Here is a 57,671-nt window from a genome sequence, read left to right on the forward strand (position 1 = left end):
AATTTGCCACAAGTGAATTAATTACTCTTTTTACTATAGATGTTGTCCAAGCTGCATTCGATGTTCTTCTAATTCCTAAATACTTATAGGTCTCTTCTTCAGTAGAGGTCTCTTTTTGAGAAGCAAATGTAAATTTATCATTCACCATAAAAGAAACAGCTAGTATTTTCTTTGGTAATATTAATTTGTCAATATTAATTTTTTTGTGATCTTTTTTTATTTCAATAATTTTATTCTTATCGATTTTCACAAAATATGTATGACCATCAAGGTAGTACGCCACTATATAAGTATCATATCTAAAGCTAATATCTTTGTTTTTTTTCTTTAAATCTAATCCTCTGAATACTTCTGAAATCATAGTTAATAAATAACTCTTTCCAGTACCATTTTCCCCTATAATAACTGTGGTCAATAAGTTCTCTCTTTCAGATAATTTATCTTCAGCAAACTTTACATCAAATATCGTATTATTATGATTGCAAACTATTAATTTTTTTAGTGTGAATTTTGACATTGTTTCTCCTTTAATTGTTTGTATGTAAAAATTACAAAGGTAGTTAATTTTAGAAGTGACAACTTTCAAATGTAAATATTAGATTTATATTACTATTATTGTACAATAAATCGATAGATTTCTGTGATGGTTTACATCATAACCGTTAAATCTAAAATACCACTACATTTAAAAGAAAATTTACGATAAATTAGCGTGCCTAGTAAAACCCTCTTCACAACCTTACTTTTTTCTATTTATATCTTTATTTACATTTGTATTTCTTAACAATAAAAGAGTGCGATAATGGTAACTATCACACTCTTCATTACATCTAATTATTGCATATGCCTTGGTTATCCTTAACTGAGCACCCCTGTTATCAATGACTCTACTGATTTTGTCAAAGCTGGATTCTCATAAGTCACCAAGAGCTGCTCAGGAAAGTACTTTTCATATATTGATTGTTTTTTTAACCAACGAGAATCATAATCATTTACACCAATCATCCCTAAATGTTCCCAATAATACTTCTTACCATTAATGGTGATGGTAAAATCAGGAGAAAGCATCTTATTACCTTCATAATACAATTCTTTTTCATATTCATATGTAATTCCATGCTGGTACAATAAATTTGCAATTATGACTTCAGACTTAGAACGAACAAGATCACCTTTAGATGTTGTATAAATACGACTCAGCAAAAATTTCGGTACTCCTAAGTGTCGCCCTATTTCTTGATGAAGCTCCCTTGAATTTTCACAATTTTCAAGGATATGTACAAAATAGTCTAAATGTGCGTGCTTGTACTCTCTTTTCTCTACCCCATACTGCTCTAACTTTTGCAACGTTTGTTCATCCAAATCATCTAAATGACTGTGAATAATTAGGCACTTTCCCAGACTTTTTTCTAGCTTCACTTGATCAGTAACAATTGCTTTAAAAACATTATTGCTAATTTCTTGTGCTGACTTTCCGCTTTTTTTCATGGTCGTAATTATATTCTTAGTTTTGGTTAATGAAATTAAATCTGTTAATCCTGTATCTTTTATATTAGAAAAAACATCAAGCTTCATTATACTTTTTGTTACTATTTCAATAATGCCATTATCTACAAAGTAAGGTAGGCACTTTTGAATGTCCTCATCATCAAAATAGGAAAGAGTTTTATACCCCTTTTTGTTAGAAGTTATTTTAGAAAAAGCATCTTTCAATTCATCGAGTGTAGGGAACGATTTATCAATAAAATGTGACTTTTTTATTTCAATATTTTTGTTTGAATATAATAAATAAGCATTTGAAGCTTGTTTATCACGCGAAGCTCGTCCAACTTCTTGATAATACTGTGCTATTGATTCTGGAATCATAAAATGAATGACAACTCGAATATCAGGTATGTCTATACCCATTCCAAATGCATTTGTTGCAAATACTATGTCTAATTCATTGTTCTTAAAACGATTAATAATCTCTTGTTTTTCCTTTGAAGATACTTCTCCATGAAAGTGAGCAGCTTTCATGCCTTTTTCTATGGCAGCTTTAGTTAACTCTTCTGTACTGTTCTTTCCTTTAACACGATAAACATAAACAAGAACCTTTTCTTTCTGATGAATCTTCAGTAATTGCCATAATTTTTCTAGCTTTTCATCTTCTTTAATAAATTTAAACGTCTTCAACTCTATCTCGGAACGGACAAGTAGCTCACTTTTAATTACATCCTTGTCTTTTATACGAAAAGACTCACATATATCAGCTATTTCTTTTTTATTTAGAGTAGCTGATAAACCTAGTATAGTCGGCCAAGAATCACCATATACATTTTCTAGGAACGTAGGTATATGTTTATAAAATGGACGAAAACTATGTCCCCATTGCGAAACACAGTGAATTTCATCTATAGCAATTAATTTTATATCTTGTTTCCGTGCATTTATACAATATTCAAATAAACCATCAGTGGAAATCCGTTCTGGACTTGCAAAAATAAAATCGGGATTTAAATCACCGTTACAAAATGCCTTTAACAATTTCACTTGTTTCTTAACGTCAATACCTGAATGAAAAGTCAAAACATCAAACCCATGTTCTTCAAGCTTTGCTGCTTGTTCATCGATAAGAGCAGTTAAGGGAGAAATGACCATAGTGATTCCATCTAACCCTATCCCAGAAAGCCAATAAGTTAAAGATTTACCTCCACCGGTTGGCATAATGCATAGTGTGTTTTTTTTCATAATGACTTGTTTGATAACCTTCTCTTGCAATTCTGTTAAATCAAATTTATCTGCTAATTTAGGAAAAGATCGTTTAAATAAATTATTTATATCCATGAATATGGTTTATCCTCCGAACTACTTGATATAAATTTAATGTCTTCGTCATGAGCTTTCGCAATAAAGGTAAAGAATTGGTCTACTAAGACGTAACGATGTGTATCATGTATATGTACGTTATTTTTTTCAGCTTCTTTTTTCAAAAGCAAATACACTTGATACGCGTAAAAGCTGAATAATTCGTACGGATAAAAATAGTTTTGATTAGTAAGGCTTTTTTCCACGTTAATCATTAGAAACTGCGAACCTTCTTCACATTCGAAAGTCTTTTTATCTGTTAGATACCAGAGCGCCCATATAGCTTCTTTAGATCGGTATGGAAAATAGGCAGGCTGTAATTTGTATATGAATTGACTTTTAATACCACCACCAATAACACCAAAAACAGAATAATCTTCCGTATCTAGTGCTTCAAATTTCAAATCAGCTAAAACACTTATTGATTCATACTCAAAGTCTTCACGTTCTTTAGCATATGTATTTGCAAATGAGGATAAATTTTGACAAACAGTTAGTAACTCATTAGGATTTGCTATTCCAAATTCATATCTGTACTTATCTAGTTCCTTAGCTTTACTCATTAACGTTACACGAATAATAGGACAGTCTTTTCTTAAAGAACTTTTAAAGCCTGCAGGATTATCTTCATATTCTTCTAACGCTTCTTCATCTAATAACCCGATATACGCTTCACGGTTTCTTTCAAATTTTTCAATACCCTCAGCAATGATTCTCTTTAGAACTATGCCCGTGTTCTTTTTATGTATTTTAATAGTGCCATCACTACCAAATTTTCCAGCTAGCTTTTTTACTTGATCAGCAGATAATATTGTTCCTGCTTCTGATTCAATAAATAAATTAAAGTAGTCATAAAAATTTGCTTTTATTTCTGTTAAAATACGTTTAATATGATGTTCTTCATAACATATTTCCTCAATATTATTTGGATAATACACACATTAAACCCCCTTATTTTCCCATAACTTAATTTTATAATAACAGTTAATAGTTTCGGAGATAAGAATATTTAAAAATAAAGTTATTAAAACAATCTGTATGTCTGAATAAGAAGAAGTGCGAATGAACATCCTTTGTATTAATAATGATTCAAAAAATAAGGAAGAGTTCAATAAGCAAAGATCACAGGTAATAATACAATATCCCTTCGGATTGCCATGTTCAGCGGTATTATCTCGGAAACGTTTACAAAGAAAAAGCAGAGAGGAAAAAAGGAAGAAATAACTTATAAACCCTTTGGCTTTAGTATGATTGAGATGGTGATGAAAGATTGCTAAATTAAAAAGTTAATAGTTTTGTTTTATTTTCCCACAAAGTTCCGGCTATCTTCTAACGAAAAGTTTTTCATTATATCCACAATTGCCTTACCTTCCTCGATGTTCGAATTACCGAAAATCTTTTTCTCCTTTTGCCCACTTAGCCGAAAATTTTATACACAATAAAAGATCATCCCCATTGTTATGACTAATACTGTAATGAATTATTACGGTGTGAACAGAAACAATCAGCCACCGAGTTCAATCGGTGGCTGATTAGTTATCTTATTTTTTAAGCATTATACACTAAACTTTTTAAAATTCTCTGCTTGCTCAAAAATCTCTTTAAAAATCTCATCTTTAGGAACAGGAGGATATCCGTTCTCGGCAAGTGTTAAAATTAAGTCCACTTTCAACTCTGCCTTAATATCATCACGATGCGCCCAGTCAGTGTACCTTGCTTTATCTGCGATGATTCCTTTTATCTCCCGTGATAATTTTATCAGCTTTTCGTGTAAGTACTCAAATTCATATTTCTCAGCAATTGCATTGAGAATATCGTAGAATGCTTTTTCTTCAAAATCAATTCCTAATTCTTTAAATGAATTACGTTCTTTTACTAGTTCAGCAAACAAGTCAGCAAATTGGTCGGCTACATCCTCCAACACATCACTTTGCATGGCTTGAAAGTCTTTTCTTTCATTATAGTGATCGACTAATTTCTTTAATCTCTTTGAAAAGTCTACACCCTGTATTCTATTAGTCTTCTTAAATTCCTCTATAGCCTTTGTTAGAAGTTTTTGTAGAAGCTTAATTTTAGTGTTTGGCAATTTTATCTTATCAATCTTGGTCAAATACTCCTCACTAAAGATATCTGTATTATTCTTCGGATCATTATTTTCGAGCTTAAAAACTTCTTCTACGCCTTCACTTATTAAAGCCTCTTGAATCATTTGTCTTACTTTCTCATTCATTTGTGCAGTATCTGGTGCTGTTCCTACAGTTAATTTATGAATGATGGACTTGATTGCAAAGTAGAAATGAATGTAGTCTCTTTCTGTTTCACCTATGTCTTCACTAGACACACATAAATTATAAGAAGAACGGAGCTTCTTAACTATTGTCATAAACCGTTTTTCAAGTTGTTCAGTTTGTTGTATAAATTCAGCTGCTTGATTTAAGCACTGTAATTGTTGTAAAGAGGTCCCCTTAAAATAAGGAGTGGTGTCAAACTTATGAAAGATTCTAGCTAGCAAATCTAATTGGTCTTTCACAATTACGACTGCTTTATCGGTCCCATCAAAATTATCTCCATCAACAAACCCATACTTTTTCAAAGCAACATTCATATTACTCTTGATACCAATATAATCTACAACCAATCCCATTTCTTTACCTTCATACACACGATTTACACGGGAAATCGTTTGTATCAGGGAATGTTGCTGAATCGGTTTGTCAATGTATATGGTGTCTAAGAAGGGTACGTCAAATCCAGTCAGCCACATATCTACAACTATCGCAATCTTAAAATTAGACTTAACGTTTTTATATTGTCTGTCTAATTCTTTACGGTATTCTTTTGTCCCCAGTAAATCATATAATTCTTTCTTATCATCTTTATGACGGGTCATAACCATCTTAATCTTTTCAATAGGCTTGATTTCTTGCCTTTCTTTCTCCGTCAGTACTTCACCTTCATCACATTCCCTAATTTCTGCCCATTGAGGACGTAAAGAGATGATTTGTTTGTATAGTTCGTAAGCGACCTGACGGCTGGAGGCAACAAACATTACTTTACCTTTTACAGTTGCACGTTCTTCAATCCGTTTTTCATAATGTTCTATAAAGTCCTCTGCCACTAATTTTAAGCGCTTTGGGTCACCAATAATAACTTCCATTTGTGTTACAGCTCTTTTACTCTCATCTATCTGATATTCGTTAGTACCAGCTGTTTCACATATTTTATAATATTCTTCTATCTCTTTAAGTTTGGTATTATTCAAGTTTACTTTGGCGGCCCTGCCTTCATACACAATTCTTACTGTGATTTCGTCGTAAACCGATTCTATCATCGTATAAGAATCTTCGACCGCTCCAAAGACATCCATAGTCCCATCAATTGGAGTTCCTGTGAAGCCTACATAAGTAGCATTTGGTAAGGAATCGTGTAAATGTTTAGCAAAGCCATATGTCTTCTCTACACCATCTTTTGTAATTTTAATTTTTTGGTCGAGATTGATTTGCGAACGGTGTGCTTCATCCGAAATACAAATCACATTGGCTCTATCGGTAAGCAAATCAATATCTTCATTAAATTTGTGGATGGTGGTTAAGAATACTCCACCACTTTTTCTACTTTGCAGATAAGTTTTTAATTCAGCACGGCTATCTATACTTATGACTTGTTCATCACCAATAAAGTCCTTTGCGTTAGTAAATTGTGCTGATAGCTGATCATCTAAATCTGTTCTGTCTGTTATCAGCACAATCGTTGGGCTTTGAAAATGAATATTTCGCATCAAAAGCCTAGTAAGATAGAGCATCGTATAACTTTTGCCGCAGCCAGTAGCTCCAAAATAAGTACCACCTTTGCCAGAACCATGTGGTCTCATATTTCGTTTAATGCTAGCTAATAACTTTGTAGCAGCATAGTATTGTGGATAACGCGGAACAATCTTTTCTTCATTGGTACTTGTATCTGGGAAATAGATAAAGTTACGAATTACATCAATCAAACGTTTTTGGTTAAACAACCCTCTTACCATTGTGAAGAGCGAATCAATACCGTCTTTTTCGAAAGGCTCGTCTCCACCAATTTTGCGCCATGCATAAAAGAAATCATAAGGAGCATATAGTGAACCTGATTTGTTATTTACTCCATCACTAATTACACAAAAAGCATTGTATTTAAAAAGTTCAGGAATATCTCTACGGTAGCGAACAGTCAGCTGAGTATAGGCATCATTAATTGTAGTATTTTCTTTAATCGCACTCTTAAATTCCAACACTACTAAAGGTAATCCGTTCACATAAACAATCCCATCAGGAATTCGTTTTTCATAACCTTGTATCTCAAGCTGATTAACAAATTTAAAAATATTGTTATTAATATATTCAGGGTCAAAGTCTATTAATTGAATAAACAAATCTTTTTTGCTACGGTCTTCGCGTTTAAGAACAAAACCGTCCGAAATCATTTTCATAATAGCTTTGTTGCTGTCATATAAAGCAGAAGAAGGTAATACTTCCATCTGGCGGATAATGCTTTCTATTTCATTGTCTGTGATATCGTCATCAGAATAACGGTCAAGTAAAAATGCTTTGATATCTCCACGAAGAAGGACATCATTCATTTCCTTATGAATGTGTATACCATTTTGTTGCTGATAGTTTTCATCTTTAAATAATTCTATAACAGCTTGCTCTAAGTATTCTTCTGTGAATTTCATTGCTAATCCTCCACCGTTGCGAGTTTAGATAATAAAATAAATTGGAACTCAATTAATTTTCTATTTTGATTAAAGATTAGTTCTTTATGACGCTCTAAGGGAGCTACCACTTTGGAAAATAAATTTTGAATATGAAGAGGTGGAATTGTTATAAGTAACTTTGAAAAAGAACTGTGAGTTAAATCAAGTTGTGCAGAACCAGACGCAAGTTCAATCATCTCACTATGCGTACTTTCTTTTTTCAAGAACCAGAACAAGTAATCTTTATTAAGTAATGAAGGGTCCGGAGTTACCTTAAAACAATTATTATGAATAACTCCTTTTTTATTTCTAAAAACTAAACCAACTTGTCCAGTTCTCGTAATTATTATGTCATCTTCTCTTGCAATATTTTTTTTAGGAACTGATTCGTCAATAAAAATTTCCTGCGTATCATTAATTAAATCTTTTATCCTTAATAATGGAATACCTTTATCTTTTATCAAATGATTAGTTTTTTTATTTATTACTAGTCCTTGACTTAAACTCACATAACCACCTATAGATTTATGGCTCCATCCTTTTGGAGTTTCCACTCCTGTTTCCTCATGAAATTCCATCTCCCCACTTCTCGATTTATAAGGTGTGCCATTTTTTTCATCAGGAAATTCAAAATCAACAAACCATTGTTTGTAAATAGCTCTAGCGGCTTCCTCTAACCTTTGAATTAGACGATTGTTTAAATTTATTCTATCAGTTAAGATATTATATTCTTTAACAATTTCCTTTTGCTTCGCAATAGAAGGAACAGGAAGATTCATATTGCAGAAATCTTCCCATTTTAAGCCTCCTCGGACATCCGCATCTGTATAAAACCAAGCATTTCTATCAAATTCTGCACGAGAAAACCACATCATCAAGTATTTTGAATCAATAACTTCTTTATCTATAATTTCAAAAACGTCATATGCAGGTGATACAATTATATCTTCAGCCTGTTTCGATAGAGCTACAGGTAACCGTTTATCTCTGCCTACGTGCATTCTATTGCAAGCAAATTGTCCGTTCCTTACAATTTTGTACTTAGTCATGTCTGTACCAATGGTATTGGCTACTGAAGGCATAAAAAACTTATCAATATTTATCCCCAACAAATTATCTACTTTGAGTTCATTATTTCGTACATTAATTTGTTTAATATAATCCCCAATTCGTTTATAATTTGATTTCATAACCTAACTCCTTAAATACAGCTAGTAAATCTTTTTTTGAAAGCTCTTCATCTTTCAATAAATCAGCAAACTCCGATTGCAAAGATGACATTTTTTCAACAAAGGCAATATTCTCATCACGGTTAATAAATTCAATGTATTTGCTTGGTACTAATGAGAAATCTTTTTTAGCAACTTCTTCAAATTTTGCACTATAACAAAACTCCGGGGTATTTTGATATTTATTTTCATAATCGCTTTGTTGCCAGTTATGGTATGTGCTACTAATCTTTGCAATTTCATCTTCGGAAAACTGAATATATTTTTTCTCAAATGGAATACCCATTTCTCTTAAATCCATAAAAAGTATTTTATTTACGCGGTTGCGATACTTTTTTAACTTTCCATTTTGATCAATCGTGCGGGCTTTTTTGTTTTTATTAAGAATCCAAAGGGTGACACTTATATTAGTTGTGTAAAACATATTTTGTGGTAATATAATAATTGCTTCTACTAAGTCATTTTCAATAAGCTTTCTGCGTATTTTATATTCATCTCCACCGCCGCTTAATGCACCGTTCGCTAATAAAAATCCAGCCACTCCATTTTCAGATAGCTTAGATACAATGTTTAAAATCCAAGCATAATTGGCATTACCTACAGGTGGTACATCATAACCTGCCCATCGAGGATCATCTGTCAATTCATTTTGTGCTCTCCATTGTTTTTGGTTAAACGGAGGGTTTGCCATGATGAAGTCGGCCTTCAAATCCTTGTGCTGGTCTTTTGAAAAAGTATTCTCAGCCATATCGCCAAGGTTGGCAGATATCCCTCTTATAGCTAGGTTCATCTTAGCCAGCTTGTAAGTAGTGGTTGTGTATTCTTGTCCATAAATTGAAATATCTTTTGTATTTCCGTGGTGTGCTTCAATAAACTTAACAGATTGAACAAACATCCCACCCGATCCACAAGCAGGATCATAAATTTTCCCTTTATAGGGTTCAATCATTTCTGTAATCAGGTTTACAATGCTTTTAGGGGTATAGAACTCGCCCTTACCTTTTCCTTCTGCTAATGCGAACTTGCTAAGGAAATATTCATAGACTCGACCAACAATGTCTTGCTGTTTGTCTTTAATCGTATCTATGTTATTAATAGTATCGATTAAGGAAGATAATTTACTTACATCAAAACCTAATCGAGAATAATAGTTATCTGGTAAGGCACCTTTAAGAGAGGGATTGTTTTTTTCTACAGTAAAAAGCGCCGTGTCAATTTTTAAAGCAATATCTTCTTGCTTTGCATTTTCAACCAAATAGCTCCATCGAGAAATTTCAGGCAGGTAAAACACATTTTTCATGGTGTAGAATTCAACCATTTCTAGGTATTTTTTTTTATCTTCAGAAATTAATTCTGCTTTTCGCTCTTCGAATTTATCACTGGCAAACTTTAAAAATATAAGCCCCAATACAACGTGCTTATACTCTGATGCTTCAACTGATCCACGAAGCTTATTAGCAGAGTCCCATAGCGTTTCTTCAATACTGATTTGTTTTGTTTGTTTCTTTTTAGCCATTATATTATCTCCTCTATTCTATTGTTACGATTGTCTCGAACGTTCAACAATCTCTTGGTAGCCGGGCAAATATTTTTATTCTATAAATTCAATTAGTTTGTATAATTATCGCCCTAGTTTTTTTACCGAAGACTGAGTTCATTAATCTGGAAACCTTAAGGTTTTTTTAAGAGTTCTAGAATATAACTATTAAATTTTTTCATTATGTCTATTTTCCTATTATAAGTCCAATATAAATAAAATGGTTATATAAAGTAAGAAGTAATTTTTAAAATTAATAATCCTAATAAATTCACAATGAATTATAGTAATAATACTTATAGAAAGAGGCTCAGGGATAATAAAACTATCCAAGCAATAAGCCTTTAAGCCTCCTCCTAAAATATACTTCTAGGATATACGCCTATACAGCATCTAAATAAGTCTGACGTATGTTCTGTAAAGTTACATAACCTTTCAAATTATAATAGGAGGTTATATAGAAACGGTCTGCCACTATTTTTAAGTCATTTAGTGAAAGTTCATCTTCCTTGATAAGATTCTTAGCTTGATAAATCATTCCACTCCGTTGTATAAACTTAGCTTTCAAGTCAATCCCTATACTTTTTGAAATTGTATCGATTCTTATATAAATAACATATTTATCAACAGATTTACTCCAATTTTCTGAAGCTTTAGTTATAGAGGCCCTTACCACATAATCATTTTCAACTAAATCTGTATATGGTCGAATATTGTCCCTCATTATCATAGTACCTTTACTTTTTTCATACGTATGACAATTAATTGCACCATCGATGAGTTTTAATGTTTGCTCACTGACATTTATTTATCGTTCCGTAAACTTTAATGGGTTACCATAAATATCTTCCTTTAAACTATTCACTAACCGTAAGCGCCCATTTTCCCAATCTATGTCCTTCTTATTTAAATTACGAATTTCAGATAATTGTTTACCCCCAACACCTATAAATAGTAAATGAAGTATTACAGAGTCTTGGTAATTTATACATTGGTTTTCATATTCGTGTGGCTGTTAGTAATATATGTTTCTTGATTAATTAAATATTTCTCGAAGTCCGATGGTTTCAATTCTGCCAGAGGATTAATTTTTGCCTTACCTATATTAACACTCCAATTAAGGTAACTAGAAATGATTCTTCCGTAACTTTCAATCGTATTACGGTTATTAGTATTGAAATTATAGAAAATCTTTTCAAGTTCTTCCAAAGAGAATTGATTTAAATCTGTTCCTGTTACCTCTTCTTGACTAGCTGTTTTAATGAAAATTCTTTCATAACTTTTTGTCGTTTCTACAGAGAGTACACCTTTTTGAAGCATTTCTTCTAAGAATGTTCTTTTTGTACTTTCATTATATAAATCTTTAGTATTATCAATTGTCATCTCCTCATCCCCTTTAGTTTTCTATATGTTCTGGTACGATTCTCTAATCCCCATTATTTTATAAAAATCTCTATATGCATCTTGTCGCTTTTCATTTGCCTCTTTTATGGCTTTTTGATACGCTTCTTCAGCTTTTTGTATCTCCTTACCAATATCATCTTGAATACCGAATGATTGTAGAGGAATCAATAAATTATTGAGTTCTTTCAACCCCAGCACTTGAACCATGGTACCTTGTTGAAGAGATTGAATATAACCTTGCCCGATTGGACTTTCCAAATAGGCTTTGATATACAGAGAATTCATGCCTTCTTTTGGACGGATACCATGAAAATTATGACCAAGGATTATATTTCCATCTACTTTAGGTACAACAGCTACTTTTATTGCAGCGCCTCTATTGGAAATGATAATATCTCCTTCTTTTACAAGGTAATTCTTCACCTTCGAGGCATCTTTGATATTCACTTTTTCCAATTGATTTGTAATAAGAATTCCATCTTGTACATTCACCAATTGAATAGCGCGAAACACTCCGTCAGGATTTTCAATTTTTCCAACAGAAGGGATATTATACCCCCGGAAAGTCTCAGCAACTTCATATAAAGGCCTTTTAGGGACAGGAGAGTTTTCAAATGTCTGTAAATTCACTTTTACTGGACCAAATTTCCCTTCTATTTCATTCACCGTAAAATATTTCGATATGGATAAATTGGCGTCCGTTTTCATTATTTCTTCCACGGTCACCATCGTACGAATATCTGTATCTTCTTTTTCGGATCGATAAGCTTCCACTATTCGCTTAATATGTTTCTCATCAAGAATATTTTGTCTTCTCATACTCTTGAATTCTTTACTGGCATCAATAAACAAGACATTTCCTTTTCTTTCTTTCGGTTTATTTTTATTTATGACTAAAACGACCACCGGGATAGAAGTATTGATAAACAAATTAGCAGGTAAACCGATAACCGATTCAATTAAGTCTGCTTGAATTAGTTCCTTACGTATTTTCCCGTCTGCTCCACCTCTGAAGAGAATCCCATGTGGCACAACGATCGCCGCTTTACCATTTTCTTTAAGTGAGGCCACCGTGTGAGATATAAAGGCCATATCTGCGTTAGCATCACTAGGCAAACCATAAATAAAACGTCCCCACATCTCATTTTTCACTTCATCTCTTCCCCATTTACTGAGTCCGAAAGGTGGATTCATGATGATATAATCAAACGTTTTTAGTGCATGACCTTCTGTAAGCAGAGGATCTAGCAAGGTGTTGCCTTTAGCAACCTGGGAATCAATGAGCCCAAGAATGAATAGATGGATTTTCCCGATCGCCCATGTTTTTCCATTGAGTTCCTGCCCATAAAGGCTCACACTACTTCCGTTTTTCTCTGCATAGCGTTTTGCCTCTACTAAAAATTGATTAATTCCAGGTGCACCATCATATACATCACCACTTTTAACATCCAATAGTTGCGGAAGTAATTTTGAAATGGAGCTTGGTGAAACAAATTCCCCAGCAATTTTCCCTTGTTGTTCTACAAATTTGTTGATTAATTCTTCAAAAAGATTTCCAAACTCATCTGGAGATGGTTTTTGGAATTTATTAATTGTGCTGGTAAACTGAAACAATGTAGCCTCATTAATTTCATTTGAAATCCTAATATTTTCGAAAACATTATTCAAAAATGGAAATTTCATTTCTAATAATGATAAACTGCCCTGAAGCCTTTTTTTTAGTCCGTATCCACTAGCTGTTATATGGCTCCATAATTGTTCATTAGGGATCATTTTAGCTAGGTTTTTATTACTTTCAATGTACATATGAGTAAGAGCAATGAATTGTAAATCTATATATTCAGATGACTCTAACTCATTTCGGAAATTGTCTGCCCCTTGCAAAAAAGCATTTAAAATATTATTGTTTTTCATTTCTAATTCCCCCTGTACTTTATAAAGTAATTTAATTACTTTTATTTAATTAATAAAAAATTAACCAACCTTTTATAAATTGAGCTCTTGGATTAACCTTCTTAAAATATTTATGTTTGCTTTACCTTCAAATAAAGCTGCCATCTTCGGGTTGTATTTTTTGTGAGCCGGATGATGAATGATTTCAAAGTCCAATATGTTAATTAGTTTCAAGTAAAGCTGCTGATTTTCCCCCTCTTTCATTGTTCTTTATAACTATAGTATATTGCATGTAACGGAAAAAGTATACATGTTTTTATAAATATTTTAAAAAGTAATTGAATTACTTTATTTTATTCGATGTAATTTAAACTCACTTAAATAAATTCGTTATTTTAAGAATACAAAAACAGGGCGCTAAATCGTAACCGGTTCACCCCTCCTGTGTTTGAGTTGTAGCAATTTAAACAGGAGGTATACCTTAGAAAATTTCCTTTAATGGTAATATATCACACTGGGAGATTCGCTTAATTCTTCTTCTCATATATAAATCAGGATAGTTACAAAATCTCCATTATCAATGAAAGTCTGCAATAGCTTATCCAATCCCTTTTGATGAAAGTGGTTATTCATCAGATTTAAAGGCACAAGATCAAAATCAAGAAAAAATAGTCCAAATGATTCGGAAGGTTCCGGGGAAAACTGGAACGCAAGAAGTCGCTTCCTCAATTGAAAAAGAAATGACACAACAAGAAAAATGACAAATAGGAAAAGGGATAGTAATAGGGCTACATGATCAAATGGCTTTAAATGGTGTCTCCAGTAATGGAAAACGGAGTGCAGCTGTAAACAGTCCACACTCCATTTCGTCTGGATCGCCAAACTAAATGAACAATGGTAATGTATAGAAAAGCGAGAAAATTATCCTTCGGTTTCATCTCAAATGCAAGCAGAACCTAATATGGAAACATCACTACAAGAAAAAGAACTGATCGAGAAACCCGTCATGTTGGAAGCATAATTTCTGATAATCTGCGGAGCAATCAACTTTTAAATCTTCTTTGCAGTTTTTTTAGTTGTTCATTCGCAAACATATTTACGTTTAGTTCTTTCCACTCCCCTTCTTTAAAATGAAACTTTTCCTCTTGACAATTTATTTTTAATACCGCTACAAATGTCTTTCCATCTTCCTCTAAATAGGAATACCATTCGTTTTCAATGATACCTAGACCATTTTCATTTAATTTGTCCGATTCATTAATCATTCTAATATAAGTATTAATAGTTCCGACTATTTGATTTTTATAAACTTTATCTAAAATTTTATTCATAAAACCATTTCCTCTCACTTTTTTCATTACTAATATTTCCAATTTTCAATCTTCTTAAGCAAATGGGAATAGAAAAAATACCCAATACAAAAAAATATGGAATCTACCAATTATTTATTAGTAGATTCCATATTTTTATCTTGTATATAGTTTTTGCTTCACATTTATTTTCCCAACGCTTAATCCGTACTTTAAAAACTTATATCTAATGAAAAGTGAAATATTGTCTTCATGTGTTGAAAGAATTAGTTGACGATCATTAAATTCATTCCTTAACAGTTCCACAAAAGATGCCATGTTCATTTCATCCATTGTTTGAATAGGATCATCTATAAGCAGTGTCATAATACCCCTATTCCCATATACTTTGTTTAGTGCTAATGTAAATGCGATTACGGTTGAAGAAAGTTGGCCAGAACTAAATGAATGTACAATATCATGATCTGTTTTTTGAGGAGGAACAAAATTAATTGACTTTAATTGAGTTTCTCCCGATTGATTTGTATCCTTATCTTCTTTGATAAAAACACCAATTCCCCTTTGATGATATTGGATAATTTTACCACTATACACGTAAAAAGGTATTTCGATATCACTAATCATTTTCCCACGATGCTTATTTATTTTTTTATTATATACAGCTATAATTCGTCCTAAAGATTGAACTGATTCTTCTATTTTACTTTGCTGTATTTTGAGTTGTTGAACCTTTTGGAAAGACAAACTTGATTGTAAAAAATATTGATTTTCGATATAGTTCTTTTTTTCTTCTATAGATGTTTCGCTTATTTTCGCTATTAATTGATCATTTTGATTAAATCGGTCTCGATAAATTCTTTTGAAAGAATTCATATGCTCTCTACAAAAATCATTTACTTTAGACCTTTTCTTTTCAATATCCGATTTTAACTCCAAAACTTTTTGATCTAAATCCTCTATATATTTTTTGTCTTTATTGATATATAAGTCAATGTTAATATCTAATTCTAGAAACCATTCTGTTGCTTTTATCATATCTGTGATGACATTTTTATATGTCTTTAGCTGTTCAAAAAAATCTTTATCCAAAGATTGAAGGCTTAACTCCCCTTCTATCTTTTGAGCAATATGATTAAGATATTCATTAAAGAGTTTTTCAAGTTCATCATTTACTGTTTTAGCCGATGCATCAAAGTTTTGTTTTAATTCTTCCGTTCTGTGATTAATTTGATCTATTAATTCCTCATAACTGTTTTTAGTATCGCCACAAAAAGGACATTCACTTTGTTTTTCTGGGTTGTTTTCAATAAATCTTTCATAATCTTTAAGTAGCTTTCCACGTGTTAAATTCATCTGATTAACTATGTTTGAAATTGCATTTGAGTTAACATTGTAAGTTTTTATCAAGTTAATTCTTTGGTTGATGTTTTCTTTTTCGAAAGGCAATTCAATTCTTTCGAAAATAAAATCTAAATCTATTGTTTTATGAATGATTTCTTTGTTCTTTAAGATATCAAGAATTTGTACAAACTTTATTTGGTTTTGGTATTGTTTTTCTAATTCATCATATTGCTTGTAAAAATAACCAAGAACAATAAACGCTTTTAATTTATTCTCATTTTGTGAAATCCCATTTATTTTTTCATTTTTTAATTCTTTTTGAAAATCTATTGAGTTTAAAATCAGATTCTTTATCTCATCTACTTCATCTAAGTATTCCTCTTTTAGTTTATGATCTAGAGGTTTTATATTTTCCTGATCCCAAGGAATATTCAATACATTTTCCAAATCAATTAAGGGTTTATAAGGTTGAACTTCAATGCTGGATTGATTCTCCTGCTTAAATTCACTTTCTAATTTCCTTATTTGTCCCTCAAGTTTTGTTTTTGCCTTTATTATTTTATTTTTAGCCTTTTCTAAGAATATTTTTTGGTTCATCTCAGCTTCTATATTAAAAAGCTTTGAAATTACCCCCATCCGATCCTTTTCATTTTGTTTGAATAGATAACTACTTTCCTCTTGTTCAATGTAATGATAAAGGTTATATCTCTCCTCAATATCCTCTAATCCAAAAAGTTCATTCAGTTGTTTATCAGTTAACCTCTCTTGAAAATGATCTTCCTCTATATTAATTAGTTTGTACAGTTGGAAATGAGAAAAATCTTGTGGTCGTTTTTGCATACTTGTTAAAGTAGTTGGTGTTAGTACCCTAGCTAGAACTAATCGTTTTTCTGGTTCATCTATTTTTAAAAACTCCACTTTTATTATGGTTGGTTTTGTTTGGTCCTTACTAAATAGATGGTCACTAAACCCTCGATTGGTTGTAACAATTTTATTTGATTCAATTCTTCTAATTTTCCCAGTTAATATTAATTGAACGGCATCATAAATGGTGGTTTTTCCGAATCCATTTGGACCATCCAATACATTTAAATTGTCTCCCTCTAATTCAATCATGGCTTCATCAATAGATTTGAAATTTTTGATATATATTTTTTTGATAATATACCTATTCAATTTTACCTACTCCTATACAATCCAGAATTTCCTCAATGCTTGGTTCACTTTCAGGTTTTTCCATCAATTCCATAAATGATTCCCACAAATTGTTATCTTGGACTTCAAAGCTTTCTACAATTTCTTGATATAAGCTTGTTAATGTTTGTTGATTATTTTCCATATTTAAAAATGGCAGTTTAATAAATAATTTCGATACCAGATCATAAATTAATGAATCCTCTGATTCTTCTTTACTTTTGAATTTCGAAAATTTTGTTGAATCGTTTAAAATTTGATTGACTAAGGTTATAATATTCACCTCTGAGGCTGAGGCTTCTAATAAAGATTCAAGTAATGCCTCCTGTTTTTTTGTATACACCATCACATATTTTTTAAAGTCATATGGGTCTTCCTCAAAATCGTATATCAAAGAACTTATTTCTTTATTGACCTCTAAGGATTCTACTTCTAAAAGTATTAATAAAGTCAGATTTTTTTCTATCCCAACAAAGTTTTGTCTAGTCTCAATAATTTTCATAAGGTACTTTTCGACTTTCTCTTTAATTACTTCTCTATTTGGAGTATTTACTCCTAAAAACATCACAGTTAGGAAATCAAATTTATTTTGTTGTGTACGTTCTGCAAGGAAGCTTATTTCGTCTTCCAAACTGCTTTCATCTATCATAAAATCTTTTTCCACGAGAATTTGTTTTATCATGTTTCTCATTTGAATTCCCCTTTGGCAGTATTTACAGTAATAAATTCCATTCTTTTTGGTAAGGTAATGGTTTCTTTTATATCTAATTCTTGACTAAATTCTTGATATGCCCGTGCAACATCCACGATTGTCCCTTCAAAGGGACCTTCCAACTCATTTGTAATCAGCTTATGGATATCAAAAAGTATTGAAGTGAGATTATTATCATCCTTTAACGCTTTAAAAACATGTTTCCCTTGTATTTTTACTGCATTTTTTCCTGATTCCTCGGCAATCGTTGTGATTAAATGATGAATGCCTACTTTATTTAAGACAAACATATCTTTTACACCTTCAACTTGTAAGGCAAAATCTCCAGCTTCTAATACCATTGGTATTAAAGTTTTATGCACCCCTGGTTTAATAAGAATTTCTCTAAATTCAGAAGGCATAATAGTATCTATATTTACACTAATTGTTGGAGACAATTTTTTACATAATAATAAAAATTCATCATCGTTCAATGAACAAATGGTCGCCCAATTTTTGTTCCAATTAATGCATTCGAGTGGAACTAGTTCTTCTTTCTCACAATATTGTACGAAATATTCCTCTAAAACATATTTCAACATACTGGTTGCCGTTTTTTTGGAGAATTTGAAGACAAATTCATATTTTAACGTATCAAGAAAGTTCGAAAAAGGAACTTCAGGCTTTTTTATCAATTTTTTATGCATAGACGCTACAAATTGATTGATATCATGTACAAAATTATGAAAAATAAAATTTACATTCTCATCTGAATCAGTAAATTTCACTTCAAGAAATTCATTATTTTTTTCATAAAACTTCTTTATTTGTGTTTTTATTTCACCATCAATCTCTAAAACACCAATGACTTTTTTGTAGGAGTCATCCTCTTGATTATTAAGAAATAACTTTGAATAAACTTCTTCAAATTTCCCCTTTTCAAAGAGTAAATCTTTGTACTCCTTGAATTGCTCGATCTTCGTTTTTGGATTGGTTTCTAATAACAACTTTTTTAAATTCTCTTTTTTGGGTACATCAATAGAACAGCAAGTGTGGAGATGCATAGAGGTTATCGACCCATATTTTGCACATTTTCCCATTAATTCTAAAATTGCTTCTTTATAAGCGCTGATAGTAGTTTTATCTTGGTAGGATTTTACTTGATGAATCGAATGAGGGTTTCCTGTATATTTAATAGTGAAGTCTTCTAAATGTTCGATTTCTAAGGAGAAATCAGTAATGTTATTGTCATTTAAATCCATCTTATTAATGAGATACAATACCCAATAAATAGCAACTTTTCCCTGATAATCATAACCACTCCAAGAAGAAGCAGCATTGTGTGTGTCCCTTTTTTCTACTACCAATCCATCTTGATATTTATCCATGTATACACTCCCAATTAATGCTTCAATTAAAACAATGAAAATTTTAAAATTTTCCAATTAACCCAATTTAATATTATCAGAAATAGGCAAATACTAATAGTCATAATATTTTTGAATATAAAAAAACACTCCCTATGTACTAGATTTTCACACCATTACTGTATTGTTACTTTCACTTAAATAAATTCATTAAAGTCTAATAACTAGTGTAACCAATAATATAATTACTCTCAGGTAATTTACTTACACTATATTAAAACCTTGTTAATATAGTAAAATTCAAAAAAACTATTGAATCCTAAGCTAACCATAGTAGCTTTTATGCACCATAAAATTGAGTTAATTTTACTAAGCTAAAAAATAACCGATAACATATTTTCATTTATGTCGTCCTATAAAATGTTATCTGCCTCCTTTTTCCGTATAATCATTTGTCAATTCTAAATGTTCATTATTCATGATTAATTTTCACCTTTTCTAGATTAATAGACCGCCATTTCCAGTACTTCTTTCTGAAGTTGTTGAATTGTTTTAATAAGCTGTTTCGTTCGATTCTTTCAGCCTTAAGAAGATATGGTAGTACATAAATCTAAATGAATAAAAAAATGGATAGCCCCTTTTTCGAAAGGCTCTATCCATTTCTTCTGATATAAACATAATTCAACTTTTAACAAAACAAGATAAATAACTTTTACCTTCAGCTTTTACCAATCTTCTTCATCTTCATCCCAGTTTTCTTTTGCCTCTTCAAGACTTTCGATTAAATAGTCTAGGAAATTATCAGCTACCTTTCGACCATAGCCTTCTTGATTATCCCACATAATAACTGGGCATTCACCATTCTTCATTTTATTAGTATCAAGGCAATAGGCAAATTCATCAACGTTTTCTATAACAACTATCCCATCAATTAATTTATAATACTTCTGATAATCTTTAGTGGCCTCTACTACTGCTGGACCATTTAAACCATAACCAATTATTTCCACACCAAAAATACCACCATAACCATAGTTTCTTAAAAACCATTTGTAGCTATCCGGAAGTGGGACTTGTAGTTTAATTTCAGTTTCTTTAACTTTTTCATCACTTACTCCACCTGTAAAATAAGCATCTTGACGATTTTCCATAATAAATTCTTGTAACTCAGAATACTTCAACTAATTCACCTTCTAATATTGAATATCAATAGTCATTTCAATTTTAATATTATCAACAACATTCCTAAGTGCTTCAATCCCATGTAAACTGTTTCGTTCCCTCCTTCCGGCCAACTTTAAAACTCATAATAGTTATAAAAAAACCTCGACTGACTTTATCAATCGAGGTCCGTAGAATTTATTATCGGGCTTATTTTTATTACAAAATATCGTTATTAATCCTTAAATGGTAAGACCTTCATGAGTATTTGATTTTCGTTAATCCCATTTATAAATTGCTTTTAGTTATCTATTTTAAAAATCTTCTTCCCATGCTTCTTTTGCATCCAATAACCTTTGTGATAAAAACTCATAAAAGTTCTTTGCTGTATTGTAGTTATCAAGTCCAACTTGTCTATTCCACGCTATTACTGGGCACTCATTATTCTTCATTTTGCTTGTATATAAACAATTAACATATTCTCCAGCATTTTCAATAACTACTAAATCCTTTTCCAATCCTAAATCTCTATAACTCTTCGTGTTAACAACAACAGGAGCTCTATTTGACTTAGCCACTCCTAAAATATCAACACCAAATGACCCACCAGAACCATAGGTATTTAAAAACCACTTATAACCTTCTGATAATTCCACCCCTAGCTCATTTTGGACAGCACTGATTTGACTTTCATCTACTCCACCTGTAAAGTCATCTGATTCCTTATGTTCATTAATAAAATTGGTTAATTCCTCTTTATTCATTCAGTACTCCCCCTGCCAACAACGTTCAACTTTTCACCCTCCCGTTACATAAATTTTAATTTTTGTAACGCTTTTTAAACGATAGCGAGTATTATACGACCGTCTCCAGTAAAAATACAACCCAAAATTTAGAATCCACACAGTAAGAGATTACCCTTTCACGTCACCCTTTGTTTATCGCCACGAGCTTTGTCATTCTCGTTAGTTTGTTAGCTATGTAATGTCATAAACTACCCTTACCATGTAAAATGTCATCTTGCCTATTTATCGTATCTTTCTCACAAACCAAGTATTAAAACATAATGCCTTGATGGTACAACCACCATGAGTTTTGAATTTCTAGATATCGTCAACGATGTTGTCCTTTCCATAAATTATTTATTTCTTTTTGGTCATTTACCTTATATTTCTCCCATTAACTTTACTTTTCCATTAAACAAAAAACCTTGAATAGCGTTTAGCCAATCAAGGTTTTCGTACATCTGAAAATATTCTTCTGTATCTATAATATTAAATGTAATACTATTTCACCCTATATATTTTATTCACTAAAGCTGACAAGTTCTTCTTCCCAGAACCCACCTTGAGTTAAAGAAACAGCGTCAATTTGATGAAGGCTCTTGGAAATCCAGTCTAACAATTCTTTAGTTGCATTTTTTTCAAGATAGGCTCTTCTTCCATTAACAGCTTTTAACTTTTTTATAAATTCTACATAGAAAAGCAAAGACTCTGCAAACTTTGCTATTGTAGAATTTATTAATACACTATTATTTTCATTATCATAATCAATATATACGACCTCAGAGTTAGATTCATTAATACATACTGGATTTCCGCTACCAGTATACCCTAAATATATAAACCTATCATACATTTTTCCTAAACTATTATTTTTTTCAGTTAGTCTAATCCCCCCACCGTTGGTTGAAGATTCGAAAGTTAGAAAAGGTGGAGCAGACTCAGGTAACCCTGCTTTAATTAAAAAATTCTTGGTTTCATTAGTTAAGGAAAATGAATTAATATTAGATTCATCATAATTAACCAAACCATAGGTGTCACTATTCCATTTGTTCAAAAACTCCTGTGGCGAAATCATATTTTATACCTCCACTATTTATTAATAATTTCCTTCAGTTGATTGTTTGTAATAATGTTATGGTTTCTTTTCTGACGTAAATACTTCTCCAATTTCAGTCAACGGGTCGTTCCCCCTAATATTGTGTTCTTTCTCAAAATTGTGTATTCCTCCAAAGCCTTTATGCAATGATTGTGGAACCGCAGCTGCTTGACCTCCGCCACCGATATGGTGATGTATTAGTTTATCACCCTTAGTATCTCTATACTGAGGAAAATGTTTAATAAAATCGTCATCTACTACAGGGACTAATCCATTCTCAATTCTTTCAACATTTGCTTCGCTGAAAAATTCAGGATGATTATCTAGTAATTCATTAAAGTGTTTCGAAGCACTTCTTTCCCATCCTGCTGCGTTAGTTCCGCTTTTTTTCTTTCCCTTATAGTTCATTTCGGTGACGAGTCTATGGTCAGCCCTGTATTCTATTGGTATTTTTTCAATTTCAATATCACGGTAAGCTCTAATATCACTATAATTAACTTTCACTGTATTTTCTACAGCATTATCTATACCCCTACCACTAACTTCATACTCCACTCTCGCCATTGAAATTAACTGATCCTTCAACCCAGTACCATTAACCACATTATAAGGTACTCCACCTGCCAACGACAGTTGGTTTTTTGGATTGTATGGCAATAAGTTAGGAATGGAGACCAGTTCTTTTGCCTTCGTTGCACCTTTAACTGCAGCCGCTTTTGTAGTGGCTGCCCCAGTCTTTGCTACAGCACCTGCTCCTTTTGTTCCTACTACTGATGTGACGACTGTTCCGAGGGCATAGGACACCCAATGAGCCCGCGAATAGGCATCGCCATTTACCATATCTTTTTCATAAGAATCCGAGATGGACTTGGAAATATATTTATAGGTTTGAATCGGGTGAAGGATCGAATTTACTACACCTTCAACCGTGTCCTCAGGATCTGTGACAAAGTCCCAAACTCCTGTCACAAAGTCTTTACCTACATCATAAAGGCCTACGCCGATTCCTTTTGCAATGTCTGCGGTTTGCTTAGCCGCTTCTAGCTGCATAACATATTGCTGCTGGGTTAGCCCTAAGTTTTCATACCCGATCTGCTTGGCGATTTTGAGGAACTCATCTGGATCTGTTACATGATCGAGTTGTGCCTTCAAGTCTTTGATCCGACGATTCTCTGCTTCCTCTTGCTTAACCTTCAGGTATTCCGCGGTTTCTTTTTTCCTTACTTCTAGGTTTTTATAGGCTTCACTATTTTTATAAGCTGTTGCATTAAAATAGAGAGGGGATACTTCTCCTCCCCTTGTACTGGATATTTTCAATTGCTCCATGAGTGCCGCCACTGCCGCTTGGTCCGCTTCGGATTTGGCATATTCAGCCGTCCACTTATGATCGATCTCGTTTACTTTGTCTATCGTTTGGTTCCGTTTCCTTTCAGCTTTTTCCATATTCTCAAAGAACACATCATCGGAAAAAGGTTCTAACTGAATGATATCATCAATTCCAGCCAATATTTTTTTCAGATCATTTTTTTGGGCTGTGACCATTTCCTTGGAATTTCGACTGGCGCTTTCCAGCTCTTCCTCTAAAAAAGGGACCGTGACCACAGCTTCACTCAGGTTAGCTTCGATTGTATCTCCTTGAATTCCACTTAAAAAGGCAACGTGCCGATTGATCAGGCCCAGCCAAGAATCCACGACATCAATCTGTGCTTTGTAAAACCCTTTAATGGCCTCTGCGCCACGACCCTGTAGCTCATCATCCAAATGAACGATACTCTCAAATCCTTTTTTTAATTCCGTGAGCTGTTCTTTCAAGTCCTTATATTGTCCGACACGCGTTTGCATGGCAGAAACTAGTGTTTGAGATTCGTAAATCATAGACATAATGGAAAGTCCTTTCAACTTCTTTTCTTATAACTAGATTTCATTTATATGTAATATTTTTATTCACTGTAAAATTATGGACTAAATATATTTTAGAAGAGTTTCTATATTTATTCAAGAATTGAAAGGACTTTTTACTAAACGGATTAATAATGAAGGAAATAGTTTTCAGTACAAAGAGGATAGGCTAATAGAATATTTCTTTAAGCTTTGTAATATTGAACAAAAATGGGCCAGGAGCCACAAAAAATTGGCAAGCTGGACAGTATTTTAAACTAATACGTAAAAAGGGCTATTCCATTAACAGGAATAGCCCTTTCTTTGTATCAAAATTAAAATGCCGGTATGGCAGTTTCACTATATTTCTCTTCTAAAAATTTGCGTACCTCTGGGCTTGTCATAGCCTTGGCCAACTTTTGGACTGGCTCAGAATCCACGTTATCCTTGCGTGCTACTAATGTAATCGCAAAGTCATTTTCAACACCTTCTGTGAGAAGAGCGTCATTTTTTGGTGTCAATCCAAGCGGTGCAGCGTAAGCAGGTGTTATCACTATCGCATCTGCTTCATCATACGTTCTCGCTAGCATTAATAAATCCACTTCTTTAAACTTATAGTTTTTAGGGTTCTCCGTAATATCAGACATTGTATAGTATGGACCCTTTTTTTCCTTTAAAGTAATAACTTTATGCTGTGCTAGCAATGCCAATGAACGATCGATATTCGACACATCATTTGCAATGGCAATAACGGCACCCTTTGGCAATTGATCGATTGAATCGTATTCTTTGGAATACACACCATAATTGGCAAAATAAATGGGTTTCACTGGTACAAGCTCGGCATTTTTGTTTCGATTGAATTCCTCCATATACGGAACGTGTTGGAAGAAGTTCACATCCACTTCTCCTGCCGCTAGTGCGGTGTTAGGCTGAACATTATCACCTAATACAACCATTTCCAGGTTAATGCCCTCCTCTGCCAGCTTTGGTTTAACAAGCTCAAGAATTTCAGTCATTGGGGGAATGAGTGAGGCCACTTTCAATGTTACCTCTTCCTTCTCCTGATTCTGTGCATTTTCTTTCTCTTTTACTTCATTCGCCTTTCCACATCCTACTAAAAGCAACATAATTGCTGTCATGAGAAAGAGTATTTTTTTCATGATGTTTCCCTCCATTATTTATCTTTTATCAATCATTCTGGCTACAGCTGTTCCAATAAATTGGATAAGCTGTACTAGAATAATCATAATGATAATCATATAAATCATTAACTCTGTTTTAAACTGCTGATAGCCATACCTGATGGCAAAATCCCCGATACCGCCGCCTCCGACCACTCCCATGATCGTTGAATAGGAAATAAAGCTGATAATCGATGTTGTTAGTCCGAGGACAAGCCCTGAACGAGCCTCCACGTAAAGAAATTTAAATATGACATCCTTTACAGAAGCCCCCATGGAAATGGCTGCCTCGATTACACCCTTTGGTACATCCAATAAAGATTGCTCGACCAATCGCGAATAATGGGCAATGGCAATGATCGCTAATGGAACGCAAGCAGATGCTGTACCAATGGCTGTGCCGATTATGAACCTTGTAAACGGGATTAAAAAAACAACCAATAACAAAAATGGGAATGAACGGATTATATTTACAAGTAAATTTAAAATCGAGAAAGCCCACGGATTATCAAGCAAATGACCCTTCCTACAAAGAAATAGCAAGGTCCCGACAGGCAATCCAATCAAAATCGCAGCTAAAATGGACACACCCACCATAATAATGGTTTCTCCAATTGACTGCCAAATTTCTGCCTCATATTGAACTAAAATCTCAGGCATGACCTAGCCCACCATTCTCTGCTAATTGTTCGATAAAGTATTCTGGACGATTATCCCTTTTTTGAATCCCGGTTGGTTCGATTAAGACAGTGTTATAAATCTCTCCATCTGCCATGATCGTAACACGATTGCATATACTTTTAATGACATCCAGCTCATGACTAACAATGACAATCGTAACACCGAAGCGTTTGTTTATGTTCTCTAGCACGTCTAATATTTCAGCCGTTGTATTTGGATCAAGGGAAGAAGTCGGTTCATCACATAACAACACTTGCGGGTTATTTGCCAATGCCCTTGCAATGGCAACACGTTGCTTTTGTCCCCCGCTTAATTGTGCAGGATATCTCTCCATCTCCTTCTCCAATCCGACAAATTGAAGACACTCTACAACACGGTTCCGACGTTCTTTCTTTGGGTAATTTGCCAGCTCTAAAGAGGCTGCCACATTGTCATAAACCGTTTTATTTGCCACAAGATTAAAATGCTGAAAGATCATGCCAATCGACTTCCGTGCCCCTCGAAGTGCTTTATTGTTCAGTTTTGTCAATCTTTGGCCGTTTACCTCCACTTCGCCCGCATCTGGGGTCTCCAACAAATTCATTAACCGCAGCAACGTTGATTTCCCTGCTCCACTTGCTCCGATTATTCCATGAATTTCACCTTTAGGTATTGTTAAAGTAACAGACTTAATGGCCTGAAACTGTGAAAATTTTTTACTCACTTGATGCAGGTTAATCATAAAATCCCACTTTCTATTTGTTGAAAGATAAGCATAGCGCTCCACATTATAGTTTCATCAAAGAAACACAGCTGATAAATCATTTTATCAACTAATGAGGACCTAATGCAAAGACACAAATTAACAGTTAGAAAGGATAGATGAACAGTGAGGGATCCCTGTTTACATCTATCCTTTTGTACGACATATGACCTCATTTACAACAACAACCAACTATTTCGTTAACTGGATACTTTCATTCCAGAACACCGTGAAGTTATTTCGACGACACCATCAAAAACCGGACAATTTGATCCGAGAAGTTAAACCAGTAATGGGCTTTTCTAGCATCAAACATGAACGACTGCTGTTCATGGAGTTCTATTCTTTCTCCCTCTATTTCCACGGTTAACTTCCCTTCGATAATGAATAAAAATTCATGTCCGCTATGAGAAAAAGCGCTTCCTTTATTTTCACCTGGCTTTAAGGTGACAAGAATAGGCGAAAAAACAGCATCACGAATGCCGCTGGATAAATTCTGATAATGAAATTGTTCATGATTATAATCAGAATTTTCTTGGGAGCGGTCCTCAGAAAAAAAGAAACTTGGATTGACATCTAATGTATCAGCGATTTTTTTTAATGACTCTAATGTGACGCTTGATTTTCCCCGTTCTACTTGTGATAAAAAGCTAATCGAAACGCCTGTTTGTTCAGCCAGGCTCTTTAATGTTAGTTTTCGCTCTTTCCTCAATAATTTCATTTTTGTCCCGATTGAATCGAAAGGCATACAGATGCCCCCTTTTTTACATAGTATCTAGCTACATTATACATGACAAGTTTTGATGAATGTTCCGTCATTAATAACTTACCAAAAAATATTGACAGAAAATTTTTAATTATTTAATATAAAAGAAATAATAATTGAAGTGATACTTCAATTATGAAGGGGTGACTCAAGATGGAGAAGAAACAAATGCGGCGAATTTTAGTCGCGAGTTTAGTCGGAAGTTCAATTGAGTGGTTTGACTATTTTTTATATGGCACCGTTGCAGCACTCGTGTTTAACCAGTTGTTCTTTGTGAATGAGGATCCGACAATAGGGCTGTTGCTTTCCTATGCATCCTTTGCGTTAGCATTCTTCATCCGCCCTTTTGGCGGAGTGATCTTTAGCCATATTGGTGATCGTATTGGGAGAAAGAAAACACTTGTTTTAACACTTAGTTTAATGGGGGTCGCAACATTTGGGATGGGGCTTCTTCCTACGTATCAAGCAGTTGGTATTTGGGCGCCGATTTTATTAATTACGTTGCGCTTAGTTCAAGGTCTAGGAATTGGCGGTGAATGGGGAGGCGCGCTTTTATTGGCCGTTGAATATGCTCCCGCTGAAAAACGGGGCTTGTTCGGAGCTATTCCCCAGATGGGTGTTACGATAGGAATGCTGCTTGGAACCATTGCCTTATCTATTATGACACAGCTTCCTGAAAGCGCATTCATGACTTGGGGATGGCGTTTACCATTCATTTTTAGTGCTTTGCTTGTATTTTTTGGCCTATGGATTCGTAAAGGAATTGATGAAACACCGTCTTTCAAAAAAGTAAAGGAATCCGGAGAGGTACCAAAGCTGCCGATTGTAGAAACTCTTAAGAATTATTGGCGTGAAGTGCTTATCGCCGTGGGAGCCAAAGTGGTAGAAACAGCGCCATTTTATATTTTTAGCACATTTGTCGTATCATATGCTACTTCAAATCTCGGTTTCTCACGGACAGCTACATTAACTGCAGTCATGACTGCAACAATTATAACAACGATTTTAATACCATTCATGGGGAAGTTATCTGATACAATAGGCCGCAAAAAGCTGTTTATAGTTGGAACGATTGGGATGGCACTGTTTGCATTCCCATACTTCTGGTTGCTGCAGCAAAAATCGGTACTGCTATTAATCGTTGCAACAGTGATAGGTTTAGGGGTTATTTGGGCACCCATCACAGCTGTTCTTGGAACGATGTTCTCGGAAATTTTCGATGCAAAGATTCGCTATACCGGCATCACGCTTGGATATCAAATCGGAGCAGCTCTGGCAGGAGGAACAGCGCCGCTAGTCGCAACGGCTTTACTTAATAGATTTAATAACTCCTATGTTCCTGTCGCCATTTATATTATTTTTGCATCTCTCCTGTCACTAGCAGCGATTTGGGCAGTTAAGGATCGCAGTAATCAGAAATTAGACGAAACGCATAATACTAGAGCCATGTAATCTATGGTTCTCTTACTTCAAGGAGGACAATTGAATGTTAGTTATAAGTGAGAAGGAAATTCAACAATCATATGGAATGAAAGACGCAATAGCGGATGTAAAGACCGTATTGGATGCACATGGTGCTAAAAAAATAGACAACCCTCATCGCACAGTTCTAGCTTTCCCTCAACACGAGGCATCGGCACTTTACATGCCAAGCGCTGATTTATCTGAGGAAGTTTCGGCGGTCAAGGTCGTTACCATTTTTCCAAAGAATCCTTCAAGGGGGATGGCAACAACACAAGGAGTCATCTTGCTGTCAGATGCAGAAAATGGCGAACATTTAGCATTGTTGAATGCCTCCTATTTAACACGTCTCAGAACGGGGGCATTGAGCGGCATTGCCACAGACTTTCTTGCTCGTAAAGACGCCCGGGTTCTCACGATCATCGGAACAGGAGCTATGGGATTTGAACAAGCAATTGGTGTGTTAGCCGTAAGGGACATTGAACGTATTTTATTAGTAAATCGCACACGAGAGAAAGCGGAGAAATTCGGTGAAAAGCTGCGGGCATTCGGTGTAACCGTTCCTTTTGAAGTTTTCGAAGATGTTTCAGCAGCTGTTCGTCAAGCAGATATTATTTGCTGTGCAACCCGCTCGAACGAGCCTGTATTTAATGGGGAGGATTTAAAGCCGGGCACACACATTAACGGGGTCGGGTCTTATTTGCCGGATATGAAAGAAGTGGATAATACCACGGTATCACGCGCTGCTAAAATTATCGTCGACGATTTGGCGGGCGTGAAGGATGAAGCAGGAGAACTCATTTCTGCAGCCAATCAGGGAAATTGGTCGTTTAATGATATTCACGGCGAGCTCTATGAACTTGTAACGCTGACCAAAACAGGCAGGGAAAATGAAGAGGAAATTACCTTCTTTAAATCAGTCGGTGCTGCTTACTTTGACCTCGCTGTCGCAAAAGGTGTTTACCGCCAATCGAAAGAACGGAACATTGGAATGGAGATCGAGGTATAACAGAAGCCAATACATTTTGCTATCGCTGAATGTAATAACAACCCGATTTTTTGGGACGTTCAACATGAGTCCTAACGTGTTTTTTAAAGGACACAATATATTGTTGCTAAACTTTTTATAAAAAAACAACTGTCGACTTTGTCGACAGCCTGAAGAGCCTATAAACGGCTCTTTTTTCTTTAAGTTTTTATTGCTCAGCATCAAATTCAGATTCTGAACGGTCTCTATCTGTAGGTATTTCATTTTCATATGCATTTTCATACTCAGAAACTACCTCTGTGGCTTCCTCGTTCAAAGAAGCTTTACCTTTTTCCATTTTTTCACTAGTCACATCTTGCTTAATACCTTCAACGTATTCATTTGAATTTGGACCTGATACTAATAAAGATCCATCATCTTGTGCATACGCTAAAAACACATATGATTTTCCTTCTTCCGGTAATGTATCATCTTCATACAAAACAACAGAAGAGCCGTCTTCATTTATCCCTCCAGCCTTTTGAATAGGTATGGAAGTATCTGTAACTAAATTACCCTTTAGATTTTGTAGGACAGTAACTTGGTAATTTGTATACGGTGTTGAAACCTCTTTAGCACCGTCACTAGTTTCAATTGTTACTGGATCTTTGTATATAGTGTCAACATCTTCATCAACTCGGCCTATGAAAACGTAATCTGCATCACCTACAGTTTCTTTTGGATCATCCACATCTACAGCAAAAGTACCATCCATTTGAATTACCTTTAGATTTTTTTTTTCCTCCGAACTGACATTACTTACATCTTTCTTGGAATTAGAACAAGCTGAAACTATCAAAGAAAGACTAAATATAAATAATAGTGAAGCAAGTAACTGAACTATTTTCTTACCCATTGTTTTCATTCCTCCTCTCCCTGTTAGTATTTCTTATAAGCAGCGTTATAAGAAGCTGCATCATAATCGCATAATAACCAAAAATTCAGATTGAAATATCCCAAAATTGAATTCAGGATTTTCATATATGGAATATTTAATAATATTAATTAAACCAAATACTCATGTGATATCAGATGCATTGAAGAAAAAAACTATGATTACTATTTTTTATATAATCAAATTTAGCCACCATCAATTACCTTTTATATTGGTAAAAGCTTCAACTTATAATCACTCATTTTTTATTGATTTTTGAACGAATAAGTATAGATAAAGCACAAGTACCATAGAGAAATAAAGCTATGAAAAGTAAAGGTACTAATATTGTTGATATTTGATCTTTTGGGACAACCCAAAATAATAGAACTGCAAAGGAAATTGTTCCACTTAACCCCACGAATATCGCATAAAATAATAATCCGAAATTTAAAGCCTTTTTATAATTCTCTTTATTTGTAAACATCAATATCAAAATTCACCACCTAATTTTAATTTTGTTTTATTCACTGTTTTTTAGAATTACTTATCTTCTTCTAAACCTGCCTTTACTCCTACTCCGACACCATAACTTATTATTCTCGTATTCCTTAAAACGGCGTTAAGTGACTCCATTAGTCCTTTAGAAAAATAACGTCCGAAGCAACTCCCTTTTTGGGGTAGCACCTGTAAGTTCAGTCAAAAATCCCATACACCCCAATGTTTTACGATCAAATAAAAAAGAATCCATCTTGAAAAAGATGGATGGATCATTTTCTATCTGTGTTGCTGTGTCAACTTAGTTTTCATGCAGAGTTGATTGAAACGGAAGGTGCGAGACTCCTGTAGTGGAATGAAACGATCAAAGCACACCCCACCAACATGGACAAGTTGTATGCCCCCTATCATGCGGAAAATTGACTTAATTAAATCCTTACCCACTTGTTTCGGCTTCAGCTACCTTTTTGACACGTTCTAAAAATTCGACTACCACTTTATCGGTAGCAAATAATAAAAGTAATTTCAAAAACCACTTTAACGGGCGACTGGTGACTGTATATGTAAAGGAAGTTCTATTGTCATTGATTTTATTTAGTTCGTAAAAAGCTGTAATATCAAACATTTTTGCAAGTATGAAGCCTACTTTTAGCTTTTTCTCATTAGTTTCATTCAAATATTCTAATGTTTCTATATCATACTCTTCGGTTCGTTTTCCTTCTCGATACTTTTGGCGATATACACTCCCAACCACTTCTTCGGTTATTTTAACGGGCTTCTGTTCAACTACTTGAGGCATTATTTTTTGCATATTTTCTACAGAACCATCAAGAAACTTCCAAACGTGTTCAATTGGGGCGTTTATTTCTATTTCTCTTTTCCATTTTTTCAATGAAAATCACCTCTACCTATATTATATTTCCTTTATTATGTAAAACCAAATTTATAATTGATAAATCCGTAAATAATTCAAGTTGAATTTTTTACCCAGAGGAGTTTTTAAACAACACTTTTTTTGAATTTAAATGCCTTTCTGTAAAAAAATTACTTTATTAAGACTCTCTTTTTTAGTGTTATTCTTGTATAATAAACCAAACGGTTACTTTTTCAGGAGAATCCAATGAATTTTATTTATATTAATCAAAACATATTAGATAATCTTTTTTATATCTTGGTAAGTATTTTGATTTATTACATTTTATTAGATCATGGCAAAAGGTTAAGTCAGTATGGCAAGACACTTATCACTGCATGCATGAGCATTCCTATTATTTTATGTATGAAGTTTCCTATTTATATCGATGAATATTGTGTCCATGATCTCAGGCAAATCCCTTTTATTATAGGGACACTTTATGGTGGTTGGCCTGTAGGGGCTGCTCTGTTAGTCATCATATTAACTTTTAGGTTTGCTTTTTATGGTTTCAATTTACTTACGTTAATTGTTTATATCGTTATCTTTATTATAACGGCTCTTTTTTCTTCCAAATTCAAAAATTTCAATAGAAAAAATAAGCTGAATAGCTCCATACTATTAATTTTGTTTCTAGGAATACTAACCAGCTCTATTTCACTCGGTATGTCTGATTATTTTCGAATAACGGAGGCGTACGTATTTTACTTTATCATCCTCCCTCCTTTCATTATCGCTATAGCTGTATATATAATGGAAATTTTAAAAGATGCCATTTTAATTCGGACACAAATGATAAGGCTTGAAAAAATGGAGGTAGTCAGTCAGCTTGCAGCTAGTATTTCACATGAAGTTAGAAATCCTTTAACGGTTGTGAAAGGATTTGTTCAACTGCTAAAGACTCCTGATCTGACTCAGGATGTAAAAGAACAATATATAGAGCATGTTGTTAGGGAGCTTAATAGTGCAGAATCAATAATTAGTGAATACTTAGCATTTGCAAAACCTGCACTTGAAAAAGTGGATCCTATTTCAATTAACCGTGAAATAGGATATGTAATTGAAATGATCAAACCATTGGCTAGTATGAATTTAGTTACTATATCTGAACAGTTGACTCCAGGCATTACACGGGGGAATATTCAACATTTCAAGCAATGCTTCCTAAACCTCGTTAAAAATGGTATAGAGGCAATGCCCAACGGCGGGGAACTTAGTATTGTTTCCTATGTAAATAATTTCGATATCATTATCGAAATAAGTGACAATGGAGTGGGAATGAACAAAGAACAAATAAATCGTTTTGGCGAGCCATATTACAGTTCCAAAGAAAAAGGAACAGGGTTGGGATCAATGGTGGCTGTTAAGACCATCCAAACGATGAATGGTACACTTCATATAACTAGCCTTTTGAATAAGGGAACAACGATTTCAGTAACACTACCCGTTTATCATGAAGATTATTCTGTAAAATAAATGAATAATTACGCCTCATATAAAAAAAGTCCGCCATTTACAGCGGACTTTTAATTTGTAGACAAATGGGGTTCTATCTAAATTTTAAAAACAAAGTTGATTGGAACGGAAGGTGCGAGACTCCTGCGGGAAAAGCGAGTCCAGGGGAGACCCCACAGGCGCAAAAGCGACGAGGAGGCTCCCGGACCGCCCGCGGAAAGCGAGTGCCAGGAGTGGAAATCAACGGTCAAAGTTTAAAAACCTAAAAAAATTGTAGACAAACTCGAAGAAATGCGAATTTGCCTGCAGTTTTTTTATTTTAAAAAATACCGGTGAATTTCAGAAATCCGCTCCCTTTCCGCCGACTGTCTGCCAAGCCTCCTCACCGCAAGCGGCTGTGGGGTCTTGGCTAGCCAGTAATTCGGCAGGAGTGTCGCAAATTTCTTCAATCCAATAAGGATTACAGTAAAAAAACATGAAGGATAATCCAATCTTGTTTAAATAATTTAGATGGTACCCCTTCTGTTCAATAGAGTGCTGTCACTATTTATTTTTTCTGTTCAAGGCATTGATAAACCGCCATCATATCTCGTTTATTCAGCTCACGAATCCGGGCGAAAATCGGAATATCGGCAACGGCCTCGGTACGTTGACTTTCAGCCACGGCATCTTTTACTTTTCCTGTCAGCCAGGTCTGCACGTCGATGCTATCTACGATTGCTTTACGACCTTCATCATCGATGCCACTGGCATGACAACTCACACAAGGTATCGTTAATTTATACACACCGTCATGGATGTTATCTTCTGAAATGACTTTCTTGCCATTACAGAATGGGCATTTATGACTTGCTTTAATTTTATTGATTTGGGTAACGATTTTTTTGTAGCCAAATGCTTCATAGACATAGGTTAGTTTTTTGTATTTGCCATTGGTGAAGTATTTATCAATAATGGTTTCTCTTGTTTCGTTAATATTGGCAAAGTCACAGATGGTGATCTGGTTTTTGCTGCTGATTGCTTCGATATTGCCTTTAATGCTGCCCCAGAATGGCAGGGTATTTTGTAAAACCACTTCATACCCGACGAAGCTTGCCAGTTCAAGTTCGAGCATTTTCAACGATGCTTTTGTTTCCCGAGGAAGGAATGAGACATCATCTGTAAGTGCGATATCGCCACCCACAATTGCTTTTAGTTTTTCCAGTTCCGGCAGCTTCCCCACAATTTTGATGACTTGATCAATCGGCTGTTGGATGATCTCGCGAATGTCTGTATCACCAAATGTCAGTTTTTTATGATGGTTCAGGACCGTTCCTTGACAGACAGGACAGGCGATCATCTCTTTTGATGCTTTCATCTGCTCTTTAATGATTGATTTCGATATGAACATATAACGTCCAATGATGAAATTGAATCCTTCCCATGTTCTTGATGCCTTGCCTGCTTTATCATAAAAGGACTTTTCCCAATACCCATATAAGAAGGTCTGCTTTTCGGCATCTGTCATCTCATTATAGCTTTTACTAATGTCGTGACCGAGTTCATTCTTGATCTCATCAAACAGGAATTGCAGTTTTGTATGTTGATAATATTTTAATACTTCCATTACGTCTGGATGTAATAAGCCATCCCAGAATGGCACGTTTTTGTCTTGAATGACGACATCAAAGTCAAATTTTTCAATGACTCTGCGGCCCGAACAGCTTGGACAATGATTTTCTGCAGAATAGAAGTCGAAGCTTCTTGTATCTTTATTGGTTGGATGTGCTGCCACTAGATGGTTGATCATTCCGCCCAATTCATAAAGAAACGTATATTGACTGTACAAGTGCCGTTCAAGATCGATAGCGATCACAGGTGCGATCGTGTCTGACTCGTACTCACCATAAATCACACGAGCGATTGGTGATAAGCTTTTTAAAATGCCGCCCTTATAGACGTTCTCTGCCTTTTTGAAATAGTCCAGATGATTTTCCTGTAAATAATTGATGCCCTTTTTTGACCGAAGTGTGGAAGAGATCTGCAATGGCACCACTCGATCTCCATTGTTTTTGTGACGATAATGATCATCATGACTGACAACTTCAAGATGCTGGACAGGTGTTAGCTGTCTTTTACCAAAATCAACGATAAAATCCGAGCTTTCCAGCATATAACCATTATGTTCAATCATGATGATGGAGACCGATTCATCCTCCAGGATGACCCTGACACTATCGATGAATTGATTTAAAATATTTTGCGATAACCCTTTTGAAGGCTCATCAAAAATGAACAGCGTATGTGGGTTTCTTGTCTTCGCGAACAGTTCGGAAACTAAGTGGACACATTGAAATTCACCAGTCGATAGTGTTTGTGTTTTTCTTTCTAACGTCAAATACCCAAGTCCAAGTTTGATCAATAAGCTCAAGCGTTTATGAGCGATATCTTCCTTTGGCAATTCTTCGATGATATCTTCAATCGAACGCAGAAAAATATCATCAATTTCATCACTGTATTTGGTGAGTTTCTTTTTAATATCAAGAAACGTCGCAACGGTTGATCGACTGGTAATCGATTTGTTTCTGTCCTGCCCGACCATGACTAGCTTATCTTTTGGATACCGCTTCTGAAAATCTTTAGAGATACATTCATTGACAAGTGTTGATTTACCGCAGCCTGACTCACCCGTAAAGGTAACGAGCCTATTCTTAGGAATCCAAATTTCTTCCATTTGAATATTACGGCAGTAAAGATCCTTAAATTGATAGTATTCCGTTGGCGCTGCTTCATTTCGTTCCCAGCTGATTGGTTTGGGACGCGGTGATTCCTCAACAATTTTCCCGCCATATTTCCCGCTGCCAGGTCCAAAGAACAATTGTTCATTCGTGCTATCTAACACCGTGTCTGAGTGGTCAATGAGCCAAATTTGATTTTTATAACCTAATTGCTTAATCTGTTCTAAAATTTTCAATAGTGTTTGATGATCAAGACCGACGGAGATTTCATCAATGATGATCACGGTATTTTCACTTGTTGCCATGAATTCGGCCAAATAAAGCCGGGTTAATTCTCCCCCTGACACTGTCCCCATAATACGATTCAAACTTAAATAACCAATATTCATATTGATTATATTTTGGAGAATATGCTGTTTAGCTTCACTAATATGTAATGTCTCTGCGAGTGAAAGGATCGTTTCGATGCTTAAGTTGTTAATATCGGAAATAGTATGCGGGTGGTCTAATAATTCAATGGTATATTGCTCGACTTCTTGATTGTAGCGCTTCCCCTCACACTTTGGACATTCGACATTTTTCGTCGTACCGCGTCCTTTACAAGTGGGGCACCAGCCTAAGGCATTATTAAATGAAAAAACTTCCGGAGAAAGATTGAATTTTTCTGCAAGACAAACACGAATCTCTTTAAACACACCAGTATGTGTGCCAATGGTTGAACGGGGGTTGGCTGAAATGGATGATTTGCCGAGAAAAAGGACCAGCGGCATTTCTTCCATCTTGATGGCGCTGAAGTTGGTTTCCATAATATTAGGAAATAAATACTGATATTCAGACTTGGGCAATAAGGAAACGAGACGCTTCTTGGATTCTTCCCCAATGGTTTGACAAAAAGTCGTTTTCCCGGAACCGGATAACCCAGCAATTCCTAATGATTGATCTTCCACCAGTGCTGCATCTAAATGGTTTATATTGTTCGCTATTAATCGATTTATTTTCATTTGTAACTCCTCTCCATTTTATTAAGCTCAGTCTTTCATATTAGCACAGCGACAAATGTATTTGGTATTTTTTTAACGGTAGCTCCATCCTTCTATTCTTTCACATTCCACTGCTGTAAAAACCTAATATTCAGCGATAAAATAAAAAGAGCTGAAATATACAATTATTATGTATTTCAGCTCTTCTTCTAAAAACCTCATTTACTAATGGTTGGGTTCACCGTGATGTAGTTAAGTGAGGTTTATTCTTCAAAGAAATCCAAATCGATTTTTTTTGTAACAAAAACTTCTTCGTCACTAACCCCAACATTATATTTAAACATTAAATCTGTTAGCTGTTGACCATCAAGCAGTATTACTCGCTTATCAATAGAGCTAGCATATTGAATTGCACCTTGTGAAAACTTGGCAGTAGTAATAAAAATACCTTTTGATGCTTGTTTACCTACAAGGCTACCTACAAAGGTTTGAATATCTGGTCTAGATACAGTAGATTCTTTCTTCCATCTCTTAGCTTGTAGATATATCATATCTAGCCCTAAAACATCTTCCTTTATAATACCATCTATACCTTCATCCCCAGTTTTCCCAATAGCTTTTCCCGCATCTTTCACAGAGCCGCCATAGCCCATAGATACAATTAATTTAACAATCAATCTCTCGAAAAAACCTGGGGAACAACTAAGTATTTTTTCTAATAGTAAATCTTGAATTTCATTCTTTAATATATTAGAGTTTTCACCCAACAGTTCTAAAGGTGTCTTCTCTTCTATATCTTCAATATTGGAATCAGTTTTATCTTTAGCTTTATTAATAAATTCATTAAAACTTACATACTTAGTTAAAAATTTTCTATCAATCTTAGTTATAGTCGGATCAATAAGTACTCTTAATCCTTCATCTGTTATTTGAAAAACAGCTCTTCTTACAACTGTTATCAATCCTGCTTTATCTAGATATGTCCTTGCCCAACCTACCCGATTAACCAATAAGGTTTGTTTGCCGCTAGGTAGAGCCTCAGCAATATCTTCATCACTTAAATTGAAGTACCTAGCTAGAATCGTATATAAATCTTGTAATCGATACTCTTGCCTATCTTTCAACTGCTTCAAAAATGGATACATAAAGTCTTGAAATCCTGGTACTGCCATACGTTCATCCCCTTTTTATTATCCTACTTCCAATATAACAAAAATTGTTTTTTTAAATTGCGAATAAAATAGAAAAAGGAGCAGCAGACTCATCCGTAGACATGTCTCCTACTCCTAATTGTAGTACTTGGAGAACCTCATTATTTAATTTCAATTGTATGCTTTCAATTTTACGATCTTCACCAATAGTAATTTGATGAATTAGTAGATGTAACAAACGCTAACGATGTTCTCGTGTAAGTGCTTTTTGAAATGCTTCTGCAAACTTTTCAAGCACGACTTTTACCATATTAGATCAAAGAACCGAACTACAAGCTGAAATGGAAGCTGATTATACCGTTCAAACTTATAAGGACTATTCTTAAATGGCTATCATCAAAAAAACAGCACCATTCCAAATGATTATTGAAATGGTGCTATATCTATATCTATTTTCAGAAAAAACCTCATTTACAAATGGTAAGGTTCAACTAACGGGTCTAAAGGCGGTTCATTGATTAAAAAAATCAAGAAACTGAAATGGAAATAAAAAAAGCATGCACCTATGATTAGACAAGCCGTTTAAATTGAGAGTGGGTAAATTTATTTGGCTAATACATTACTAACTTTAGCAATTAACTCCTAATTCTCTTAATTCTCTTCTTATATACTCTCCTGCTTGTTCAACTCCATGATCAATATTTATGTATACAATTCCTGAAATATCTGATGGTAATTCTAGTTGGCCCTTATATAATAATATTACTTTTCCAGAACTTCTTCCCAGTTTACCTAAAAAGTAACCCATTTCAAATATGACATTTTGTCGTGCACGGCGTTTATCGTCATCAGATTCATTAGGTTGAGCTATTCTATCATCAGGAGTAAGCAACACAAATACTACATCAGAGTCGTTAGAGACTTGTTCAAATTTTTCTATTAACGTTCTTCCTCTATTTGATTGCTCATGAAGAATAACAGGTTCCGGCAAACCAATCGTATTTTGCAAATAATTTTTAACCGAATACTTTGTAACTTCATCCTGCCCATGGACAATAAAGGTTTTAAACTCCGTCCGCATTTTTTCATTTCCCCCCTCAATTTCCACTGGCCCCAATTTTTTCACCACCTGAACTGGTTTTATTTCCCCCTGGTTAAATAACCTTTTTTTATCAAAGGGGATTTGGATCATTGTTGGAATACCTCCTAAGAAGGAGGTTGTTATTATTTCCCTCTGATTTTGTGAACAGTCAAATTCAATCTCATTGCCTTCACTTAAACCAATTGTTAAAATACTTTCTTCTAATAAATCACTCATAAATTGACTGGTTCCTATAACACTACTTTCTAAGGTAATAAAAAAGCTACCGTCTACTTCTTTAAACTCTGGAATACTATTTGCTTCATTTAATATCGGGATTAAGCTATCTAAATGCCCTCGTCTTGATAATGAATATAATTCATCGAAAAGTAAGTCATTTATATGAAAAAACTGATTAATATCAAATATTTCATTCTTATATTTCCCTTTAAATTGGAACTCAAGCATAGGACGTACAATAGGTTCATAAAAGTGTTTATCTTCTCCATTGTCCTTGTACTCTGTAGAATAAAAAATTTCAAAAGTAAATACTTGACCTTTATTGCTTGCTTCATCATTATTTATTATGAAATCTGAGTAACATTTCTCAGATAGTATTTTTGCAAGCTCTAGCTTAATTTCACTTACAAATTGCTTGTACTGTTCTATCTTCATTATATCTCCTTTAACATTTTTTCACATTTATCCTATTTCTAATTATATCATTGCAGCCCTATATCTGGTAAGATCCTTTTATTTAATCTGCGGTTCTTTAATACTTCATTTTTATTTTCATTCATTTTCTAACAACAAAAGTTTGAACTTACTTTTTAAACTTAATAAATCCAACAACGTATTAATGATTAATAAAGAATAGTTATCTGCAAAATAAAGGATTTTTTATTAAAAAGTCTAAACTTTATACTAAATATATGATCGCTATTTCAAAATGCATTTACGAAAGAACAGATTCTCAACTAAATTCTGTTCGCAAATATTGTAATTGATAGTTAGTATTTTAGTTTAAATGAACTAAAGGAAAAAAATTTATTAAAAGAATGGATGTTAAGATTCCACTCCTGAAACATGTATTTCGGCAAATTTTAAAGAGTGGAAGGAAGTTATTAGTAAGTGATAATAACAATAAATTACAAATAGCTTGCTACCTATGAGTAGAGCAAGCAGCAGCCATTTAATTAAGATTATTAAAAAATCTCATTTACTTATGATACGGTTCACCTTATCACATTTTAATTACTTCTCTATCCTCGTTGACCAAAAATCTAGCTAGTACTTCACTGATACAATTATGTAATATTCTAGAATTTTCTTTTTAAAAGCCCCTCTCGATTAAGAGAAGGGCATTCCTTATGAAGTATGACCATATTTTTGCTCAATACACCTATTTTGTATTGGACTTTTTTGCCTTGTTTTCAAGCTCGCTTTTGGGCTCAGTGGAGAATTCGGCATCTTTTCCATGTCCCTGCGGGTTAACACTTGGTGCGATTTGGCCTCTTCCTGCTGTCTTTTTACTCATTTCCTTCACCTCCAAGTATATTATGTCCGAACTGTTGTAAATTAAAATGGAGGTCGTTTCTTTCTGTGAACGTCTTCCTGCGATCAATAAAAAACCTGCATAGAACTAAGTCTACACAGGTTTCAAAAAGCTGTTTTCCTTATTCGGGGCCCTCTTTGTTATTCCAAGGTCAGAAGTAAACTCTCCGTTGCATCGTTGAGCAAGAAAGGACTGGGTTCGCCAACCGTATAAATCTGCAAGTTATGCATAGCCCTGGTACATGCGGTGTAGAACAATCTTCGTAAGCTTTCATCACCGTATGTTTGCACAGATGCATCATATATGATGACAGCATCAAATTCGATGCCTTTAGCCAAATAAGCCGGAATAATAACAACACCCTGTTCATATTCATTTGTGCCTTTCTGTACGAGTTTAATATCACCGATGATACTAAGAGCATCGTATGCAGCGGCACTTTCCGCTGCTGATTTACATATTATTGCGATTGTATTATACTCACGGCTTTGAAATTCTTTGATTTTAGACACGATTTTGTCGTGCAATTCATCACGGCTGGACACTTGAGTCAGTACAGGCTTCTCGCCTTCACGATCGAATGCCTTAATTCGATGCCCTTCAGGAATTAGTTCACGTGTAAATTCGATAATCTGCTTTGTGGATCTGTAGCTTTGATCCAAGGTTATACTCTCGGTTTCACTTATTCCGTATAAACTGGTAAGCATCTGGAAATCTACCCGTTCGCTGGCATGAGCGAATATTGCCTGGTTAAAGTCACCAAGCACGGTCATCCTTGCTGAAGGGAACAACCGCTTCAAAAACTCGAATTGAAATGGAGAATAATCTTGCGCTTCGTCTACAAGCACGAATTTTATAGAAGTATTCGTCTGAAATCCTATAATTAGCTCCTTCAGCAGCAAATATGGAGTCGCGTCTTCGTAATGCAGTTTACCTTCGTCCAGCATTTTTTGCGTTGATAAGCAAATTTCCCTTTCGACAGGTGTTTTACCCTCGTTCCACAGATCGATCCGTGTTTGATCGTCAAAAAGTTGCTTGTATATTCCCTTAATGTCGATAAAATGAAGTGCTTTTATCCGTTTGCGTAACGTCTTCAATTTCTTACGAACAATCATACGCGCGAGCATTTTATTCTCTTTCTCATAATCGTCAAAGGAATCTTCAGTAAGGCCGCGTTTTTTCTCTAAGTAGGTGTATACCTTTTGATAATCTTCCTTACTAAGATACTCGATTTCCTCCTGGACCCAAGGTTGTTTCAACTCGAATTTTTCCGTTTCATCAAGTAAGTCACATAACCACTCTTTCAACTTTTCAATCCTATTGTGAAAACGTAGTGTGGTGTCTGTGTTATAAAACCTTTCTGCGATTTGTTTGGCGGAGACGAGCGTTTTACCTCGAAACCTTAACCCTTTAAAGATCATTCCAGATAATTCTAGTGATTGACTGTATGCTTTGATTATCTCAAAGAAGCGAATTGAAGCCTTAAATCGGATACTCGCTGTCCTGGTGCTATAGGAAGGATCATCCGCTGCAGTTAACAAAAATTCTAATTGCTCATAAGGGTCCTCAACTTGAAATGAGTCAGCCAGACGATGGTCCAGATATTCCTGGAATGTTACTTGCTGCATATTCTCTTCGCCAAGTTCGGGCAGTACATTGGATACGTAGTTATTAAACATTGAGTTAGGTGAGAATAGAATGATTTGATTGGCTTTTAGCCTATCTCGATACTTATAAAGCAAGTAAGCGATCCGTTGGAGGGCAGCTGATGTCTTACCACTGCCAGCGGCTCCTTGAACAATGAGCAGACGTCCGCGATCGTTCCGGATGATCCTATTTTGCTCCCGTTGAATGGTGGACACAATACTGTGCATATGCTTATCCGTCCCCTTACCAAGCACCTGCTGCAGTATCTCATCTCCAATGGTGAGACTCGTATCGAACATTGATTCGATAACCCCTCCCTTGATGATATATTGCCACTTATTCTCCAACATCCCCCGAATTATGCCTCCGGGAGTTGAATATTCTACAGGGCCGGGAGGATAGTCATAATAGACACTCGAAATCGGAGCCCTCCAATCGTAGACAATGAAGTTTTCTCCTGTTGTATCAGCAAGAGTGGAGGTCCCAATATAAATATGTTCCGTAAGGGAAGACCCTTCTTCAGTTAAATCAATCCGGCCGAAATAAGGTACTTTCTGCATGCGGCGCAGTGTTGACAACCTCTTGAAGGCATATCTATGTGCGCCTTCGCTTACTGACAAGTCTTGAGCCTGCTGCCTTAAGCCAATGATCGTCTCGAGGTAATCATCGAAAGTATCCATATTAACCTTGAGGTCATCCCAAAAGTGTTTACGGATATTAACAACTTCTTTTCTACGCAGGGAAGTTTCTCCTTCTATTTTGTTGATTTGCTTCGTAATTGTTTCCATCACCTCATCCAAACGTTCTTGCTCCTGCCGAATTTCATTGTTCATATCAGACACTCCTTTAAAAAATGAGAAATTAGGGGTTGACTAGAGGTGAGTTTTACCTTATACTTATAGTAAGGGGTAAACTGATTTTATATATTGATAAATGTGTTTCTATACTAATTTATCACAATCTCTGAATTATATCAATGTATATTTCACATCAGTTGCCATAATCAATCGTCGTTTTAAACTCTAACTTAACATTTAAAGTCAGTAACCAGTTGAGCAAGTAGCTTGACTGGTTATTTTTATGACTATATACATTTTGAAAGCCTAAATGCTCCGCTAGTCCTGTTTTCATAATAGCTGCAACACTCACATCAACGGTTGATTCGTGGTATTGATGACATGTGATTCATATTACCTTGACTTATTTTTGTTTGTTGGATAATGTTTAGAATAAAACTTTTTGTAGGAGAATTTATAATGAAAAAATATAAAACATGCCAGAGTTGTGGAATGCCGCTTTCTAAAGATGAATTAGGTGGAGGAACTGAAAAAGATGGTAGTAAAAGCACTAAATATTGTAGTCACTGTTATATAAATGGTGAATTCACTCAAAATATTACTGCGATAGAAATGCAAAAATTTGTTCAAAATCATATGATCGAAAATATGAAAATGCCTAAATTTATTGCTAAATTATTTACAAGAGGAATCCCAAAGTTAGAGAGATGGAATAAATAACCATTAGAAAACGAATGAAATTTTTTATCTTATTCTGTAGATTTTAAAGAAAGTCATACTGTAAATACAAAAAAAGCGATAAAGACAAATCCATATAAACGGATTTGTCTTTATGTTTCTTCCATTGAAAAATATGAAACTCTTTTGTGAATTTTCAATCTATTCAACTTATGTTTCTGGTTTATTATTTCATCATCTGTCTTGCTTCCATAAACAGCACTTGGATAAACTTTTTCATGTTATTACGGCTCTGGCTGCTTACTTTTTTGCTCTTGTCTTCTAGCTCCAGCATTTTTTTGCGGACTTCCGAGAAATCAAAAAATGTGGATGAATAGGCTTCGAATTTTGGATTCATATAATCCGTCAATCCTAATGAAGCGATATGGATGAGGGCCTGGTTAAGAGCGCGACGGACACGCTGCTCAGAAGCTTTCATTTCTTTCTGGATTTCGGCCTCTTTCGCTTGATCTCCCAGCTTTTCAGCAGCAATCCCAGCAAAAATTTCCTTTAAATATGGAAACGTGTAGGCGGAACCGAGTCTTTGCTTTTCATTTTGGAGGAATCCTAAAATGTTTAGTAAATCCTCGCTTCCCCCTTCGCCAATCATACCTAAATCGGAAATTAAGGAACGTCCGGCTTCCATAATATTTTTTGTATGAAAGGAGGACACTTTCGAAGACTTCGGACGGCCCGTAAACACGTTCAACGATTTTTGAATGCCCTGGATCGATTGATCCACCAGTATCCGCTCGTTCACTTTGTTTAATATGCATGAAATTTCAACTTGGTTCAGCGGCTTTGTAATGTAGTATTCCGCCCCTAATCTATACGCCTCTCCAATCAATTCTTTTGATTCCACTTGCGAAATCATTACAAACTTTCCTTGAAATCCATCAGCAAGCGTCCTGATCGTTTCAATTCCGTCCCTAATTGGCATGAGCAAATCAATTAGGACGACGTCTGCTTTTTTTAAAAACAGTAAGCCATTATTCACTGCCGATCCGTCTTCTGCTTCTCCCACCACTTTGCCTAAATCTTCGTCTTCAATTATCTCTGTCAGCATTCCTCGAATGGCAGGATCGTCATCTATAATGAAATAATTCATCTCGTTAACCCTTTCTCCCCCATAATCGTATCAATCGGAAGTTCTACGATGAATACGGTTTCTTTATAGTTATCCATTAACCTGATATGTCCTCCAAATTTTTCAACAGTTTGTTTCACATACGATAAGCCAATTCCCGTCGAAGGGTTACCCGCCTCATCGAATTTCTTGGTATATCCTGCTGTAAAAATGACTTCCTTCTGCTTCGGTGCAATGCCGGGGCCATTGTCACTGATGCAAAACTCCACGAATTGATCTTTCCTTTTCACATGCAGTGATACGTATCCCTCTTCTTTAATGGCTTCCACTGCATTGGCAAATAAATTATTTATTAATGATAATACCATATATACATGGTAAGGCGGATGGTCACCATCTATATGCAAGGAAAATGAAATATCTTTGCCAAGGGACTCTGCATATCGTCTATTGGACACGATCATGATGTTACAGAGCTCTTCGATATTCATATATTCCTGCAGGTTTTCGGAAGACATGAGTTCCGACAGCCCCGCATGAATCCGCTGGTTATCTTTTTTGATCTCATGCACGAGACCGGCAATCTGCAACGCAGTTTGCGCATCGCTTCCATTAGTCCCCTCTGATTTTAACCGACGGTAAAAGTCATAACAAGTGCGGGTGATTTCTTCCGCATTTTGCATCGTTTTCTTCAGTTGAACCGATTCTTCATACAAACTTGAAATGAACAGGAGCATTTGTTCCTTTTGCATGCGCTGCTCCGCTTCTGCGAATTTTGCTTCTCTAAGCTTTAATATATTGAAAAAGCCGAGAACGAAAAAGCTTCGAATAAAGGCGATTAAAACGAGTTGGTCAATGGCTAACAAGGGTGTATCCTGATTCGCCAAGAAGGAACGAATCGCCATTTCCGATACACTTGCAAAAAGCTCGATCAATACCCCTAAAAGCCCGATCATCAACGGCTGATCGTGCCGTCCGTTCAATTTCGTTTTATGAAATGCGAACGCGTAGATGAAGTAATAGAAAAAGGCTGGAGCATGAAGATACATCGCTTCCTCAACAGATATGTCCCGTATCCCGACAGCCAGTGAAAAACGAAAAACAAACACACTCATTCCCGTTAATATGCCTGCAATAATCGGGTGGCTCCCCCTCCCCCATAGTAAAAACAAGAAAAAGACGGGGGTTCCCAAACTGACTCTGAATGTATCGTCGAATGGATAAAACTTGAATTCACCCGCAAGAGGCACCGCAATCATAATCAATAGTAATATCTTTATACTCTTTTTCAATACGGTCCCTCCCCAGTCACTATATTAAAAACATAACACATGAAATGGTAAAAAAGAGAGAAGGGTTTTGACTGAAATTATTATTTTTTCTGGCCCTTGTAAATATCAGTAGGTTTCAGTAGGTTCCAGTAGGATGATCATAAACTTAAAATAATCTAAAAAAATGAAAGCGTTAACAATTAAAACTATCATAGGAGGAATTTAAATGAAAAAGTTTGGCTTAGCTACTCAAATTTTTGTTGCACTTGTACTAGGTATCGTTGTCGGTGCTTTATTCCATGGTAATGAAACAGCCATGGCCATTATGGTACCTATCGGCGATATTTTCATTCATTTAATTAAAATGATTGTCATCCCGATCGTCATGGCTGCATTAGTAGTCTCCATAGCGGGAGTCGGCGATATTAAGAAACTAGGAAAATTAGGCGGGAAGACTCTTCTTTATTTCGAGATTGTCACCACAATGGCCATTGTTATTGGATTACTGGCGGCAAACTTGTTCCACCCAGGGTCTGGTTTAGATACAAGCAATCTTGAAAAAAGTGATATTTCAAAATATGAAGAAACAACGAAGACAGCTGAAAACAGTGGCTTTGGAGAAACAATTTCTCATATTGTTCCTCAAAATGTATTTGAATCAATGGCTCAAGCGGATTTATTACCGATTATCTTCTTTTCTGTTTTATTCGGCTTAGGTGTGGCTGCGATAGGCGAAAAAGGAAAGCCTATTCTTGGATTTTTTGAAGGTGTGTTGGAAGTAATGTTTTGGGTGACGAATCTAGTCATGAAATTTGCCCCCTTTGGTGTGTTTGCACTCATTGGTGTAACCGTTGCCAAATTTGGTATCACAACATTAATTCCTTTAGGGAACCTAGTAGTTGCTGTTTATGTGACGATGGTATTCTTTGTGTTCGTCATTCTTGGAATTATAGCGAAAATGTCTGGGACAAGCATTTTTGTTATCTTCAAAGTGTTAAAGGATGAACTGATTTTGGCATTTACTACAGCAAGTTCAGAGTCGGTATTACCAAGGCTTATGGACAAAATGGAGAAGTTTGGCTGCCCGAAATCCATTACTTCTTTTGTTATTCCAACAGGCTATACGTTTAATCTGGACGGCTCATCGATTTATCAAGCACTTGCTTCACTTTTCGTGGCACAAATGTATGGTATTGATCTATCCATTACTCAACAGATTACTTTGTTACTAGTATTGATGTTAACGTCAAAAGGAATGGCTGGCGTTCCGGGTGCGTCATTTGTTGTTGTTTTAACAACACTTGGTTCTATGGGACTGCCGGTGGAAGGTGTTGCGTTCATTGCCGGTATCGACCGAATTTTGGATATGGGAAGATCAGCGGTAAATGTCGTAGGGAACTCATTGGCGGCGATTGTCATGTCGAAGTGGGAAGGCGAATTTGACCAGGATAAGGCAAACCATTACGTTGATTCAATTAAACAATCAGACGTAGCCTAAACTATAAAGGAGGAAACACGATGTCAACAATCCATATAAATCATAACGTCCGTATTGAGAAAGATTTCTTAGGATCAAAACAAGTACCAGTGCATGCATACTATGGTATCCAAACATTGCGTGCAGTCGAAAACTTTCCGATTACAGGCTATCGCATTCATGAAGAATTGATTAAAGCGTTGGCTATCGTGAAAAAAGCGGCGGCTTTAGCAAATATGGATACTAAACGTTTGTACGATGGTCTTGGTAAAGTGATCATTCAGGCAGCAGACGAAGTAATCGAAGGCAAATGGCATGATCATTTTATCGTGGATCCCATTCAGGGCGGTGCAGGTACATCAATGAATATGAACGCAAACGAAGTCATTGCTAACCGTGCACTCGAATTGCTTGGAAAAGACAAGGGGGACTATGTTCAATTAAGTCCAAATAGCCATGTGAACATGTCACAATCAACAAACGATGTGTTCCCGAGTTCGATTCATATCGCCACTCTTATTTCACTCGAAAAATTGTTAAATACGATGGAATATATGCTTACTATCTTCAGGAAAAAGGCCCAACAATTTGACCATGTGATTAAAATGGGACGGACACATCTTCAAGATGCAGTGCCCATCCGTCTTGGTCAAGAGTTTGAAGCATATAGCCGTGTATTAGAGCGTGATATTAAACGCATTCAACAATCACGCCAGCATTTATATGAGATAAATATGGGTGCAACAGCTGTGGGAACAGGATTGAATGCAGACCCTCGCTACATCGAAAGTGTAGTGAAACATATGGCGGATATTAGCGGACTTCCGCTAGTTGGGGCGGAGCATCTTGTTGATGCGACACAAAATACAGATGCTTATACAGAAGTCTCTGCTGCATTGAAAATATGTATGATGAATATGTCCAAAATCGCCAACGACCTACGTTTAATGGCCTCAGGCCCCCGTGCAGGCCTTGCGGAAATTAACTTGCCGGCTCGTCAGCCAGGTTCATCCATCATGCCGGGAAAAGTCAATCCGGTCATGCCTGAAATGATCAATCAAGTAGCGTTCCAGGTTATTGGCAATGACCATACCATTTGCCTGGCATCTGAAGCGGGTCAGCTTGAACTGAACGTGATGGAACCTGTGCTTGTGTTCAATTTGCTTCAATCCATCAGCATTATGAACAATGCATTTCGTGCCTTTACAGACTACTGTCTGGTAGATATTGAAGCAAACGAAGACCGACTAAAAGAGAATGTGGAAAAAAGCGTAGGGATTATCACTGCTGTTAATCCGCATATTGGATACGAAGTGGCAGCGCGTATCGCACGGGAAGCCATTTTAAAAGGAAAATCAGTACGTGAACTATGCCTGCAGTATGATGTGTTAACAGAGGAAGAGCTTGATCTTATTTTAAATCCTTACGAGATGACAAACCCAGGAATTTCTGGGGCTGAGCTGTTTGATCGATCGTAATCTCCGATATTGACTGAATGGCAGATGTGGTTGATGAATAACAAAAATCTGGGGAATTGATATAAAAGCCCTCTTTTAAAGAGAGGGCTTTTTGTTTTGCAGGATGAGTTAAAATATTGAATAATGCGAGATCAAAAAAATGGATAGCCCCAAATAAGGCTATCCAGCGTAATTCATACTATTATAAATTACTTTACCTTTACACCGGTTTTAATCAAGGTAGGCGGAGTTTCGCCCTGTAATCCAGCCACAAGGTTGGTTGCGGCCAGCATCGCCATTTTCAAGCGGGTTTCATATGTTGCGGAACCAATATGAGGCAAAGTGACGACATTCTTCATGGACAGCAGTGGGTTGTCTTCCTGGACGGGCTCCTGTACAAAAACATCCAGTCCTGCTGCGTGAATTTCACCAGTTTTAAGCGCTGTGATCAAGGCTTCTTCATCCACTGTTTTCCCTCTTGAACAATTGATGAAGATGGCGGTTTCTTTCATGAGCTTGAATTCTTTTTCCCCCATCATCTTTTCAGTTTGAGGAGTTAGCGGTGTCATCAAGCAGACAAAATCAGATTGCTTTAACAGATCTTCCAGAGTACAGTATGTAGCACCATACTTTTGTTCTGCTTCTTCGTTTCTAGATCTGTTGTGATATAAGATGTTCATATCGAATCCAAAACGGGCCCTTTTTGAAACGGCAGATCCAATTCCGCCCATACCGATAATTCCTAATACTTTATGATGGACGTCCAACCCAAACGATTTTTCTCCGATATTCGATGTCCATTGGCCTGACTTTACCATTTGATCCATCTCTGGCATTCTTCTCGCTGTCGATAGCATCAAGCCCATAATCGTATCTGCGACCGTCTCATTCAATACTTCGGGAGTGTTCGTCGCCATGATTCCTCGATTGGACAGCTCGGTTATATCCAAATTGTCGTAACCAACTGATGAGTTACAGACGATTTTTAATTGCGGTGCTTGATCCAGTAAAGTTTTATCCACCTTTAACCCTGAACCTAATATACCTTGTGCGTTCTTCAGCTCTTGAAGAAATTCAGGATAATTTTGTGAGTCAAGACCCTCAAAATAAACGACATCACAAGTCTCTTGAATATAATCCAACACTTCTTGATCCACTTTCTTATAAATGATTACTTTCGGTTTCATCATTGATACCCTCACTTCCAATAAAGTAGGACCCCATCGGGATCAAATGCAGACACATGTATTTTGAAATACCTCTACCTATAATCTACCATTATTTAAAAAAAGGTTGTAGCTAATTGAATGGCGGACCAAACCGCTAAAATGGAAGCTAAAGATAGAATGATATTTTCGAACCAATTGTTTTTATATTTTCCCATCAAGCTTTTTTTATTTGATAGTACCAGCATTCCAATTGCGATAATCGGAAAACCGATTATGTTTATTGCATTTACGCCAATTGTCAATGCAATGAAACCAGGCATGCCGGGAATCGACCAAATGATTGGCGTAACTAATACGAAAATCATAATCCATTTATACATTGGATCTTTTTCATATTTACCATTGTACTTTTCGCGTCGGTCTTTATTTATTACGTAAAAGGCATCTACTATCAATCTTGGAAAACCAGTTGACTTCCCTACTATACTCGCGAACAATACGCCAAATACCCCAAGATAGAAAATGTACCAGCCAAATTGTCCTAACGACATTTGTAATGCCATTGCCAAGTCATCAATCGTTTCCACATGAATTCCATTCGGTTTTAAAATTTCCGCTCCAACAACCCAAATGGCCAAATTGATCACAATGCAAACTCCGATGGCAAACAGTAAGTCATTTCTTTGAACCTTGACATGACTCGGCTTCGTCCAGCCCTTTTCCCTCATGAAATATGGATGTACAAAGTTCGAAATCGATCCTGCCACTGCACCGATAATTGAAATCGCCACCAATAATGCTCCATGAACACCAGTATCACTTGGAATGCTAAAACCAACCGTTCCTTTAATGATTTGCCCCACATCCGGTGTTGCTTGAATGGCTAGGAACAAGAAGGCAATTGTCAATAATGCCAAAAGCACTTTCATTACACTTTCAATTCTATTATAAATATTTCTGCCTATAAGCATAAACACTAATCCAACAACTACCATTGAAGCTAAAAATGGCTGATTAACATGGAATAGGGTCGATAACACCTCTCCCGCGCCCTTAATCATATAGGCATTAAAAAGATGACCCATGATTAATGCATAACCAAACATAAAGTAACCGAAAAATGGATGAATACGTCCATAGCCTTCAAGAATGGTTAAACCCTCTGTGTTACAAAGCTGGAACCGGGCAATAATATTAACGATAAGAAAACGAAGTATTAATGACAGAGCTAAAATCCACATTAAACTATATCCATAATCTGCACCAGCAACCGAAGAAGTCACCAGATCCCCGGCTCCAAGCCACGTTAACACGGCAAGAATTCCTGGACCATAGGCGGTTTTAAACTTCGTGATGAAATTTGATTTCTTACTTTCGACCTCAGGAACAATCACAGTGGATTCAGCAAGATTTGATTGATTTTTCAACTTATTCACTCCATTCAAAAGAGTATGTATTCGCTTTCATTTTTTTCTTAGCAAAAATACTTTGATAACTCTAGACAAATTATGACAAAAATTATGTCGTTTCCGGAATTGACATAAAGTTTACGCTGCAGTATGTTGTCATGCTTCTTGTTGAAGTGAATCAGATGTTAAAAAAGCTCCCCTCCTATTTGATTGAATGTTTCGACTATTTACATTGAAATTGTAAGACAAATTAAAATGTAAGTCAATCATAATATTTTTTAGTTTCTTTAAAATCATTTCATTAAAAAACCTTGTGACCTATCGTACTAGCTGACAAATCAGAGGCCCGGCGTTGTTGCAGATTAGAAAAAAAAAGAAAAACCGAAATGTCAATTTCGGTTCATCTTTTTGGACTAAAAGGCGTTATTAGTTGAGTTGTTCCTTATGCAAATGGGAATTAATAAATTGGGGAACTAACAGGTGCTTCACTTCAATAAGGGAGTTGCTTAAGCAGTTCCTTTTCCTGAAGCAGGATAGTAAAAGAGAAGCTGGAACTATTATGAAATTTAATGGTACGAAGATGTGGTGATGAATAACTGATAGCGAATCAATAGTGCTGTCAAGGCAGGATTCGTTACTATATTAGGGATTAGTACGAGGTGCGAATAGATTAATGCCATCAGCAGATAATATAAGCGAAGGAGTGAAATATATGCCACAAGATAATAACATTGATCCATTTAATAATGCCGGGAACCTTGATACAAATAGAGACGCAACTAATAATAAAGATGACAACGATACAATTGATTTGCACCCCGGATTACAAAGAGAAGAACGTCCTAGGCCTAATGGTAATATCCCAACAATAGAGGGAGTTGCAAACGTTAGAGAACGTTTTCCTTCGGACCATGAGAGACTTATGAGCAGAATCAATCTTGGTGATGCACTTATAAATCGAGAAAATACACATTTTGGACGGTTTGAAAGATAAAAAAGATGAACCACGAGAAAAAAGCTAAAGACCTGTATAGGCTTTAGCTTTTTATTAATTTTTCATACTTTTCCCCCTCTCTCCCATACTATCCAGTATAGGAATAAAGCTTTTCCTAAGGTGTTAGCGGGTATTCTACCTTTGGAGGGACCTCTTTATATACTTCTCTGTGAACCATTTGGTCTTCTTCCAATTCTCTCAACTGACGTGTCCCCCTTTTAGCAGGATATTGGCTGCTCGCTAAAGAAAGCGACGATTGTTGTGACAACAGCTCCCATGATATACGAGATTCAACCTTTTTTTGTATGGTATAATAATACTAGGATCCTCAAAAGTATATATTTGTTAAAAAATATAAATTTATGAAAATACACCATGGAGCGAAGTATGAAAACCAAATTAGTTTGTAAAAAAGTGATGCAGTTTACTAGTAAGAATGATTGTATTAGTGCGGAAATTGCCGCAAACGGGGATTTGTTGTTGTTGGAAACGCCAATTCAGCCTGAAGGTGTGGATGGATTTGTACAGGTTGCGATAAAGCAAAACTTGAAGGTCCATATCATCAATAACCAACAGTATAAACAAATTGAATTTCATAAAGTGCCTATCAGTGCTGATCATGTACAAACCTTTTCAGATGGGACGATTATACTTGTCGGTTCAAGGTGTGAATATAATGAGGGAAAACCTGATAAAAATGCGCGTTTTTATGATAATAACGGACAATTTTTGTATGCACTGACGCTTGGTGATGGCATTCAGTCTGTACAGGTCGATGAGCAAGACCGCATATGGATCAGTTATTTTGATGAAGGTGTGTTTGGAAATTATGGATGGGACGAGCCAATTGGACGACATGGTTTGATTTTGTTTGATCGACAGGGGAATATATTATGGCACGCTGGTGAGTATGGTATTTCAGATTGTTATGCGCTAAATGTCGCCTCATCAGACAAGGTGTGCTTTTACTATTACCATGATTTTAAATTCGTTATATTAGATGAACTGTTTCAACCAACCTTTTTTAATATAAAGAAACAATCATTCTGGGAGTTTGCGATTAGTGATGATGCTATTGCCATTTTCGACGGAAATTGTAGCTACATGTTCCACAGAAAAGGACAAACATTCAAAAAAGGCAGACGCATTCAATATGTCGATGAGCAATGTCAAAAAATTAGCGGTCGTTTAGCCATGCGAGCCGAAATCATTTATATGTATAATAACGATGGCATTTATAAAACTATGTTATCGCAAAAAAATAAGTAGTACCTAGAGTGGGATGTTATAAACGGATGATTCTTGACGTGAATTTTATTACATTGGATTGCTGTCACTTTTCCAATCATCAACAAATTAAAGAGCGTGATTTCAAATGAAATCATGCTCCTTTAATTTGTTTTCATGGCTAATTTAGGTAGTCTGCCTTTACATTTTCCTTTGCTAGATTTCCTTCCCTTTCACCCTGTAATGGACCTCCCCCGGTTCTTTGCAAAAGGTGATTCCGCTTCCCGGTTCGTAATAAAAGGTCTTTTTGCCTAAAGAGCGTTCATGGAAAGTCGTATGCAGATAGGATGCTTGGTCCCTTTTGAAGGCGAGCTGATTTTTGCTTAAGCTTACAGGAAGGCAATGTCCAAAATCTGTGTGGACCAGCGTTTCTTTTTCGCTCATTTCCTCGAGGTCACGAATGTGAATGTATGAAAACCAGACTCCTCCTCTTTTCCGGAATGAGCGTGTGGAGAACCAGACCATTCCCAGCCGGGCGTTTATGCAGACGGGCAGTCTGTATTTTCCGCCAAGCACGGATTTGGCTGCTGCAAGTCCGCCATCCAGATCCAATCCAAAGTGGTTTAACGTGTTATTCAGGATTTCCTGGCGCGATTGGGCAACATGGAATGTATCGTTTCCTTCAACTACCGTAGTCATCTCTACACCATCGGCATCGTAACGTTCCATCATTCCGACCGTTTCCATATTCAATAAATAGTTTTTTCGTATCATCCTTCCATTCACTCCCCATTTCCCTATTCCTTTTTATGGAGTATACTGGACATAGAGGCAGGTATACTCCTGCTCGCAAGCCCTTAGGTGATGTCTTCCAGGACGTACTCACCTAGGGGTTTTTATTGTCTATCGTCACATTCATTCTTGATATGTCATTCACCTCACCTCTCTGCGACTATTATCCTATTTTATGCTTTTTTTGTAAAACCGCTCTAGTTTTTCCTCTTTCCAAATTCGTTCCCTTTTGTGACTGCATTACCTGTTTGATTGGCTAACTCTTTACAAAATTTCATCAAACGGCTATACTTTTCAATTTCCTTTTCAAATCTGCAACTCTTGATCCTATTTTCTTGTTATTTTGTGTCCATTTAGAGAACAAACAGCCAAAATCCATATAAAAGTGAAATAAAATGACATTTTTGTGAAGTTTTAAGACATGTCAAAAAAGTCTATCTGGATTGATAGACTTTTTTGAACGTGGTTATTCTGCCATCTTTATTTCAATCGCTAAATTTCGTAAATAATCCAATAAGGGCCGTACTTCCTCTGGAGCTGTTATGTCAGTAAACGAGAAAGACTGATTCTTCTTTTCATCTGCTATATCCAGCTGGTATGAAAACGAGTCCGCTCCTTGCGCTTTAACTCCAGCCATTTTACTTTCGGCAGCATTAGGAAGGTCAGCTGTCTTCATTAAGTTTTGCAATACCTCTTTTTGCGCTTTCGGCAATTCATTCGTATCTATCTGGAAATTCAAGTCGAGGTTGGCAAATCCCCCTATGCAGCTAAATTTGATATGCATGGTAGATGAAGCCTCCTATTCATGGAATATGACTACTCAGGCAGTCCAACCGCTTTAAAAGCATTTTCAATTGTCTCGATGGCTGTTTTCGTAACTTCCCCGCTATCAACAAGTTTTTGCGCTGCTTTGATGACAATTTGCACGAATTGATTGAAATTTGCCGTTGCAAATAAATTCTGCATCGCATTGAACCAGATCAATGCCGCTTTGTCCGTTCCGATCTCCATGGATACTAGATAAAAGGCCTTGTTTGGTATGCCGCTATTGATATGGACACCATGATTATCGCGTTCTCCTTTATAGAAGTTCTTCATATGATCAGGCTGAATATCTTTACCCATTAACTTATTGTCAAATGCCGTACCTGGTGCTTTCATCGAACGGAGTGCCTGCCCTTTCAGTGTTGGTCCCATTATATCAGCACCGATTAGCCAATCGGCATCTGCTGCAGATTGCTTTAAGTGAAATTGTTTTATGGCAACTCCAAACACATCTGAAAGATGTTCGTTCAAAGCCCCGGACTGACCTTCATACTCCAATCCACTTGTGAACTGCGTAACCCCATGTGTCAGTTCGTGTCCAATTACATCGAGTGAATTGGCAAAATTGCTAAAGATGACCCCATCGCCGTCACCAAATACCATTTCATCTCCGTCCCAATAGGCATTCGTGAATTTATTCCCATAATGAACGTTCAAAATGAGATCAAGGCCTTGGTTATCAATTGAATTACGGTGCAAGACATTCTTGAAGTAGTCACGCACAACTCCGCTATAATCGTATGCAGCGTTAACAACAGGATCTCCACTAGATCGATCTCCTTCTTTCCTAGCCTCATTCTCTCGGAGTTTCGTTCCTCCCCTGCAATCGTAAACATGGCGGGCAGATTCACCTTGACGTTCAGACCCTGCATCCGTTAAAGCGACAACACCGTCAATATCGTATTCTTTCAAAATTCTGCGCCTGCGCATTTGACGGCTTTTTGCTAAACTGATCCGTGCTTCTTCCACTTCATTTTGTGCCATATTCTCAAGAATGTAGTTAGGTACGATGAAACACTGACATTTCAATTTGGAACAAACTCTTTTGTCCATATCCGTCACTCCTTCATGTTTTTTTACGATCTATTCCAATTTCTTTTTTCAAGCTGCTTCTCTTAACACGTTTGTCTCCAGCATCCTTCAAGTTCATGGCAGTTTTATCTGATCCGTTCAAATTGTGATCTTGATGCTCTCCATAACGCAACCATTTCTATAGTTTACTTTCGCCGCACTTCCCTCATTTCCCTCCATTCCA

The 57,671-nt window shown here is 35.7% G+C and carries 44 protein-coding genes and 1 pseudogene (1 of these 45 cut by a window edge); 8 read left to right on the forward strand and 37 right to left on the reverse strand.

The genetic code is table 11. From position 1 onward, the window contains the following. From NYE63_RS22720 to NYE63_RS22820, 21 genes are all read right to left on the reverse strand, one after another. Positions 1-517, reverse strand: partial view of an AAA family ATPase gene (locus tag NYE63_RS22720; RefSeq protein WP_342602812.1) — the 5' end (the start) only. The gene continues 971 nt to the left of window position 1, outside the view; only the first 517 of its 1,488 coding nucleotides appear in the window; its start codon is at positions 515-517; the stop codon falls past the left edge of the window. Between the two features lie 341 nt (positions 518-858). Further along, complete coding sequence (locus NYE63_RS22725) at positions 859-2,826, reverse strand: RecQ family ATP-dependent DNA helicase (protein WP_342602813.1); 1,968 nt, start codon at positions 2,824-2,826, stop codon at positions 859-861. After that, a complete protein-coding gene (locus NYE63_RS22730) occupies positions 2,817-3,785 on the reverse strand; it encodes a hypothetical protein (RefSeq protein WP_342602814.1) in 969 nt (322 codons plus the stop codon). The genes NYE63_RS22725 and NYE63_RS22730 overlap by 10 nt, the downstream gene beginning before the upstream one ends. A 617-nt stretch (positions 3,786-4,402) precedes the next feature. Next, positions 4,403-7,555 (reverse strand): HsdR family type I site-specific deoxyribonuclease, encoded by a 3,153-nt coding sequence (locus tag NYE63_RS22735; RefSeq protein ID WP_342602815.1) that lies wholly within the window; start codon positions 7,553-7,555, stop codon positions 4,403-4,405. A 2-nt stretch (positions 7,556-7,557) separates the two neighbouring features. Beyond that, positions 7,558-8,766 (reverse strand): restriction endonuclease subunit S, encoded by a 1,209-nt coding sequence (locus NYE63_RS22740; RefSeq protein WP_342602816.1) that lies wholly within the window; start codon positions 8,764-8,766, stop codon positions 7,558-7,560. Continuing rightward, positions 8,750-10,321 (reverse strand): class I SAM-dependent DNA methyltransferase, encoded by a 1,572-nt coding sequence (locus NYE63_RS22745; RefSeq protein WP_342602817.1) that lies wholly within the window; start codon positions 10,319-10,321, stop codon positions 8,750-8,752. The genes NYE63_RS22740 and NYE63_RS22745 overlap by 17 nt, the downstream gene beginning before the upstream one ends. A 403-nt stretch (positions 10,322-10,724) precedes the next feature. Further along, entirely contained in the window at positions 10,725-11,066 is a 342-nt protein-coding gene (locus NYE63_RS22750) for a hypothetical protein (protein WP_342602818.1), read from the reverse strand. A gap of 260 nt (positions 11,067-11,326) precedes the next feature. Next, the gene (locus tag NYE63_RS22755; RefSeq protein ID WP_342602819.1) at positions 11,327-11,725 is read right to left on the reverse strand and encodes a hypothetical protein; all 399 of its coding nucleotides are present in this window, start codon (positions 11,723-11,725) and stop codon (positions 11,327-11,329) included. 21 nt (positions 11,726-11,746) lie between these two features. Further along, positions 11,747-13,660 carry an N-6 DNA methylase gene (locus NYE63_RS22760; protein WP_342602820.1) on the reverse strand — a complete coding sequence of 638 codons (1,914 nt, stop codon included), beginning with the start codon at positions 13,658-13,660 and terminating at the stop codon, positions 11,747-11,749. Positions 13,661-14,682: 1,022 nt separating this feature from the next. Continuing rightward, positions 14,683-15,012 carry a hypothetical protein gene (locus NYE63_RS22765; protein WP_342602821.1) on the reverse strand — a complete coding sequence of 110 codons (330 nt, stop codon included), beginning with the start codon at positions 15,010-15,012 and terminating at the stop codon, positions 14,683-14,685. Between the two features lie 93 nt (positions 15,013-15,105). Beyond that, positions 15,106-17,466, reverse strand: coding sequence for an AAA family ATPase (locus tag NYE63_RS22770; RefSeq protein ID WP_342602822.1), 2,361 nt, complete (start codon positions 17,464-17,466; stop codon positions 15,106-15,108). After that, entirely contained in the window at positions 17,459-18,175 is a 717-nt protein-coding gene (locus tag NYE63_RS22775) for an ABC-three component system middle component 1 (protein ID WP_342602823.1), read from the reverse strand. Before NYE63_RS22775 ends, NYE63_RS22770 begins: the two co-directional genes overlap by 8 nt. After that, entirely contained in the window at positions 18,172-19,563 is a 1,392-nt protein-coding gene (locus NYE63_RS22780) for an ABC-three component system protein (protein ID WP_342602824.1), read from the reverse strand. The genes NYE63_RS22775 and NYE63_RS22780 overlap by 4 nt, the downstream gene beginning before the upstream one ends. A 704-nt stretch (positions 19,564-20,267) precedes the next feature. After that, entirely contained in the window at positions 20,268-20,723 is a 456-nt protein-coding gene (locus NYE63_RS22785) for an SMI1/KNR4 family protein (RefSeq protein ID WP_342602825.1), read from the reverse strand. 294 nt (positions 20,724-21,017) lie between these two features. Further along, positions 21,018-21,467 carry an SMI1/KNR4 family protein gene (locus NYE63_RS22790; RefSeq protein WP_342602826.1) on the reverse strand — a complete coding sequence of 150 codons (450 nt, stop codon included), beginning with the start codon at positions 21,465-21,467 and terminating at the stop codon, positions 21,018-21,020. A 541-nt stretch (positions 21,468-22,008) separates the two neighbouring features. After that, positions 22,009-22,563, reverse strand: a complete 555-nt coding sequence (locus NYE63_RS22795) for an SUKH-4 family immunity protein (protein ID WP_342602827.1) — start codon at positions 22,561-22,563, stop codon at positions 22,009-22,011. A gap of 57 nt (positions 22,564-22,620) precedes the next feature. Beyond that, positions 22,621-24,465: a T7SS effector LXG polymorphic toxin gene (locus NYE63_RS22800; protein ID WP_342602828.1), complete on the reverse strand. Its 1,845-nt coding sequence runs from the start codon at positions 24,463-24,465 to the stop codon at positions 22,621-22,623. Between the two features lie 332 nt (positions 24,466-24,797). Then, the gene (locus NYE63_RS22805) at positions 24,798-25,625 is read right to left on the reverse strand and encodes a MetQ/NlpA family ABC transporter substrate-binding protein (RefSeq protein WP_342602829.1); all 828 of its coding nucleotides are present in this window, start codon (positions 25,623-25,625) and stop codon (positions 24,798-24,800) included. Positions 25,626-25,643: 18 nt separating this feature from the next. Further along, positions 25,644-26,306, reverse strand: coding sequence for a methionine ABC transporter permease (locus NYE63_RS22810; RefSeq protein WP_342602830.1), 663 nt, complete (start codon positions 26,304-26,306; stop codon positions 25,644-25,646). After that, complete coding sequence (locus tag NYE63_RS22815; RefSeq protein ID WP_342602831.1) at positions 26,299-27,048, reverse strand: ATP-binding cassette domain-containing protein; 750 nt, start codon at positions 27,046-27,048, stop codon at positions 26,299-26,301. Before NYE63_RS22815 ends, NYE63_RS22810 begins: the two co-directional genes overlap by 8 nt. Positions 27,049-27,304: 256 nt before the next feature. Next, positions 27,305-27,817 (reverse strand): XRE family transcriptional regulator, encoded by a 513-nt coding sequence (locus NYE63_RS22820; protein ID WP_342602832.1) that lies wholly within the window; start codon positions 27,815-27,817, stop codon positions 27,305-27,307. Positions 27,818-27,988: 171 nt separating this feature from the next. Here NYE63_RS22820 and NYE63_RS22825 point away from each other — a divergent pair, with 171 nt between their 5' ends. After that, entirely contained in the window at positions 27,989-29,287 is a 1,299-nt protein-coding gene (locus NYE63_RS22825) for an MFS transporter (RefSeq protein WP_342602833.1), read from the forward strand. Positions 29,288-29,321: 34 nt separating this feature from the next. Further along, entirely contained in the window at positions 29,322-30,305 is a 984-nt protein-coding gene (locus tag NYE63_RS22830) for an ornithine cyclodeaminase family protein (protein ID WP_342602834.1), read from the forward strand. A gap of 187 nt (positions 30,306-30,492) precedes the next feature. On the opposite strand, the gene NYE63_RS22835 is transcribed toward NYE63_RS22830, so the two are convergent. Beyond that, positions 30,493-31,179 (reverse strand): cell surface protein, encoded by a 687-nt coding sequence (locus tag NYE63_RS22835; RefSeq protein ID WP_342602835.1) that lies wholly within the window; start codon positions 31,177-31,179, stop codon positions 30,493-30,495. A 952-nt stretch (positions 31,180-32,131) separates the two neighbouring features. Continuing rightward, a complete protein-coding gene (locus NYE63_RS22840) occupies positions 32,132-32,587 on the reverse strand; it encodes an SRPBCC family protein (RefSeq protein WP_342602836.1) in 456 nt (151 codons plus the stop codon). Between the two features lie 228 nt (positions 32,588-32,815). Between NYE63_RS22840 and NYE63_RS22845 the strand changes: the two genes are divergently transcribed. Continuing rightward, entirely contained in the window at positions 32,816-34,084 is a 1,269-nt protein-coding gene (locus NYE63_RS22845) for an ATP-binding protein (protein WP_342602837.1), read from the forward strand. A gap of 318 nt (positions 34,085-34,402) precedes the next feature. Here NYE63_RS22845 and NYE63_RS22850 read toward each other — a convergent pair whose 3' ends face one another. The 6 genes from NYE63_RS22850 to helD all read right to left on the reverse strand — a co-directional run bounded on the left by NYE63_RS22850 (position 34,403) and on the right by helD (position 44,027). Then, a complete protein-coding gene (locus NYE63_RS22850) occupies positions 34,403-34,540 on the reverse strand; it encodes a hypothetical protein (RefSeq protein WP_342602838.1) in 138 nt (45 codons plus the stop codon). A 70-nt stretch (positions 34,541-34,610) separates the two neighbouring features. After that, positions 34,611-37,781 (reverse strand): ATP-binding cassette domain-containing protein, encoded by a 3,171-nt coding sequence (locus tag NYE63_RS22855; protein ID WP_342602839.1) that lies wholly within the window; start codon positions 37,779-37,781, stop codon positions 34,611-34,613. A 242-nt stretch (positions 37,782-38,023) separates the two neighbouring features. Further along, positions 38,024-38,932, reverse strand: coding sequence for a restriction endonuclease (locus tag NYE63_RS22860; RefSeq protein WP_342602840.1), 909 nt, complete (start codon positions 38,930-38,932; stop codon positions 38,024-38,026). Between the two features lie 607 nt (positions 38,933-39,539). Then, positions 39,540-40,667 (reverse strand): nucleotide-binding protein, encoded by a 1,128-nt coding sequence (locus NYE63_RS22865; protein WP_342602841.1) that lies wholly within the window; start codon positions 40,665-40,667, stop codon positions 39,540-39,542. A gap of 727 nt (positions 40,668-41,394) precedes the next feature. Next, positions 41,395-41,529: a small, acid-soluble spore protein L gene (sspL, locus tag NYE63_RS22870; protein WP_342602842.1), complete on the reverse strand. Its 135-nt coding sequence runs from the start codon at positions 41,527-41,529 to the stop codon at positions 41,395-41,397. 158 nt (positions 41,530-41,687) lie between these two features. Continuing rightward, positions 41,688-44,027, reverse strand: coding sequence for an RNA polymerase recycling motor HelD (gene helD / locus NYE63_RS22875; protein ID WP_342602843.1), 2,340 nt, complete (start codon positions 44,025-44,027; stop codon positions 41,688-41,690). Between the two features lie 423 nt (positions 44,028-44,450). Here helD and NYE63_RS22880 point away from each other — a divergent pair, with 423 nt between their 5' ends. After that, positions 44,451-44,711, forward strand: coding sequence for a zinc ribbon domain-containing protein (locus tag NYE63_RS22880; RefSeq protein WP_342602844.1), 261 nt, complete (start codon positions 44,451-44,453; stop codon positions 44,709-44,711). 184 nt (positions 44,712-44,895) lie between these two features. Here NYE63_RS22880 and NYE63_RS22885 read toward each other — a convergent pair whose 3' ends face one another. Together NYE63_RS22885 and NYE63_RS22890 are read right to left on the reverse strand one after the other, a co-directional pair. Next, the gene (locus NYE63_RS22885) at positions 44,896-45,816 is read right to left on the reverse strand and encodes a response regulator (protein WP_342602845.1); all 921 of its coding nucleotides are present in this window, start codon (positions 45,814-45,816) and stop codon (positions 44,896-44,898) included. Continuing rightward, entirely contained in the window at positions 45,813-47,087 is a 1,275-nt protein-coding gene (locus tag NYE63_RS22890; RefSeq protein WP_342602846.1) for a sensor histidine kinase, read from the reverse strand. The genes NYE63_RS22885 and NYE63_RS22890 overlap by 4 nt, the downstream gene beginning before the upstream one ends. A 205-nt stretch (positions 47,088-47,292) precedes the next feature. Here NYE63_RS22890 and NYE63_RS22895 point away from each other — a divergent pair, with 205 nt between their 5' ends. Together NYE63_RS22895 and aspA are read left to right on the forward strand one after the other, a co-directional pair. Next, positions 47,293-48,564, forward strand: a complete 1,272-nt coding sequence (locus tag NYE63_RS22895) for a cation:dicarboxylase symporter family transporter (protein ID WP_342602847.1) — start codon at positions 47,293-47,295, stop codon at positions 48,562-48,564. A 20-nt stretch (positions 48,565-48,584) separates the two neighbouring features. Beyond that, the gene (gene aspA / locus NYE63_RS22900) at positions 48,585-50,021 is read left to right on the forward strand and encodes an aspartate ammonia-lyase (protein ID WP_342602848.1); all 1,437 of its coding nucleotides are present in this window, start codon (positions 48,585-48,587) and stop codon (positions 50,019-50,021) included. Between the two features lie 188 nt (positions 50,022-50,209). Here aspA and NYE63_RS22905 read toward each other — a convergent pair whose 3' ends face one another. Then, entirely contained in the window at positions 50,210-51,187 is a 978-nt protein-coding gene (locus NYE63_RS22905) for a D-glycerate dehydrogenase (protein WP_342605855.1), read from the reverse strand. A 95-nt stretch (positions 51,188-51,282) separates the two neighbouring features. Then, entirely contained in the window at positions 51,283-52,596 is a 1,314-nt protein-coding gene (locus tag NYE63_RS22910) for an Nramp family divalent metal transporter (protein WP_342602849.1), read from the reverse strand. Between the two features lie 694 nt (positions 52,597-53,290). Here NYE63_RS22910 and NYE63_RS22915 point away from each other — a divergent pair. Then, a complete protein-coding gene (locus tag NYE63_RS22915; protein WP_342602850.1) occupies positions 53,291-53,572 on the forward strand; it encodes a hypothetical protein in 282 nt (93 codons plus the stop codon). A gap of 54 nt (positions 53,573-53,626) precedes the next feature. Here NYE63_RS22915 and NYE63_RS22920 read toward each other — a convergent pair. Then, positions 53,627-53,789: pseudogene (locus NYE63_RS22920) on the reverse strand (winged helix-turn-helix transcriptional regulator); the annotation flags it as partial. A gap of 170 nt (positions 53,790-53,959) precedes the next feature. Here NYE63_RS22920 and NYE63_RS22925 point away from each other — a divergent pair. Continuing rightward, entirely contained in the window at positions 53,960-54,841 is an 882-nt protein-coding gene (locus NYE63_RS22925; RefSeq protein ID WP_342602851.1) for a hypothetical protein, read from the forward strand. 174 nt (positions 54,842-55,015) lie between these two features. Here the strand turns inward: NYE63_RS22925 and NYE63_RS22930 are convergent, their stop codons facing one another. From NYE63_RS22930 to NYE63_RS22940, 3 genes are all read right to left on the reverse strand, one after another. Then, positions 55,016-55,573 (reverse strand): competence protein ComK, encoded by a 558-nt coding sequence (locus NYE63_RS22930; protein ID WP_342602852.1) that lies wholly within the window; start codon positions 55,571-55,573, stop codon positions 55,016-55,018. Positions 55,574-56,057: 484 nt separating this feature from the next. After that, positions 56,058-56,375: a protealysin inhibitor emfourin gene (locus NYE63_RS22935; protein ID WP_342602853.1), complete on the reverse strand. Its 318-nt coding sequence runs from the start codon at positions 56,373-56,375 to the stop codon at positions 56,058-56,060. Between the two features lie 32 nt (positions 56,376-56,407). Next, positions 56,408-57,469 (reverse strand): M4 family metallopeptidase, encoded by a 1,062-nt coding sequence (locus NYE63_RS22940; RefSeq protein ID WP_342602854.1) that lies wholly within the window; start codon positions 57,467-57,469, stop codon positions 56,408-56,410. Positions 57,470-57,671 lie beyond the last annotated feature (202 nt).

The sequence above is a fragment of the Peribacillus sp. FSL E2-0159 genome (genome assembly GCF_038643155.1).
Classification (GTDB): Bacteria; Bacillota; Bacilli; order Bacillales; family DSM-1321; genus Peribacillus; species Peribacillus simplex.

What these genes read in the sequence shown, in the direction of transcription:
- NYE63_RS22725 (WP_342602813.1), bottom strand. Translation starts at nt 2,826, where the DNA reads ATGGATATAAATAATTTATTTAAACGATCTTTTCCTAAATTAGCAGAT.
- NYE63_RS22735 (WP_342602815.1), bottom strand. Translation starts at nt 7,555, where the DNA reads ATGAAATTCACAGAAGAATACTTAGAGCAAGCTGTTATAGAATTATTT.
- NYE63_RS22740 (WP_342602816.1), bottom strand. Translation starts at nt 8,766, where the DNA reads ATGAAATCAAATTATAAACGAATTGGGGATTATATTAAACAAATTAAT.
- NYE63_RS22745 (WP_342602817.1), bottom strand. Translation starts at nt 10,321, where the DNA reads ATGGCTAAAAAGAAACAAACAAAACAAATCAGTATTGAAGAAACGCTA.
- NYE63_RS22750 (WP_342602818.1), bottom strand. Translation starts at nt 11,066, where the DNA reads ATGAGGGACAATATTCGACCATATACAGATTTAGTTGAAAATGATTAT.
- NYE63_RS22755 (WP_342602819.1), bottom strand. Translation starts at nt 11,725, where the DNA reads ATGACAATTGATAATACTAAAGATTTATATAATGAAAGTACAAAAAGA.
- NYE63_RS22760 (WP_342602820.1), bottom strand. Translation starts at nt 13,660, where the DNA reads ATGAAAAACAATAATATTTTAAATGCTTTTTTGCAAGGGGCAGACAAT.
- NYE63_RS22775 (WP_342602823.1), bottom strand. Translation starts at nt 18,175, where the DNA reads ATGAGAAACATGATAAAACAAATTCTCGTGGAAAAAGATTTTATGATA.
- NYE63_RS22780 (WP_342602824.1), bottom strand. Translation starts at nt 19,563, where the DNA reads ATGGATAAATATCAAGATGGATTGGTAGTAGAAAAAAGGGACACACAC.
- NYE63_RS22790 (WP_342602826.1), bottom strand. Translation starts at nt 21,467, where the DNA reads ATGAATAAAGAGGAATTAACCAATTTTATTAATGAACATAAGGAATCA.
- NYE63_RS22795 (WP_342602827.1), bottom strand. Translation starts at nt 22,563, where the DNA reads ATGATTTCGCCACAGGAGTTTTTGAACAAATGGAATAGTGACACCTAT.
- NYE63_RS22800 (WP_342602828.1), bottom strand. Translation starts at nt 24,465, where the DNA reads ATGTCTATGATTTACGAATCTCAAACACTAGTTTCTGCCATGCAAACG.
- NYE63_RS22805 (WP_342602829.1), bottom strand. Translation starts at nt 25,625, where the DNA reads ATGAAAAAAATACTCTTTCTCATGACAGCAATTATGTTGCTTTTAGTA.
- NYE63_RS22810 (WP_342602830.1), bottom strand. Translation starts at nt 26,306, where the DNA reads ATGCCTGAGATTTTAGTTCAATATGAGGCAGAAATTTGGCAGTCAATT.
- NYE63_RS22815 (WP_342602831.1), bottom strand. Translation starts at nt 27,048, where the DNA reads ATGATTAACCTGCATCAAGTGAGTAAAAAATTTTCACAGTTTCAGGCC.
- NYE63_RS22820 (WP_342602832.1), bottom strand. Translation starts at nt 27,817, where the DNA reads ATGCCTTTCGATTCAATCGGGACAAAAATGAAATTATTGAGGAAAGAG.
- NYE63_RS22825 (WP_342602833.1), top strand. Translation starts at nt 27,989, where the DNA reads ATGGAGAAGAAACAAATGCGGCGAATTTTAGTCGCGAGTTTAGTCGGA.
- NYE63_RS22830 (WP_342602834.1), top strand. Translation starts at nt 29,322, where the DNA reads ATGTTAGTTATAAGTGAGAAGGAAATTCAACAATCATATGGAATGAAA.
- NYE63_RS22835 (WP_342602835.1), bottom strand. Translation starts at nt 31,179, where the DNA reads ATGGGTAAGAAAATAGTTCAGTTACTTGCTTCACTATTATTTATATTT.
- NYE63_RS22845 (WP_342602837.1), top strand. Translation starts at nt 32,816, where the DNA reads ATGAATTTTATTTATATTAATCAAAACATATTAGATAATCTTTTTTAT.
- NYE63_RS22850 (WP_342602838.1), bottom strand. Translation starts at nt 34,540, where the DNA reads ATGTTTTTTTACTGTAATCCTTATTGGATTGAAGAAATTTGCGACACT.
- NYE63_RS22855 (WP_342602839.1), bottom strand. Translation starts at nt 37,781, where the DNA reads ATGAAAATAAATCGATTAATAGCGAACAATATAAACCATTTAGATGCA.
- NYE63_RS22860 (WP_342602840.1), bottom strand. Translation starts at nt 38,932, where the DNA reads ATGGCAGTACCAGGATTTCAAGACTTTATGTATCCATTTTTGAAGCAG.
- NYE63_RS22865 (WP_342602841.1), bottom strand. Translation starts at nt 40,667, where the DNA reads ATGAAGATAGAACAGTACAAGCAATTTGTAAGTGAAATTAAGCTAGAG.
- sspL (WP_342602842.1), bottom strand. Translation starts at nt 41,529, where the DNA reads ATGAGTAAAAAGACAGCAGGAAGAGGCCAAATCGCACCAAGTGTTAAC.
- helD (WP_342602843.1), bottom strand. Translation starts at nt 44,027, where the DNA reads ATGAACAATGAAATTCGGCAGGAGCAAGAACGTTTGGATGAGGTGATG.
- NYE63_RS22880 (WP_342602844.1), top strand. Translation starts at nt 44,451, where the DNA reads ATGAAAAAATATAAAACATGCCAGAGTTGTGGAATGCCGCTTTCTAAA.
- NYE63_RS22885 (WP_342602845.1), bottom strand. Translation starts at nt 45,816, where the DNA reads ATGAATTATTTCATTATAGATGACGATCCTGCCATTCGAGGAATGCTG.
- NYE63_RS22895 (WP_342602847.1), top strand. Translation starts at nt 47,293, where the DNA reads ATGAAAAAGTTTGGCTTAGCTACTCAAATTTTTGTTGCACTTGTACTA.
- aspA (WP_342602848.1), top strand. Translation starts at nt 48,585, where the DNA reads ATGTCAACAATCCATATAAATCATAACGTCCGTATTGAGAAAGATTTC.
- NYE63_RS22905 (WP_342605855.1), bottom strand. Translation starts at nt 51,187, where the DNA reads ATGAAACCGAAAGTAATCATTTATAAGAAAGTGGATCAAGAAGTGTTG.
- NYE63_RS22915 (WP_342602850.1), top strand. Translation starts at nt 53,291, where the DNA reads ATGCCACAAGATAATAACATTGATCCATTTAATAATGCCGGGAACCTT.
- NYE63_RS22925 (WP_342602851.1), top strand. Translation starts at nt 53,960, where the DNA reads ATGAAAACCAAATTAGTTTGTAAAAAAGTGATGCAGTTTACTAGTAAG.
- NYE63_RS22930 (WP_342602852.1), bottom strand. Translation starts at nt 55,573, where the DNA reads ATGATACGAAAAAACTATTTATTGAATATGGAAACGGTCGGAATGATG.
- NYE63_RS22935 (WP_342602853.1), bottom strand. Translation starts at nt 56,375, where the DNA reads ATGCATATCAAATTTAGCTGCATAGGGGGATTTGCCAACCTCGACTTG.
- NYE63_RS22940 (WP_342602854.1), bottom strand. Translation starts at nt 57,469, where the DNA reads ATGGACAAAAGAGTTTGTTCCAAATTGAAATGTCAGTGTTTCATCGTA.